At 60.5% G+C, this 57,543-nt stretch carries 50 protein-coding genes (2 of these 50 running past the window's edge); 22 read left to right on the forward strand and 28 right to left on the reverse strand.

The window, feature by feature from the left end:
• The 11 genes from cobT to pepN form a co-directional block, all read right to left on the reverse strand.
• A protein-coding gene (gene cobT / locus TL5118_RS03105) for a cobaltochelatase subunit CobT (RefSeq protein ID WP_058243877.1) crosses the window boundary here: on the reverse strand, positions 1-977 show its 5' portion. 904 nt of this gene lie to the left of the window's left edge; 977 of the gene's 1,881 nt are visible here — the first part of the coding sequence; it begins with the start codon at positions 975-977; its stop codon lies off the left edge, out of view.
• Entirely contained in the window at positions 974-1,408 is a 435-nt protein-coding gene (locus tag TL5118_RS03110) for a DUF4240 domain-containing protein (protein WP_131727398.1), read from the reverse strand. Before TL5118_RS03110 ends, cobT begins: the two co-directional genes overlap by 4 nt.
• 11 nt (positions 1,409-1,419) lie before the next feature.
• Positions 1,420-2,406 (reverse strand): cobaltochelatase subunit CobS, encoded by a 987-nt coding sequence (gene cobS / locus TL5118_RS03115; protein ID WP_058243879.1) that lies wholly within the window; start codon positions 2,404-2,406, stop codon positions 1,420-1,422.
• A 121-nt stretch (positions 2,407-2,527) separates the two neighbouring features.
• Complete coding sequence (locus TL5118_RS03120) at positions 2,528-3,598, reverse strand: NAD(P)H-dependent flavin oxidoreductase (protein WP_106404169.1); 1,071 nt, start codon at positions 3,596-3,598, stop codon at positions 2,528-2,530.
• A 100-nt stretch (positions 3,599-3,698) separates the two neighbouring features.
• Complete coding sequence (locus TL5118_RS03125) at positions 3,699-4,322, reverse strand: J domain-containing protein (protein WP_058243881.1); 624 nt, start codon at positions 4,320-4,322, stop codon at positions 3,699-3,701.
• A 141-nt stretch (positions 4,323-4,463) separates the two neighbouring features.
• Positions 4,464-4,907 (reverse strand): DUF4177 domain-containing protein, encoded by a 444-nt coding sequence (locus TL5118_RS03130; protein ID WP_058243882.1) that lies wholly within the window; start codon positions 4,905-4,907, stop codon positions 4,464-4,466.
• A gap of 72 nt (positions 4,908-4,979) precedes the next feature.
• Complete coding sequence (locus TL5118_RS03135; RefSeq protein ID WP_058243883.1) at positions 4,980-5,471, reverse strand: thioesterase family protein; 492 nt, start codon at positions 5,469-5,471, stop codon at positions 4,980-4,982.
• A gap of 180 nt (positions 5,472-5,651) precedes the next feature.
• A complete protein-coding gene (gene gatB, locus TL5118_RS03140; protein ID WP_058243884.1) occupies positions 5,652-7,166 on the reverse strand; it encodes an Asp-tRNA(Asn)/Glu-tRNA(Gln) amidotransferase subunit GatB in 1,515 nt (504 codons plus the stop codon).
• 177 nt (positions 7,167-7,343) lie between these two features.
• Entirely contained in the window at positions 7,344-7,931 is a 588-nt protein-coding gene (locus TL5118_RS03145) for an SGNH/GDSL hydrolase family protein (RefSeq protein ID WP_058243885.1), read from the reverse strand.
• 240 nt (positions 7,932-8,171) lie between these two features.
• A complete protein-coding gene (locus tag TL5118_RS03150) occupies positions 8,172-9,389 on the reverse strand; it encodes a hypothetical protein (RefSeq protein WP_058243886.1) in 1,218 nt (405 codons plus the stop codon).
• 371 nt (positions 9,390-9,760) lie between these two features.
• A complete protein-coding gene (gene pepN, locus TL5118_RS03155; RefSeq protein WP_058243887.1) occupies positions 9,761-12,313 on the reverse strand; it encodes an aminopeptidase N in 2,553 nt (850 codons plus the stop codon).
• A gap of 216 nt (positions 12,314-12,529) precedes the next feature.
• On the opposite strand from pepN, the gene TL5118_RS03160 reads away from it, so the two are divergent.
• Positions 12,530-13,309: a gamma-glutamyl-gamma-aminobutyrate hydrolase family protein gene (locus TL5118_RS03160; protein WP_058243888.1), complete on the forward strand. Its 780-nt coding sequence runs from the start codon at positions 12,530-12,532 to the stop codon at positions 13,307-13,309.
• On the opposite strand, the gene TL5118_RS03165 is transcribed toward TL5118_RS03160, so the two are convergent.
• On the reverse strand, positions 13,306-13,929 hold the full coding sequence (locus TL5118_RS03165; RefSeq protein WP_058243889.1) for a LysE family translocator: 624 nt from the start codon (positions 13,927-13,929) through the stop codon (positions 13,306-13,308). The two genes, TL5118_RS03160 and TL5118_RS03165, sit on opposite strands and share 4 nt — an antisense overlap.
• A gap of 88 nt (positions 13,930-14,017) precedes the next feature.
• Here TL5118_RS03165 and TL5118_RS03170 point away from each other — a divergent pair, with 88 nt between their 5' ends.
• Positions 14,018-14,902, forward strand: coding sequence for a LysR family transcriptional regulator (locus TL5118_RS03170; RefSeq protein WP_058243890.1), 885 nt, complete (start codon positions 14,018-14,020; stop codon positions 14,900-14,902).
• A 38-nt stretch (positions 14,903-14,940) separates the two neighbouring features.
• Here TL5118_RS03170 and TL5118_RS03175 read toward each other — a convergent pair whose 3' ends face one another.
• The 5 genes from TL5118_RS03175 to TL5118_RS03195 all read right to left on the reverse strand — a co-directional run bounded on the left by TL5118_RS03175 (position 14,941) and on the right by TL5118_RS03195 (position 21,451).
• A complete protein-coding gene (locus TL5118_RS03175; RefSeq protein WP_058243891.1) occupies positions 14,941-17,424 on the reverse strand; it encodes a Hint domain-containing protein in 2,484 nt (827 codons plus the stop codon).
• 461 nt (positions 17,425-17,885) lie between these two features.
• Complete coding sequence (gene kynA / locus TL5118_RS03180) at positions 17,886-18,734, reverse strand: tryptophan 2,3-dioxygenase (protein ID WP_058244005.1); 849 nt, start codon at positions 18,732-18,734, stop codon at positions 17,886-17,888.
• Between the two features lie 204 nt (positions 18,735-18,938).
• Positions 18,939-20,165, reverse strand: a complete 1,227-nt coding sequence (gene kynU / locus TL5118_RS03185) for a kynureninase (RefSeq protein WP_058243892.1) — start codon at positions 20,163-20,165, stop codon at positions 18,939-18,941.
• A gap of 149 nt (positions 20,166-20,314) precedes the next feature.
• Positions 20,315-20,689, reverse strand: a complete 375-nt coding sequence (locus TL5118_RS03190) for an MmcQ/YjbR family DNA-binding protein (protein ID WP_058243893.1) — start codon at positions 20,687-20,689, stop codon at positions 20,315-20,317.
• 9 nt (positions 20,690-20,698) lie between these two features.
• Complete coding sequence (locus TL5118_RS03195) at positions 20,699-21,451, reverse strand: SDR family NAD(P)-dependent oxidoreductase (RefSeq protein WP_058243894.1); 753 nt, start codon at positions 21,449-21,451, stop codon at positions 20,699-20,701.
• Positions 21,452-21,616: 165 nt separating this feature from the next.
• Between TL5118_RS03195 and TL5118_RS03200 the strand changes: the two genes are divergently transcribed.
• The 5 genes from TL5118_RS03200 (at position 21,617) to TL5118_RS03220 (ending at position 27,033) form a co-directional block, all read left to right on the forward strand.
• Positions 21,617-22,573 carry an MBL fold metallo-hydrolase gene (locus TL5118_RS03200; RefSeq protein ID WP_058243895.1) on the forward strand — a complete coding sequence of 319 codons (957 nt, stop codon included), beginning with the start codon at positions 21,617-21,619 and terminating at the stop codon, positions 22,571-22,573.
• Between the two features lie 299 nt (positions 22,574-22,872).
• The gene (locus TL5118_RS03205; protein WP_058243896.1) at positions 22,873-23,322 is read left to right on the forward strand and encodes a methyltransferase family protein; all 450 of its coding nucleotides are present in this window, start codon (positions 22,873-22,875) and stop codon (positions 23,320-23,322) included.
• A gap of 148 nt (positions 23,323-23,470) precedes the next feature.
• Positions 23,471-25,042 (forward strand): Re/Si-specific NAD(P)(+) transhydrogenase subunit alpha, encoded by a 1,572-nt coding sequence (locus TL5118_RS03210; protein WP_058243897.1) that lies wholly within the window; start codon positions 23,471-23,473, stop codon positions 25,040-25,042.
• Positions 25,043-25,055: 13 nt separating this feature from the next.
• Positions 25,056-26,489: an NAD(P)(+) transhydrogenase (Re/Si-specific) subunit beta gene (locus TL5118_RS03215; RefSeq protein ID WP_058243898.1), complete on the forward strand. Its 1,434-nt coding sequence runs from the start codon at positions 25,056-25,058 to the stop codon at positions 26,487-26,489.
• A gap of 142 nt (positions 26,490-26,631) precedes the next feature.
• Positions 26,632-27,033 carry a PaaI family thioesterase gene (locus tag TL5118_RS03220; RefSeq protein WP_058243899.1) on the forward strand — a complete coding sequence of 134 codons (402 nt, stop codon included), beginning with the start codon at positions 26,632-26,634 and terminating at the stop codon, positions 27,031-27,033.
• Here the strand turns inward: TL5118_RS03220 and TL5118_RS03225 are convergent.
• Positions 27,023-27,685 (reverse strand): DUF1684 domain-containing protein, encoded by a 663-nt coding sequence (locus TL5118_RS03225; protein WP_058243900.1) that lies wholly within the window; start codon positions 27,683-27,685, stop codon positions 27,023-27,025. The two genes, TL5118_RS03220 and TL5118_RS03225, sit on opposite strands and share 11 nt — an antisense overlap.
• 217 nt (positions 27,686-27,902) lie before the next feature.
• On the opposite strand from TL5118_RS03225, the gene TL5118_RS03230 reads away from it, so the two are divergent.
• The gene (locus tag TL5118_RS03230; protein ID WP_058243901.1) at positions 27,903-29,180 is read left to right on the forward strand and encodes a DUF3422 family protein; all 1,278 of its coding nucleotides are present in this window, start codon (positions 27,903-27,905) and stop codon (positions 29,178-29,180) included.
• Here TL5118_RS03230 and TL5118_RS03235 read toward each other — a convergent pair.
• The 4 genes from TL5118_RS03235 to TL5118_RS03250 form a co-directional block, all read right to left on the reverse strand.
• Positions 29,116-30,210: a YeeE/YedE family protein gene (locus tag TL5118_RS03235; RefSeq protein ID WP_106404170.1), complete on the reverse strand. Its 1,095-nt coding sequence runs from the start codon at positions 30,208-30,210 to the stop codon at positions 29,116-29,118. The genes TL5118_RS03230 and TL5118_RS03235 overlap by 65 nt on opposite strands.
• A gap of 206 nt (positions 30,211-30,416) precedes the next feature.
• On the reverse strand, positions 30,417-31,355 hold the full coding sequence (locus tag TL5118_RS03240) for an ABC transporter permease (RefSeq protein ID WP_058243902.1): 939 nt from the start codon (positions 31,353-31,355) through the stop codon (positions 30,417-30,419).
• Entirely contained in the window at positions 31,348-32,355 is a 1,008-nt protein-coding gene (locus TL5118_RS03245) for an ABC transporter permease (RefSeq protein ID WP_058243903.1), read from the reverse strand. Before TL5118_RS03245 ends, TL5118_RS03240 begins: the two co-directional genes overlap by 8 nt.
• A 108-nt stretch (positions 32,356-32,463) precedes the next feature.
• Positions 32,464-34,164, reverse strand: a complete 1,701-nt coding sequence (locus TL5118_RS03250; RefSeq protein WP_058243904.1) for a peptide ABC transporter substrate-binding protein — start codon at positions 34,162-34,164, stop codon at positions 32,464-32,466.
• A gap of 413 nt (positions 34,165-34,577) precedes the next feature.
• Here TL5118_RS03250 and TL5118_RS03255 point away from each other — a divergent pair, with 413 nt between their 5' ends.
• From TL5118_RS03255 to TL5118_RS03280, 6 genes are all read left to right on the forward strand, one after another.
• Positions 34,578-36,398 carry an ABC transporter ATP-binding protein gene (locus tag TL5118_RS03255; protein ID WP_058260744.1) on the forward strand — a complete coding sequence of 607 codons (1,821 nt, stop codon included), beginning with the start codon at positions 34,578-34,580 and terminating at the stop codon, positions 36,396-36,398.
• A gap of 281 nt (positions 36,399-36,679) precedes the next feature.
• Positions 36,680-37,843 (forward strand): acetylornithine deacetylase, encoded by a 1,164-nt coding sequence (gene argE, locus TL5118_RS03260; RefSeq protein WP_058243905.1) that lies wholly within the window; start codon positions 36,680-36,682, stop codon positions 37,841-37,843.
• Positions 37,840-39,183 carry an NAD(P)/FAD-dependent oxidoreductase gene (locus tag TL5118_RS03265; RefSeq protein WP_058243906.1) on the forward strand — a complete coding sequence of 448 codons (1,344 nt, stop codon included), beginning with the start codon at positions 37,840-37,842 and terminating at the stop codon, positions 39,181-39,183. The genes argE and TL5118_RS03265 overlap by 4 nt, the downstream gene beginning before the upstream one ends.
• Before the next feature lie 28 nt (positions 39,184-39,211).
• Positions 39,212-40,372 (forward strand): M20 aminoacylase family protein, encoded by a 1,161-nt coding sequence (locus tag TL5118_RS03270; RefSeq protein WP_058243907.1) that lies wholly within the window; start codon positions 39,212-39,214, stop codon positions 40,370-40,372.
• Between the two features lie 31 nt (positions 40,373-40,403).
• The gene (locus TL5118_RS03275) at positions 40,404-41,567 is read left to right on the forward strand and encodes a M20 aminoacylase family protein (RefSeq protein WP_058243908.1); all 1,164 of its coding nucleotides are present in this window, start codon (positions 40,404-40,406) and stop codon (positions 41,565-41,567) included.
• A gap of 305 nt (positions 41,568-41,872) precedes the next feature.
• Positions 41,873-42,229, forward strand: coding sequence for a hypothetical protein (locus tag TL5118_RS03280; protein ID WP_058243909.1), 357 nt, complete (start codon positions 41,873-41,875; stop codon positions 42,227-42,229).
• A gap of 194 nt (positions 42,230-42,423) precedes the next feature.
• Here the strand turns inward: TL5118_RS03280 and TL5118_RS03285 are convergent, their stop codons facing one another.
• The 3 genes from TL5118_RS03285 to moaA all read right to left on the reverse strand — a co-directional run bounded on the left by TL5118_RS03285 (position 42,424) and on the right by moaA (position 45,882).
• Positions 42,424-43,482, reverse strand: coding sequence for a glycosyltransferase family 4 protein (locus tag TL5118_RS03285; RefSeq protein ID WP_058243910.1), 1,059 nt, complete (start codon positions 43,480-43,482; stop codon positions 42,424-42,426).
• A 72-nt stretch (positions 43,483-43,554) separates the two neighbouring features.
• Entirely contained in the window at positions 43,555-44,853 is a 1,299-nt protein-coding gene (locus TL5118_RS03290; RefSeq protein WP_058243911.1) for a 3-deoxy-D-manno-octulosonic acid transferase, read from the reverse strand.
• A 9-nt stretch (positions 44,854-44,862) separates the two neighbouring features.
• Positions 44,863-45,882 carry a GTP 3',8-cyclase MoaA gene (gene moaA, locus TL5118_RS03295; protein WP_058243912.1) on the reverse strand — a complete coding sequence of 340 codons (1,020 nt, stop codon included), beginning with the start codon at positions 45,880-45,882 and terminating at the stop codon, positions 44,863-44,865.
• A gap of 105 nt (positions 45,883-45,987) precedes the next feature.
• Here moaA and TL5118_RS03300 point away from each other — a divergent pair, with 105 nt between their 5' ends.
• Complete coding sequence (locus TL5118_RS03300) at positions 45,988-46,452, forward strand: hypothetical protein (protein ID WP_058243913.1); 465 nt, start codon at positions 45,988-45,990, stop codon at positions 46,450-46,452.
• 26 nt (positions 46,453-46,478) lie between these two features.
• Positions 46,479-46,850, forward strand: a complete 372-nt coding sequence (locus TL5118_RS03305) for a hypothetical protein (RefSeq protein WP_058243914.1) — start codon at positions 46,479-46,481, stop codon at positions 46,848-46,850.
• A 76-nt stretch (positions 46,851-46,926) separates the two neighbouring features.
• Here TL5118_RS03305 and TL5118_RS03310 read toward each other — a convergent pair whose 3' ends face one another.
• The 3 genes from TL5118_RS03310 to glmU are packed head-to-tail and all read right to left on the reverse strand — an operon-like array spanning position 46,927 to position 50,904.
• Entirely contained in the window at positions 46,927-47,706 is a 780-nt protein-coding gene (locus TL5118_RS03310) for a DNA alkylation repair protein (RefSeq protein WP_082626314.1), read from the reverse strand.
• On the reverse strand, positions 47,703-49,523 hold the full coding sequence (gene glmS, locus TL5118_RS03315; protein WP_058243915.1) for a glutamine--fructose-6-phosphate transaminase (isomerizing): 1,821 nt from the start codon (positions 49,521-49,523) through the stop codon (positions 47,703-47,705). The genes TL5118_RS03310 and glmS overlap by 4 nt, the downstream gene beginning before the upstream one ends.
• Before the next feature lies 1 nt (position 49,524).
• Positions 49,525-50,904: a bifunctional UDP-N-acetylglucosamine diphosphorylase/glucosamine-1-phosphate N-acetyltransferase GlmU gene (glmU, locus tag TL5118_RS03320; RefSeq protein WP_058243916.1), complete on the reverse strand. Its 1,380-nt coding sequence runs from the start codon at positions 50,902-50,904 to the stop codon at positions 49,525-49,527.
• A 167-nt stretch (positions 50,905-51,071) separates the two neighbouring features.
• Between glmU and TL5118_RS03325 the strand changes: the two genes are divergently transcribed.
• From TL5118_RS03325 to TL5118_RS03350, 6 genes are all read left to right on the forward strand, one after another.
• A complete protein-coding gene (locus TL5118_RS03325) occupies positions 51,072-51,758 on the forward strand; it encodes an HAD-IA family hydrolase (protein ID WP_058243917.1) in 687 nt (228 codons plus the stop codon).
• A gap of 31 nt (positions 51,759-51,789) precedes the next feature.
• Positions 51,790-52,983, forward strand: a complete 1,194-nt coding sequence (locus tag TL5118_RS03330) for a DegT/DnrJ/EryC1/StrS family aminotransferase (protein WP_058243918.1) — start codon at positions 51,790-51,792, stop codon at positions 52,981-52,983.
• A gap of 209 nt (positions 52,984-53,192) precedes the next feature.
• Positions 53,193-54,356, forward strand: a complete 1,164-nt coding sequence (locus TL5118_RS03335) for an isovaleryl-CoA dehydrogenase (protein WP_058243919.1) — start codon at positions 53,193-53,195, stop codon at positions 54,354-54,356.
• Between the two features lie 2 nt (positions 54,357-54,358).
• Positions 54,359-55,924: an AMP-binding protein gene (locus TL5118_RS03340; protein WP_058243920.1), complete on the forward strand. Its 1,566-nt coding sequence runs from the start codon at positions 54,359-54,361 to the stop codon at positions 55,922-55,924.
• Between the two features lie 50 nt (positions 55,925-55,974).
• Positions 55,975-56,574: a hypothetical protein gene (locus TL5118_RS03345; RefSeq protein WP_131727399.1), complete on the forward strand. Its 600-nt coding sequence runs from the start codon at positions 55,975-55,977 to the stop codon at positions 56,572-56,574.
• Positions 56,571-57,543: the 5' portion of a carboxyl transferase domain-containing protein gene (locus tag TL5118_RS03350; RefSeq protein ID WP_058243922.1), read on the forward strand. 632 nt of this gene lie beyond the right edge of the window; only the first 973 of its 1,605 coding nucleotides appear in the window; it begins with the start codon at positions 56,571-56,573; its stop codon lies beyond the right edge, outside the window. The genes TL5118_RS03345 and TL5118_RS03350 overlap by 4 nt, the downstream gene beginning before the upstream one ends.

Here is a 57,543-nt window from a genome sequence, read left to right on the forward strand (position 1 = left end):
GGTTCGGCCAGCTCCTCGGCCATGATTTCTTCGTCAAATGCGTCATTGTAGACGGTGTAATTCGGATCCGCCTCTGAGGCTGGTGGCGGCGCAGGCGGCTCCAGCGGCGCTTCACCGTCGGGCAGTTCGCTCTCGTCCGACATTTCCTCTTCGGCCATGTCATCCATCGAGACCTGCGCCTCGGAGCTGTCCTGCTGTTCTTCCTGACTGCGTTCAGGATCGGCTTCGGCCTCCTGATCTTCCTGATCATCCTTGCCCGAGCTGTCGGGCTCCTGCTGATCATCCTGATCGTCGCTGGCGTCGTCTTCCTGATCCTCGTTTTCCTCATCAGGATCATCGCCCAGCTGATCGCCGTAGCCCAGGTCCTCAATGATCTGGCGGGCAAACTTGGCAAAGGCCGCCTGATCAGACAGGCGTTCCTGCAGATCCTCCAGCGTGCCGCCGGCCTGATTTTCGATGAAGCCGCGCCACAGATCCATCACATTGGCAGCTGCAGGCGGCAGGTCGCGCCCGGTGGCCAGATGACGGATCAGATAGCCGGCCGCCACGGACAGCGGCGCATCGGCGCTCTGTTTGATCTGGTCATAGCCGGCGCGGCGGGCCTCGGACTCAATCTTGGCGTCGATGTTACCGGCGGTGCCGGGCATGTCACGCGCGCCCATTGCCTCGCAGCGGGCCACTTCCATCGCTTCGTAGATCGAACGCGCCATGTCGCCGGGGGGCGCATAGCGGGCATGGGTGGTCATATCGTGATACTTGCGCTGCATCGCCAAAGCATCAGCGGTGCCGCGGGCCAAGAGAACCTCATCCCGCGTCATCCGGCGGCTGACCTGGGGCAGGCGAATGGTGTCGCCCGCCATGCCTGCCGGATCAACCGTGTAGGCGACGTTCAATTCCGGGTCATCGGCCATGACCTTGGTGGCCTCGGCAAGGGCCTTTTTGAACGGATCAGCGGGGTTGTCGCTTGGTTTTTTCATTTGGCCCAACCTTCTTTGTTTGAGAAGCTCTCAATATCCACCGATGAATCACGCGGAAAGTCGCGACCAGTTTTGTCAAAATAAGCATCGTTTGCCACATACAGCAAATCTTCGAGCCAATTCGATGAACGTTTGGGAAAAGCCCGGGGGGTTTTCAGAACATCTTGGTATGCATGTTTTCCCTGCGCGACGACCATCAAGCGTGTGTACAGAAAACTATCGGACAATCCTGGAATCCAGCTAAAGCGGCGGTAGTGTTTTCTCGTGTCCAGTGCATAGGCTTTTTGAGCCAGACACTCATAGAAACCATGAATGTCAGCTTCGGTCATTTTCGAGAGCGCGGCGACAAGCGGTCCAAAATCGGTTAATTCATCTTGCCGCTTGCAGCCTTCAATTTTCTCGATCAATGACCAAAACTGCGTGTCAATCATGGCATATAAGTTCACCCCAAGCTCATGCTGGCTGCGCTTTCGGGCAGCTCTTCGTCAAAGCAGCGCTGGTAGAACTCGGCCACGGTCTGGCGTTCCAGCTCATCACATTTGTTGAGGAAGCTCAGACGGAAAGCATAGCCCACATTGCGGAAGATCTCAGCGTTCTGGGCCCAGTTGATCACGGTCCGCGGGCTCATCACGGTGGACAGGTCGCCATTCATAAACGCGGTGCGGGTCAGATCCGCCAACGTCACCATCTGGCCGATGGTCTTGCGACCGGCCTCGGTGTTGTAATGCGGGTTTTTCGACAGGATGATGTTGGTTTCCGCGTCATGGCTGAGGTAGTTCAGCGTCGCGACCAGCGACCAACGGTCCATCTGCGCCTGGTTGATCTGCTGCACACCATGATAAAGGCCGGTGGTGTCGCCCAGACCTACGGTGTTTGCGGTGGCAAACAGGCGGAAATAGGGGTTCGGGGTGATCACTTCGTTCTGGTCCAGCAGCGTCAGCTTGCCGTCCGCTTCCAGAATACGCTGGATCACAAACATCACGTCGGCGCGGCCCGCATCATATTCGTCAAACACAATCGCGGTCGGGTTGCGCAGCGCCCAGGGCAGGATGCCTTCGTGGAATTCGGTGACCTGCTTGCCATCACGCAGTTTGATCGCGTCTTTACCGATCAGGTCGATCCGGCTGATGTGGCTGTCGAGGTTCACACGCACACAGGGCCAGTTCAGGCGGGCGGCAACCTGTTCGATGTGGGTCGATTTACCAGTGCCGTGGTAGCCCTGCACCATCACACGACGGTTGCGCGAGAAACCGGCCAGAATGGCCAGCGTGGTGTCCGGGTCAAACTTATAGGTCGGATCGATTTCCGGCACGCGGTCGCTGGCTTCGGCAAAGCCCTTCACGGTCATGTCGGTGTCGATGCCAAAAACATCGCGAACCGAGATATCTTCGGTGGGTTTTGCGTTCTGCTCCATCATGCCCTCGGCCATGGTCATTCCTCTTCGGTCAGGGTGGGGTGCCACCCGAAATGCGTCTCACGCAGCAACATATCGACGGAAACGCGAAGGAAAAGGCGAAAAGCGACAGGTGCATGGGAAAAGTGACACTACGTTACGTGCGCGCCCGTATTTCTGCTGCAAGCTGCGCAATCAGTTGGGCCATCAGCTCCGCGGCGGGCAGGCTTTGGGCGCGGGCAGCCCCGGATCCGGCCCAATGGGCGCCATAGCTGTGATCACCTTTGGCCTTGGCGGCGGCATGCAGCGCTTTGCCCGCATCATAGGTGTGCGGGTAGCCGGGGCTGTCATCCTGTCGATCTTCCCCCCATGCGGTGAAGGCATTGGGCAGTGCGCGGGCCGGGCGGCCGGAAATCGCACTGGTGAAGCCGGTATGATTGGCCGCATCCGATGCCATCGCCGCGCGGTAACCCTCATCGGCGGAGGTTTCAGGGCACAGGACAAAGGCGGTGCCCAGCTGCACCATATCCGCCCCAGCCTGCAGGGCGCGCGCGCAATCCACCCCATCCATCAACCCGCCAGCCGCGATCAAAGGCAGATCGGTGCGTGATTTGATCCGGGCCAGCAGGTCCAGCGTTGGCAACGCCTCATCCGGGGCCAAGGGGTCAAAAATGCCGCGATGGCCGCCAGCCTCAATCCCCTGCACAACAATCCCGTCCATGCCCGCGCTGACACATGCCTGCGCTTCGGCGACATTGGTGGCCGATGCCAGCAGCGTGATGCCCGCCTCCTTCAAGGCGGCAATCACGCTGGCGGAGGGCAGGCCAAAGTGGAAGGAGACAACTTCGGGCCGTTCTTGCAGCAGCATGGCGGGCCGTTCGGGATCGGCGACAAAGGACAGGTAAATTTCGCGCAGCTCATTGGGCGGCGTAGCCTCAAACCGGGCAAACTCGGGCGCCAGTGCAGCGCACCAGCGCGCCGCCTTGTCGGCTGCCAGCTGTTCTGGGTGATGGCAGAAGAAATTGGCATTCAGACAGGTCGCCCCCAAATCCCGCGCAGCGCGGATCGCCTTGCGCCCGCCTTCGGCATCAACGGAGCCCAGCCCCAGTGCCCCCATGCCGCCAGCCTTGCACACCTCCGCCGCAAGGGCGGGGGTGGACACACCGGCCATCGGGGCCTGAATGATCGGGGTTTTAAGGCCCAGACGGGGCGCCAGAATGCTCTGCATGATGTGTCCTCCTGCCGCCAACATGGCCTTTGGAAGGGAGGGGGACAAACAAAAACCGCGCCCAAAGGGGCGCGGCTGGTATTTCTACTTACTGCAAATATCACAGGAAGTTGCGGCTGTCCTTCAGCTGGTCCCAGGCCCACATGACCTCTTGCAGCTGTTCTTCCTGGCTGCGGTCGCCCCCGTTCATATCGGGGTGCAGCACCTTGATGAGCTTCTTGTAGGCTTTGCGGATTTCAGCCTTGGACATGGTGTCCTGCACGGCCAAAATCTCCACCGCTTTGCGCTCCACCGCGGGCAGGCGACGGCCTGCACCGGCGTTGCGGCCGGGGTTCTGTGTGGCATTGCCACCCAGAACCTGATGCGGATCTTCGATGCCCAGACGGGCCCAGGCACGGGCTTCGGGATCGGTGGCCTTTTTGGTCTCACGTTCCCAAACCTTGTCCGAGGAACGCTGGGCGTTCATCTCAGCCTCGGTCTTGCCGTCAAAGAAGCTCCACTTGGCGTTATATTCCTTCACGTGATCCTTGCAGAACCAGCGGAACTCATCCAACACATCCGGCGCTTTTGGCGCGCGGTATGCCCCGGCTTCGGTGCAGCCGTCATGTTCGCACTGCCGGGTAGAGGTTTCCGACGCACCGGACATGGTACGGCGGCCACGGGGGTTCTTTTTCTTTGCCGATTTGATCGACATATCGAACCCGAAGGGGTCTGATTTATCCATGAGATCACCTTTTCGACTCGGACCGCCGATAATAGACCAAATCAGGTCAAGTTGAAGGGCAAACTTGCCGCAGGGCAGAAATTCTGTCGCCGCTTGTGCAGGTCACAGATCGCGCCCGGATCAAGGCGCGGCGCGAGGATTTCAGCCGTCTTTTGAGGCGTCCGAACGTTCTGCAGCCTGCGTATCACCCTGTTCCATCAGCTGCGCCACACGGTCACGCAGAACATCCCCTTCGCCACGCGGGGCCTCAGCGGTTGTTTCTGGCTCAGCAGCGTCCGCCTCACCATCCGCAGGGATATGCGCCTCAGCCTCAAAGCTTTCGGGCATCGGCTGGAACCCATCATCCTGTGCGGGTTTGGGACGGCGGAAAATCAGGATTGAACGGTAGGCTGTGACCGAGGAGGCAATGCCCGAACGCTCTTCGCTGGGCAGGGTTTCGGCACGCTGATATTCCCAGCCCTCAGCGGCCAGATCATTCAGCTGCAATTCCACGGCATTGGCAAAACGGGCTTCAGCCCCTTTGATCCCCTTGGCCTTCACCCCACGCGCCGGGGCGGGCACAACCTTGTAATCATACTGCGTCATCAAAGAGATCCCTGTTTTAAACGCGGCGCAGGCTAACAGCAGCGGCGCCCCGGTTCAATCCGTTGCGCCCTCTTATCCCCGTCGCAGCCCAAGGGGCAAGCCAACAAAATCCGGTTTCGGGAAGGCGGCATGGGCCGTCTGCATCGCGGCAACCTTTTCAGCCACATCCGCCGGGTAGGGCGCAACCTTGGGGCCAGACATGTCGATGTGCAGCCCAACACCTTCACCGGTGGCCGAGAGCCAGCCCTCTTCATGCAGGAGCCACTGACAGAAATGGAAGCTTTTGTCGGTGCTGTCGAGCAATTGGAACCCCACGCGCACCCGGTCGCCTTCGTGAATCTCCCGCAGGTAGCGCAGCCGGAAATCGGCGCTATAGGTCGTCATCTGACGGCTGCTGGCATAATCGGGGCCAAAACCCATTGCGGCAAACGCCTCATCCGCGCCGGTGTCAAACAACACGTTGTAATAGGCCATGTTGAGGTGGCCATTGTAGTCAATCCATTCCGGTAGAACGGTTTTCACCTCTGAGAGGAAGGGGATTTGGCTTTGGAGCAGCTCGGACATTTTGTGCCTCGGGTTGGGTCAGTGCAGTTAGGTCGGTTGCGCCCAAGCTGCCAAGCGGGCCGCGAAAAGGAAAGGGCGGATGCCTCCGGTGGGAGTTTTTTAGAACATTGAAAGGGAGGGCACAGCGTAAAGAAAAACGCGCCCGAAGGCGCGTTCTGTCTGCCGGGGCTGTGGTGGGGCTCAGCTGCCGAGCTTTTGCGCCACCAGCTGGTTCACCGCTTTCGGGTTGGCCTTGCCGCCGGTGGCTTTCATCACCTGCCCGACGAACCAACCGGCCAGTTTCGGGTTCACCTTGGCCTTTTCCACCTGCGCCGGGTTGGCGGCGATGATTTCATCCAGAGCGGCCTCAATGGCGCCGGTGTCCGTCACCTGCTTCATGCCTTCGGTTTCTACGATCTCTTCCGGATCGCGGCCCGTGGTATAGGCGATTTCAAAGACGTCCTTGGCGATCTTGCCCGAGATGGTGTCGGCCTTGATCAGCTTGATGATGCCACCCAGCGCGGCGGGCGACAGCGGGCTATCACTGATGTCTTTCTCATCCGCTTTCAGGCGGCCGAACAATTCGTTGATGACCCAGTTGGCGGCCAGTTTGCCGTCTTCACAGGATGCAACCACACCTTCGAAGAAACCGGCCGAGGTGGTGTCGGCGGTCAGAACCGAGGCGTCATATTCAGTCAGGCCATAGTCGCCCATGAAACGCGCTTTCTTGGCGTCGGGCAGTTCCGGCAGCGAGGCGGCGATGTCATCAACCCAAGCCTGTTCAATCTCCAGCGGCAGGAGGTCAGGGCAGGGGAAGTAGCGGTAATCATGCGCCTCTTCTTTGGAGCGCATCGAACGGGTTTCGTTCTTGTCCGGATCGTAGAGACGGGTTTCCTGATCGACGGTGCCACCAGCTTCCACAATGGCGATCTGACGACGCGCCTCAACCTCGATCGCGGCCTGAATAAAGCGCATCGAGTTCATGTTCTTGATTTCGCAACGGGTGCCGAGGTGCGAGAAGTCCTGAGTTTCCTGATACTTCTCATACTGGCCTGGGCGGCAGATCGAGACGTTCACATCCGCGCGCAGGTTGCCGTTTTGCATGTTGCCGTCACAGGTGCCCAGATAGCGCAGGATCTGGCGCAGTTTGGTCACATAGGCGGCGGCCTCTTCCGGGCCGCGGATGTCAGGGCGCGAGACGATTTCCATCAGCGCCACACCGGTGCGGTTCAGGTCCACAAAGGACATGTTGGGATCCATATCGTGGATCGATTTACCCGCGTCCTGTTCCAGGTGGATGCGTTCGACACGCACCAGACGGGCCACGCCGGGGCCCATGTCGACCAGGATTTCGCCTTCGCCCACGATGGGGTGATAGAGCTGCGAGATCTGATAGCCCTGCGGCAGATCAGGGTAGAAGTAGTTTTTGCGGTCAAAGGCCGAGAACAGGTTGATGTCCGCCTTGAGGCCCAGACCGGTGCGCACGGCCTGCTCAACGCAGTATTCGTTGATGACGGGCAGCATACCGGGCATGGCGGCGTCCACGAAGGCCACATTGGCGTTCGGCTCCGCACCGAATTTGGTCGAGGCGCCCGAGAACAGCTTGGCGTTTGAGCTGACCTGGGCATGGACCTCCATGCCGATCACAAGTTCCCAGTCATGTTTGGCCCCGGCAATCACCTTGGGTTTCGGGGTCTCATAGGTCAGGTCCAGCATGGTTTCATGTCCTTCGAAAGCATCAGCTTGCCTTCTAGGACAGGGGCGGTTGAGGGGCAAGGGGGTTTGGTGGGGGCGGGTTGAAAGAACCCATGATGAACCGATGACCAGGGTGGTTTCCGTCAAACCCAGCAAGCGAGCAGTATGTAGCAGCAGCCTAAAAGAGCGGGGTGCCTATCAAGCGGCGGTAAAGGACTGCAAAATGGCATCGACAATCTTTTGCCCGCCTTGTGAAGAGGGCTCAATTGGGGAAATTTCCGCGAAGCCCTCTTTCTCTGCGCAGATCTTGTCCAGTCGGAGGATCGGCACACTCCGCGCTTCTGCCATTTGCAGGATCCGCACGTTGAAAGCGTTTATTGCGGCCGGCGCGTGGTTTCGCATTTCAGGTTCTGCAAAGGGGATTGCAGTGTAGATGGTGCAGGCCGTTACGGGCAGGCCGTGTTGCAACAGCTTGTCCAGCATGGCGCCATAACTGGCTTCGAACTCTGCCAAAGGGGCGGCAATCAGCTGTTCCAGTCTCGCGCCCTGTGTAATTTCCCTCAGCAAATGGCCAAAAGTCCGAAGATCATTGCCGCCAATGCTGACAAAAATGTGGGTTGTGTGGGTGGGTACGTTCTCAAGTTGCTCTGTGATGTGACCGATGCGATCTCCGTCAACTGCAACTTTGGAGGCAGACCAGCCTTGGGGCAATGAACGCCGCAATTGCTCAATCACGCCTGGTTCCCCCAAGACATAGCCATCGTTGTCAAAGATGGAATCACCCATCAGGCAAATGTGTTTTTGGGTCCTCAAATGTCTCGTTCGGAAAATTGTAATTTGCAGATCTTTATCCAATCTTGCGGCAAGATCAAACAGTTCTGCAGGGGATCGTTGCGGAAGAACGATAAAGAACGATAAGGCCGGTGTTTCTGCGGGGATGAGCGCTGTTCCCCCAAAAAAAACGCCCCCCGAAGGGGGCGCAGTCAGGCAGGTCGGTGTTTTGGGATAGCCCGGGCAGCGGGGCGGTTAGGCCGGCTGTGGGGCCAGTGCGTTTTGGGCGGCGGTGCGGCCCATTTCGGTTAGCTCTTCGATGGAGGGCAGGCTGGCATAGGCGCCCAGACCCAGTTTGGCCTGGCCCCAGATCAGCGGGTGCAATTCCTGCAGGTGGTCGCGCTGGATCCAGTCCAGCGCAGCGCGCAGCCGGCTCAGCCCTTCGCGGGTGGCGCGGCGATGGGCGGGCAGGGCGGGCAGGGTCACGGCGCAGAAGGCAGCCCAGGTGTTGACCACATGCTGGTCCGGTGCCCGCTCCAGAATATCGCGCATCCCATCCAGGAAGAAATCCGCATCAAGAAGTTCCAGCGCCCCGGGATCCACGGACAATGCGTCCAGATAAACCCAGGCGTAGCCGCCGGCGCCCCACAGATCCTCGGTCATCAGCGCAACTCGGCGCGCCTCAACCTCAAGCATCTGATAAGAGCCAAACCACCGGGGCAGCAGGTGGTTGCCAAAGGCCCGCATATGGCGCGGATTGCCCGGGTCCAGATCGATCAGGTCTTCGTAGTCATCCGCCAGTCTGGCATCAGGCTCCACCGCCGCAGCGAGCAGGGCGCAGCGGCAGGCCGCCAGAGCGGGGCTGTCATGTTCGAAGGGGCTGAAACGGTCCAGCAGGGCTTCGGCGCGCGCCATATGGCGCAGGAAGGAGTGTTGCCGCTGTGGCGGCAAAGCATCGTGCCAGCCCTCACCGCGCCAGGCCCAGGCGAAATCGATATGGGCCTGGATCAGCACAAGGGCGACACCAAAATCTTCGGGGTGATCTTCCAGCACCTCTTCGAGGGCAGAGATGCCTTCGCGGGGGGCATGTTGCGGCAAAAGCGCGGGATCGCTGAGGATCTGTTCCACCGGCTGCACCACATCCAGGCGGGCACCCCGGGCCAACAGATCGGCCAGACCCATGCCGCCGGGGGTGCAGTCCCGGCTTTGATCTGCGGCGCGGATTTCCTCACCCAGCTCCTCCCAGCGGTCCTGACGGGCCAGAAACTGGCCGCGTGCTTCGATCTGCTGACGCAGGCTGTCTTCGGCGCTGGTGGGTTTTTCTGGCAGGTCCAGGCGACGGGTTTGCGCCCCGGGGGTCGACGGGTGGGTCGACAGGTCAGTCGAAAGGGGGCGTTTGGGGGCGGCGGCATTCCGCCATGTCGGTCGCAATTTGCTGAGCAGAGTGGGGCGTGCAAACGTGGCTTTGATCATGGGGCTCTTCTTTTACTTGGCAACGGGTACTGGATCACTTGTTACCCCACCAATGTCGCGCCGCTTTCGGGCGGAAAGAAGGCAGCCCGAAGGAGCTTTCGGGCAGAAACTGCGGAGGGTTTGGCGGCAATTGGGTCAGATATGGAAACAACCGTCAGGTGGCTGACGGATTGCGCCTGAAACGACGGTTTTACTGTCGATATTTCGACAATTGTCGGGATTTTTACGTGACCGGCGGCTGCTGACGCCTTTTGCAGTATCGGCGGCGAAGGCGCCTTGGCGCGGGCGGCAGATCGCAGGATTCGCGGCGGCGTTGTGTGCAGCGGCCCCGGCCTGAGAAATGCGCCGGGGCCACCGATATTGATAAGCCCTTAGCTGCCGCGAATGCGGGTCAGCATTTCGGTGGTGTCACGGCTGAGACCGTCCTGCGCCAGAATGCGGTCCAGCTGGGCGGCGATCAGCGCCTGACGGTCGCTGTCATAGCGTTTCCAGGTTTCAAAGGCGGAACACATCCGCGCGGTGGTCTGCGGGTTCAGCGGATCCAGTTTGATCAGCCAGTCCGCCAGCAGTTTGTAGCCTGCCCCATCCGCACGGTGGAACCCGGCGGGTGACATGGCTAGCGCGCCCAGCGTGGCGCGGAAACGGTTGGGGTTCTTCATGGTGAAATCGGGATGCTGTGTCAGCTGCTCCGCCACCTCAGCGGCTTGCGCTGGATCGGCGAGGCTGATTTGCAGGCCGAACCATTTGTCGATGACCAAACGGTCCTCTTTCCATTGCTCATAGAAGGTGGCGACGGCCTGTGCGCCTTTGCCCGCGGTCAACAGCGCGGCCAGCCCGGCCAGTTGCTGGGTCATATTGTCGGCGCTGTCGTATTGCGCCTGCGCGGCAGTGCCGCCATCTACACGGGAAATCAGCGACAGGGCAGCATTGGCCAGCGACCGTGCTCCGGACTGTGCGGCATCGGGCTGATAGGCCTCGGTCACCTGATACTGGGCATAGATGCGCGGCAGCACATCCTGCATATGGGTGGCCATTGCCATTTTCAGGGTTTCCAGCGCCTCATAGATGGCCTGCGGATCCGGCGTGTGGCCCTGATCCACCAGCGTCTGGGCCAGATCATCCTGACTGGGCAGCCCCAACGCCAGCGCGCGGAAGGCGGGGTCCAGGCTGTCATCGCGCAGCACCTGCAGCACCGCATCCAGATAAGCCCCGTCCGGTGCGGCCCCGTTCAGGATCATCTCCACCAGGCCGGCGCGGGCCAGGGCGCGCCCGGCCTCCCACTTGTTGAAGGGGTCGGTGTCATGGGCCAGCAGGAAGGCGCGTTCAGCGTTGCTGCTGGCGCGTTCCAGAATAACCGGCGCCGAGAAGCTGCGCAGGATCGAGGGCGTTGGCCGTGCGGTCAGCCCCTCAAAACGGAAGCTTTGCGTCGCCTCGGTCATTTCCAGCACCGTTGTCGGCACCACCTCATCGCCATTGGGATTGAGCAGGCCCACCGCAATGGGGATCACCCGCGGGTCTTTCTGATCCTGTCCGGGGGTAGGGGGCGTGGACTGTTTGAAGGTCAGGGTGAAGGTGCCATCTTCATAGGCTTCTTCCACCGCCAGACGGGGCGTGCCCGCCTGTTCGTACCAGCGTTTAAACTGGGACAGATCGCGACCGGTGCTTTCCTCAAACACGGTCAGCCAATCCTCAATGGTGGCCGCATCGCCGTCATGGCGATCAAAATAGAGGTCCAGTGCCTTATAATAGGCGGCATCACCGACAAGGGTTTTCAACATGCCGATCAGTTCGGCGCCCTTTTCATAGACGGTGGCGGTGTAGAAATTGTTGATCTCCACAAAGCTGTCAGGGCGTACGGGATGGGCCAGCGGGCCGTTGTCTTCGCGGAACTGGCGGGCGCGCAGGGCGATGACGTCTTCGATCCGCTTCACCGGTTCTGAACGCATGTCTGCGGTGAACTGGGCATCGCGGTAAACCGTCAGCCCCTCTTTCAGGCACAGTTGGAACCAGTCGCGGCAGGTGATGCGGTTGCCGGTCCAATTGTGGAAATACTCATGTGCAATGATCGCTTCGATCCGTTCGAAGTTCATATCGGTTGAGGTTTCGGCTGAGGCCAGAACACAGGAGGAGTTGAAGATGTTCAGCCCCTTGTTTTCCATCGCCCCCATGTTGAAATCATCCACCGCAACGATATTGAAGATGTCGAGGTCATATTCACGGCCATACACCTCTTCGTCCCAGACCATCGACTTTTTCAGCGCTTCCATCCCGAAAGCGCATTTGCCCTCATCACCGGGACGGACGTAGATGTTCAGCTCGACCTCCTTGCCGGACTTGGTCGTGAATGTGTCGGGGTGGTTGATCAGCTCCCCGCCCACCAGCGCAAACAGATAGGCCGGTTTTGGCCAAGGGTCATGCCATTCTGCAAAACCTTCACCAGACGTAACCGGATTGCCGTTGGACAAAAGCACCGGCAGGTCGCTTTCGATCCTCACGGTAAAGACCGACATCACATCGGGGCGGTCGGGGTAATAGGTGATCTTGCGAAAGCCCTCGGCCTCGCACTGGGTGCAATACATGCCGTTTGACATATAAAGCCCCTCCAGCGCGGTGTTGGTGGCAGGGCTGATTTCCACCTCCGCCTCCCAGACGAAGGGCGCATCCGGCACGGCACAGGTCAGGCCGCCGACCACCAGATCCGGGGTGACCTCCGCGCCATCGATCTTGGCTGAGATCAGCTGCAGATCCTCCCCATGCAGGAAGAAATCCTTGCTGCTGGCGTCGGGATTGGGGCGGAAGGTGATGCGTGACAGCACCCGCGTCGCCTCAGGCGCCAGACGGAAGGTCAGATGCACATCCTCCACCAGATAGTTCGGCACCTGATAATCACTGAGGTAGATCTTCTGCGGGGCGGCGTCTTTCATCGACTGTCTCCGGGTACGGGTTACACGTTTGGTTGTGGCGGAGGGTAGGGCGGTTTTAGCAGGGCTTCAATGCCGTGGAATTCAGGTTTGCTGAATTATCCACCGGAAAGGAGACCGCACAGCCTATTGCGCGCTGGTGCGCAGCAAAACACTTGGGCCGAGAAGGCAGGTAACGCTAATGTGGCCCCATCGCACAACAGCTTTGACAGGCCCAATATGACACGTCCCATTGTCGGCATCATCGGCAACCAGCATCTGATCAATGACAGCTACCCCGTACATGCGGTGGGGCATATGAACTCAGAAGCGGTGGCGACCGTGTCCAACTGCCTACCGATGCTGATTGCGCCAGATCCACGTCTGGTCACGGTAGAGGAACTGCTGGAGGCCTGCGATGGCTTCATCCTGACCGGTGGTCGCCCCAATGTGCATCCCGAAGAATACGGGGAGCCCGCGACCGAGGCGCATGGCGATTTTGACCGCTGCCGTGATGCCATCACCCTGCCGCTGGTGCGGGCCTGTGTGGAACGCGGCCAGCCCTTCATGGGGATCTGCCGCGGGTTCCAAGAGGTGAACGTGGCGATGGGCGGCTCGCTCTATCCGGAAATTCGCGATCTGCCGGGGCGGATGAACCACCGGATGCCGCCCGATGGCACCCTGGAAGAGAAGTTTGCCCTGCGCCATACGGTGAAGTTTTCCGCCGCTGGCCCCTTCCATCAGATGATGGGCGCGCAGGAGGTGATGACCAATACGCTGCATGGGCAGGGCATCAAAGAGCCGGGCGCGCGCATCGTGATCGACGGCTATGCGCCTGATGGCACGCCCGAGGCGATTTTTGTCAAGGACGCGCCGGGCTTCACCTATTCGGTGCAATGGCATCCCGAATGGGACAGCGCCAATGACCCCGTGTCGCGCCCGCTTTTCGAAGCCTTTGGAATCGCCACCCGCGCCTATGCGGAGGCCCGGCGGGCCCATCCGCTGCGGCAAAGCGCTTAATCCAGACCTATCAGCCGCAGCAGCGCCGGGGCGGATAGGCTGAGGGCCAGCACCATCAGGCACAGGCCAAGCCCGATGTTCAGTACCCGCCGCCGGCGTGCGGTGTTCAGCAGCCGTGTCAAATTGTGCCCCAGCACCGCCCAGGCGCCGATGCCGCAGAAACATACGATGAAGTACAGGGCGGAAAACTGCATCAATTCCAACGTCTTGCCCTGTAGATTGAACAGGGCAACGCCGCTCAGGCAGGCAATCCAGGCCTTGGGGTTCATCCACTGCAGCGCCGCCCCCTGCCAGAAGCCGGGCACCGGGATCTGGCGGGTGTCCAGCGTGCCCTCGGCGCGCAGCAGACCGTAGCCGAAATAGAGGATCACCAAGGCGCCTAGGCAGCTGATCACATCAACCGCGCCGTCGGGCAGCGCCTGTGTGGCGCTGAGGCCCAGACCGGTCAGGATCAACAGAGCCGTAAAGCCCACCGTTGCCCCGGTGATGAAGCGCAGCGGCGCGCTGACACCATGGTTCAGCGCGGTGGACAGGATGATCAGGTTCACCGGTCCGGGCGCCAGTGACAGGGAGGCGGCGAAAAGCGCCATCGGCAGGAAGGGGATTGTGAGGGCAGGCATGGGGTCTCCTTTCCGATCAGAGCTAGCCCGGGGGGCAACTGTTCGGTAGAGTGGAGCAATCGAACAGATTGTGCGAAAAGTTAGATTAATGCTGGTGTATCGTTTGAAATCGCTGGGTATCTTTGCCGAATGTGTGCGGCAGGGATCGTTCCGGGGCGCTGGGCGCGCGCTGGGCCTGACCCCTTCGGTCGTCAGCTATCACGTCAAACAGCTGGAGGAGGAGCTGGGCCGCCCCTTGCTCTATCGTTCGACCCGGCGGTTGAGCCTGACCGATGCGGGCGAACGTCTGGCGGCCTCGGCTGAGGCGATGCTGGGGCTGGCGGAAACCGGGTTGATGCAGGCACGCGATCCTGAGGCGGCGCTCAGTGGCACGTTGCGGATCACCCTGACTTCGGCCATGGCGGGATCGCCGATTGCGGCCAAACTGGCGCGGTTTCACGCGGAAAATCCGCAGGTTGCGCTGGATCTGCACTACTCCGACATATGGGAGGATCTGGTGGGGGACCGCTATGATCTGGCGCTGCGTTCTGGCGGGATGACCGACAGCAGCCTAATGTGTCGCAAGCTGTGGGATATGCCGCGGGTGCTGGTCGCCAGTCCTGACTTTCTGGCGAAACATCCGCCGATTGAGGTGCCCGCAGATCTTGGCCAAATCCCATGGATGCGATTTGCAAAAATGAGTGATCAGCGCGTCCTGACCGGACCGAAGGGGCAAGAGGCGCAGGTGCTGCAGGCCGGCAATATCACGGTGAACAATATCGAAGCCATGTCGGATTTCGCCCGTCTTGGCATGGCCTTAGCCTCACCGCCCACCCATTTCGTGGCGGCGGACCTGGTGGCCGGTCGGTTGGTGGAGGTTTTGCAGGAATGGCAGGTTGCACCGATCCCGGTCTATGCAGTGTGGCCCGCCGGGGCGGTGGCCAATCCGCTGACCACGCAGTTGTTAGATATGCTGGCAAAAATGCAGCATTGAGGCCTGAAAAGGTCGAATGTCTGGCGAATTTGCCGCAGTCACGCCGCCCGCAACAGCTGCGCCTCATGCGCGCGCAGGCAGATCCGGGCGGTGTCACCATAGCCATTGGGGTTTGAGCGCAGCTCCGGGAACAGGGCAAACAGCTCCTCGCGCGCAGGGGCGTCAATGGCCGAGAGGCCCATCTGACCGGGGTGGAAGCTTTCGCTAACAGCACCTTCGGCAAAGACCATTTCGTGACTGTCAAAGAGCATGTGCACATAGGTCACCTCTTCGGTCTCGATCTGCTGGATCGAGTCTCCGTTGACCATGTGTTTGGCCGGGATCAGCACTTCGCTGTCGTTGAAGTAGAGGTTCGCGGCGGTGGACTGATGCAGCATCCGGTGCTGTGGTGACACCAGTAGCTCACGTTCGTTGCCGATCACCCCTTGGGCAAAGCGGATGGGGGCAAACCGACCGGCCCCTTTGACCGTGCGCTGACCAATCCAGCGCACCGGCTGCACACCGTGATCGCGGGTCAGCACCAGATCGCCGGGCTGCAGGGTCTCGATCAGTCGGGCGCCCTGCGGCGTCCAGATCCGGGTGCCGGTGGTGAAACAGATGACCAAGTTCTCAATGTTTGAGAAGTTGACCACCGTGCCATCGCCCAGCGTCGCCGAGCCTGCCAGCGCATCCGGGTTGGTGTCTGTGAAGGTGACGTCGCCCCAGCCGATCTGACCTGCGAAGTCCAGCGTGTCACCGCCCGGTTCGTCGGTTTCGCCGCCATCAATGGTGATTGTGCCACCGCCAAGGGCGGTGTCGTCGATGATAAAGATGTCATCACCGCCGCCGCCGGTGACCGTATCGCCCGACCCGACCAGCAGGCGGTCATTGCCTTCACCGCCATCCATGAGGTCTGCACCGGTGCCGCCGATGATCGTGTCGTTGTCGGCGCCGCCATAAAGCTCATCATCGCCGCCGGCACCATCCAGAAGGTCATCGCCGTCATTGCCGTAAAAGACGTTGGTCCAAGCCACGCCATCATCCACGCCCTGACCGTCATAGCCGGTGAGCGTGTCGTTCCAGTCCGAGCCGAGGATGCCATCCAGGCCGCTGCCCAGCGTATCGCCATCGGCATGGCCGCCGCTTGCGGTGCTGTTGGCAAGGTCGATGCTGACCCCGGCGTCGGACGCGGTGTAGTCGAGGAAATCCATCCCCGATCCGGCACTCAGGCTGTCGCCCCCAGCGCCGCCTGCCAAGGTGTCATTGCCGGTGCCGCCATCCAGCGTGTCACTGGCGTTGCCACCGGACAGGCTGTCATCGCCTTCACCGCCCGACAGGCTGTCAGAGCCGCCATCGCCGGACAGCGTGTCATCGCCTTCCTGGCCAAAGATCGTGTCGGCACCACCGCCACCGGAAATGCTATCATCGCCCGGTTCTTGCGGCAGGGTGTCAAAGTGCAGGTCAGACAGCCACACCGCCTGTGAGCCGTTTTGACCGTTGCTGTATTCAATCTCAAAGGAGCTGACCGGCCCGGTAATGGTGATCAGGACCGAACCGCCAAGATCCTGCGGGTTTTCTCCAACCTCATCAGCGGTGATCGTATTGCCAACCAGCGTGTCCCCACCGCCAAGGGTGAAGGTCACCGCAACCGGATTGCCCGAGGCATCCAATGCTGTGACTGTGATGATATCGGTGTGGTTGTTGTCGCCCCAGTCGATGTCATTGATGCGGAAGGTGAGGTTTTCCACCTCATCCTGCATTTCCGAACCGGCCACGGCGGCAAAGTTGAAGTTGGCGCGCAGCGTGTCGCCATCGCCGTCACCGCGTAGGTAGACCAGGCTATCGGCGTCAAAGGGTTCGCCTGCGCCAACATAGCCGGTGTCATTGGTATCAATTTCGATGCGCGGGTTGTTGTTGCCGGTGTCGGTGAAACTGGCAGTGACCTGCATTTCGCCGGTGGTCACGGTCAGGCCGCTGGCGATGCTGTCACCGTTGCTGCCCTGCGCCGTCCAGCTGAGTGTTTCAGAGGTGCCGGCGCTGGCACTTTGGCTGTCACCATAGATCAGATCGGCGCCGCCGTTACCGGACACAACATCATTGCCTGCGCCAGCCTCAATCGTGTCGTTGCCGCCCTGTGCGGTGATGGTGTCATCACCGCCACCTGCGGCGATGCTGTCGGCGCCTGAGCTGACGCTTTCCCCTTCGCTGTCGGTGTAGCTGCCATCGATCACCTCAGCCTCACCGGTGCCATCGACCACACCGTTGCCGGGCAAGCTGAAGCTAGGCGCGGAAACGACCGTGGAGGAGGTCAGCGTGGTCACCGGGCCAAAGCTAGGCTCAAAGTAGACGTTGCCATCTGTGGCCAAGTAATAGGTGCCCGGCTCCACCTCATTGGTGTAGGGGGTGCCGTTATAGGTGCCGGTCCAAGTCCATTGACCCGAGCCGATGGTCTGATCCGTGGTGAAGGTGACCAGGCTGCCGCTGATCACATCGCCTGCATCCAGCGAACCATCTCCGAGTGTGACCAGATATCCAGACGGCATGTCATGGGCTCCAATAAGGCGCGAGCGCGCGTAAGTGTTTGACTGACAGCAAGATTAATGCCGAGCTGCGGCAGGGTTTGGGGCGGAAAGGGGCGACATCGCGGCATATGTCCGCCTGGGACGGGCGAAATGAGGCAGGCCAAACGCAGCGCATCCACCGCGCTTGTCTGATCCGCCAGGAGGGAACAGGGGCAAGAAGCGCTGTGTTTAAAGGGGCTGTGCTAAATTCGGGTTAAGGCACCGCGCGGGGGTAGGGTGGTTCAGCGATGGGGGCTGGGGCTGATTTGTGTCATCCTTTGGCCTTATTTTCCGGCAATACATCGGCGCGGTAAGGTCTATTGTTTCTTATTGGGAAACGTGCCGGCGCATTGCGCAGAGGTTGTTTCCAGATTTTCGGCCGCAGCCCCTGATAGGGCGGCGACCTTAGTGTCATCGCATGGCGTACTGGCCGAGGTGTCGGTTCAGAGTGCGGTGCGCAGGTGCCAGAGTTCCGGGAAAAGCTCAACCTCCAACATGCGGCGCAGATAGCTGACCCCACCGGTGCCGCCGGTGCCACGTTTGAAGCCGATCACCCGTTCCACCGTGGTGACATGATTGAACCGCCAGCGGCGGAAGTAATCCTCCAGATCCACCAGCTTTTCTGCCAGCTCATACAGCTCCCAATGGGCCTCGGGATCTTGGTAGATTTTGGTCCAGGCCTCTGTGACGGCATCGCTGGTCTGATAGGGGGTGTCTGGGGCGCGGTTCAGCACCTCATCCGGCAGACCCACCGCCTGGGACAGTGCCGCAAGGGCCACGTCATAGAGCGACGGCTGCGCCAGTTCAGCGGTCAGCAACTCTGTCAGATCCGCGCGATGAGCATGCGGTTTCAGCATCGCCTGATTGCGGTTGCCCAGCATAAATTCGATCTGACGGTACTGATAGCTTTGAAAGCCCGAGCTTTGGCCCAGATCCTCGCGGAAGCGCGTGTAGTCTGAGGGCGTCATGGTGCGCAGCACGTCCCAGGCGGAATTGAGCTGTTCAAAAATCCGACTGACCCGCGCCAGCATCTTGAAGGCGGGGCGATATTGCCCGTCTTTCAACAGGTCGCGGGCGGCGTGCAATTCATGCACGGCCAGCTTCATCCACAGCTCAGAGGTCTGGTGCTGGATGATGAACAGCAGTTCATCATGGGCCGAGGACAGCGGGTGCTGGGCGCTGAGGATCGCATCCAGTCCCAGATAATCGCCATAGGACATCCGCCCGTCAAAGCTCATCTGGGCCCCGTCTTTGGCGGGATTAAAGGGGGTGTTCGGGGTTTCTTTGGTCATCTGTGTCACCTGGAACATCCACTGGCGCATCAGGCGGCAGCGGGGGGATTTGAGTATTTATAGCAAGATGAAGGCGCAGCGGAGGCGCGATTTATCCGGCTGTCAGGTGGCAATAGAGCTGAGGCGGGCCTTGGCCCGCCAGAAGGCCGCCCAGAAACACGGGCGGCACAAAGGGATATGCTGGGTGGGTTCTGGCATCCGGGCTCAGGTGACGCGGTTGCGCACCTTGTATTCCGGCTGATCCCACAGATCGTTAATCATCACGTCCTCGATAATCTCGGCCGCTTTGATCACGTCCTGTTCATCCACGTAAAGCGGTGTGAAGCCAAAGCGCATGATGTCTGGCGCGCGGAAGTCACCGATCACGCCGCGGGCGATCACGGCTTGCATGGCCGCGTAGCCTTCTTTGAAGCGGAAGGAGACCTGGCTGCCGCGCACGCTGGCGTCACGTGGGGTGGCCAGCTCCAGCATGGGGCAGCGGGCTTCAACCTCTTTGATGAACAGATCGCAGAGCTCATTGGAGCGGGCGCGGATCGTTTCCATATCGGTCAGATCCCAGATATCCAGCGCCGCCGCCAGCGCCGCATTGGCCAGAACCGGCGGGGTGCCGACGCGCATACGTTCCACACCGGCGCCAGCGCGGTAGCTTTGTTCAAAGGCAAAAGGTGCATCATGGCCCAGCCAGCCCGACAGCGCAGGCTCTGCCACATCGGCATGTTTCGGGTTCACATAGATGAAGGCCGGGGCGCCGGGGCCCCCGTTGAGATACTTATAGGTGCAGCCCACCGCGAAATCCGCCTGACAGCCCGCCAGATCCACCGGCAGCGCACCGGCGCTATGGGCCAGATCCCAAACGGTGACGATGCCATTGGCATGGGCCTTTTCGGTCAGCGCCTTCATGTCGTGTTTACGTCCGGTGCGGTAATCCACCTCGGTGATCATCATCACCGCCACCTCATCGGTAAGGTTTTCAGCCACCGCTTCGGGGTCAACGACACGCAGTTCCAGACCCAAGGTGCCATCGCGGTCCAGCGTCTTGATCAGCCCTTCGGCCATATAGAGGTCCGAGGGGAAGTTGCCATTGTCGCTGAGGATCACCTTGCGCGCGGCGGCAGCGCCGCCTTTGGCGTGTTGCAGCGACATTGCCGCCGCGACGGCCTGGAAGACCTTGATCGACAGGGTGTCGCCGATCATGACGTGGTTTTCTTCGGCGCCAATCAGACGGGCGATGCGGTTTCCGATTTCGGTTGGGCGCGCCATCCAGCCGGCTTTGTTCCAGCCGGTGATCAGATATTCGCCCCATTCGTCCTGCATCACCTCAGCCATCTTGGCAGGGGCCGCTTTCGGCAGCGGGCCGAGCGAGTTGCCGTCCAGATAGATCATGCCCTCTGGCAGATAAAACATCTCTTTGGTGGCGCTGAAATCGGTCATCTTTTCCTCCCGCTGGCACGTAGTGCGACACGTCTGCTGGCCCAGGTTGGCCTCTTGTTGCCCCGTGCTTAGCGGAAGGATTTTTGCGATGCACCAGCAATTCTTGTGCGAATTTATATCACGTTTCGTGATGTGTTGCTGGAAGCGCCTTAGCCGTCTTCACCCGGAATCGGGATGCCCAAAGCGCGGCGTTTCTTTTTGGAGAGGCCTTCGGCGACCAATTCATAGGACGCGATAAGGTGTTGTTTTAATTCACTATCGCTGAGACCTGGGGCCCCATGTTGCTGGATCCAGCTCATCCCGCGTGAGGCCAGATAAGGGGCCGGGCGTAGGCCCGGCATGTCTGAGAGAACCTCAAACCCCAGCTGGGTCACCTTGAAGGTGAAGGCATCGCGCCCCTCGGCCCAGCCACAGATCGCAAAGACCTTATCGGCCACTTTCCAGACGTCGGAATCACCCCATTGCACCACATGGCTGGTGGCAGTCAGACCGGCACAGAACTGATTGAACTCATCCCGGGTCATCGCCGCCCCTTACATTTCGCCGCCAGAGATCTGCACGGTTTGCCCGTTCATGGAACCGGAGTGTTCACCGCAAAGGAACATCGCGGCCTCGGCCACCTCTTCCACTGTGATCAAGCGGCCATGCGGGTTGGCGCCGACCATCACCTGCAGCGCCTCTTCTTCGCTCATGCCAGTGCGTTTCATGATGCTTTCGACGTTTTGCGGCACGATGTTGGTGTCCACATAGGCCGGGCAGAGCGCGTTGAACGTATAAGGCTTGCCTGCGTAATCTGCCGCCAGTGCCCGGATCATGCCGACCATGGCGTGTTTGGTGGCGGTGTAGCAAGCGCCACCTTTCAAGCCGCGCAGGCCCGCGATGGAGCTGACGGCGATCACCCGACCCCAGTCGGTGCCATGCATCGATTTCAGGCATTCGCGGATGGTCAGGAAACAGCCATCCACGTTGATCGCCATCATCTGGCGCCAGAACTCCATCTCGGTGTTATGCAGGGCGCGGCCTTCGGCAATGCCGGCGTTGGGCACACAGATCTGGATCGGGCCACGCGCCGCAACCGCTGCGGCAACGCCGTCAACCACCGATGCCTCATCGGCCACATCCATCTGTAGGGCGTGCAGGCCATTGTCGGCCTCAGCCTCCAGCACGTCGAGGCGACGGCCGGTGATGGTCACCTCAGCGCCCTGCGCCGCCAGGGCCTTTGCGATGCCCAGCCCAATTCCGGTGCCGCCTCCGGTGACCAGTGCGTGTTTTCCCTTCAGATGCATATTCATTCCTCCCGTGTTGGGGATGACGATAGCCACGCCAGCCCCCGGTGCAAGTCAGAGGCGATTTTCCGCTGGGTCATTTCTGCACATGTGTGTGTGTTACGGTCTTTACAATTACATTCGCATGAGTGAATTTGATCGCGATGTGAGGTCGGGAGGATCACTATGAAACTGAATGCACCGCTGCTGGGCGTTATTGCCGCTACCACTGCATCTGTTGCTTTGGCCAGCGAAGACATTGCGGATCAATATCCGGGGTCGGAACTGTATTCCAAACCGGTTGAAGTGATCCCGCATGTGTTTTCGGCCATCGGGGCCACAGCACCGCCGACCTATGAGAACTCAGGCCATAACAACAACCTGTCCTTCATCGTGACAGACGAAGGCGTTGTTGTGGTGAACGGTGGCGCCTCGGTGCGGCTGGCCGCCGCCCTGCATGAGGAGATCAAGGCGGTCACCGATCAGCCGGTGGTTCTGGTGATCAACGAAAACGGCCAGGGCCATGCGATGCTGGGCAATGCCTATTGGATGGATCTGGGCGTCGATATTCTGGCCCATGTCGATGCGATTGAGGCCTTTACCTCAGAAGCGGATTTCATCCTGCAGGGGATGGAACGCTACAACCGCGATAAGGCCGAAGGCACCCGCACCGCGACGCCGAACCTCAGCTTTGAAGACAGCTACAGCCTGACCCTTGGCGGGGTACAGATTGAGGTTATGCATATGGGGCCGGCCCATGATCCGGGCGACACACAGGTCTGGCTGCCGGATTGGGGCATGCTGATCGCGGGTGACATCGCCTTTCATGAGCGGATGTTGCCGATCTTTGAAGGCATCTGCACCTCCTGCTGGTTGGAAACATGGGAAACGGAGATGGAACCTTTGGCGCCCACCTATGTGATCCCCGGTCATGGTCATCCAACCAATCTGGCGCAGGTGCGCCGCTACACCTACGACTATCTGAGCGATCTGCGCGCCAAGGTGGGGGCGCATATCGATGAGGGCGGTGATCTGGCCGGCGCCTACTATGTGGATCAAAGCGCCTGGGCGAATCTGGACACCTTTGAGGAGCTGGCGACGAAAAACGCCGGTCGTGTCTTTGAAGAAATGGAATGGGAATAAGCATCACTGCCAACCAAGCAGTCGATTCTATTGGACAATTTGGCCGATCCCAGAATGGGGGCGGGTCCAAATTGTCACTCCGAGGCTCCTCCGGGACACAAGGCCGCGGCTTCCCCGCATAAAAGCCCTTGTCGGTCTTGGTTCCGGGCGGGCAGTTTGACCCCGCAGGCGGGATGGCCCCGGCCGTCCCGCCGATAACGGCCGGGGCAGGACCTGTCAGTGAAACCAGACCGCCCGGGATGGTTGCCCACGATCGGCATGGGCGCGGCGCTGGGGACCATTGGTGTCAGGAGAGTAAAATGAAGAGATTTGATATCCCTCCGGTGTGGCTTTTGCTGACTGTTTTGCTGGCCTTAGCCCTGCCGCAGGTGGTGCCGGCGGGGTTGAGCCTGAAGAGCCCAATTATTGACCTCCTCAGTGCCGTTTTATTGGGCGGTGGGGTGATCTTGATCGCGATGGCGGTCAGTCAAATGCGGCAGATGAACACCACATTTCATCCCCGAGGTGAGGCCGCGCAGCTGGTCACGGGTGGGGTCTTCAAGTGGTCCCGCAACCCTATTTATCTTGGCTATGTGCTGATCCTGGCTGGGGTGATCTTGTGTTTCGATACAATTTTGTCCTTGCCATTGGTGCCCATTTTTCTTTGGTTCATGGAGAAACGTTTTGTCATCCCAGAAGAAAACGCCCTGCGAAAGAAATTTCGCTTAGACTTTGCGCGCTATTGTCAAAAAACGCGGCGTTGGGTCTAGGCCTTGGCTTTACGTTAGGTTTGACATGGGTGCGAAATAGGTATCACAAGGGTGCGTAGTTCTGCGCAATATTATTGCGCGCCCGAATGAGTTAACATCTTCGTTCTAAACGAAGCAACGAACACAGTTCTGAAGGGGGACGTGACAGTTGAAAATCGGAACGCCAAAGGAAATCTTTGACGGCGAAAACCGTGTCGCGATGACGCCGGACTCGGCGCGTCAGCTACAGAAACTCGGCTATGAATGTGCCATCGAGAGCGGGGCCGGTCTGGCCGCGGGCTTCTCGGATGCCAGCTATGAGGAGGCCGGTGTTGAGATCGTCAAAACCGCCGCCGCTTTGTGGAAAGGCGCCGACATCATTGCCAAGGTCCGTCAGCCCAATGAAACCGAGCTGAAGCGCCTGAACAAAGAAAAGACGCTGATCTCCTTCTTCAACCCCGGTGGGAACGAAGAGGGCATGGAACTGGCCAAATCCAAAGGCGCCAATGTGATCGCCATGGAAATGGTGCCACGGATCAGCCGCGCCCAGAAAATGGATGCGCTGTCCTCCATGGCCAATATCGCCGGCTACCGCGCGGTGATCGAGGCGGGCAACAACTTTGGCCGTTTCTTCACCGGTCAGGTGACCGCTGCGGGTAAAGTGCCGCCAGCCAAAGTGCTGGTTGTGGGCGCTGGTGTGGCTGGTCTGGCCGCGATCGGCACCTCGACCTCGCTGGGCGCGATCACCTTGGCGTTTGACGTGCGTCCTGAGGTGGCCGAGCAGGTTGAATCGATGGGTGCCGAGTTCGTTTATCTGGACTTCGAAGAAGAAGGCACCGATGGCGCTGCGACCGGTGGCTATGCCTCCGTGCAGTCCGATGAGTTCCGCGAAGCGCAGCTGGCCAAGTTCCGCGAACTGGCCCCCGAAGTGGACATCGTGATCACCACCGCGCTGATCCCGAACCGCGAAGCGCCTGAGCTGTGGACCAAAGACATGGTCGAAGCGATGAAACCGGGTTCGGTCATCGTGGACCTTGCAGCGGAAAAGGGCGGCAACTGTAAGCTGACCGTCGCGGACGAGAAGATCGTGACCGAAAATGGCGTGACCATCATCGGCTACACTGACTTCCCGTCGCGGATGGCGGCGCAGGCTTCCAGCCTTTATGCCACCAACATCCGTCACATGATGGCTGACCTGACCCCTGAAAAGGACGGCCAGATCAACCACGACATGGAAGATGACGTGATCCGTGGCGCGACCGTGACCCATCAAGGTGAGATCACCTTCCCGCCGCCGCCGCCGAAAGTGCAGGCGATTGCGGCCAAGCCGAAGGAAACCGTGCCTGAGCTGACGCCGGAAGAGATCCGGGCACAGGAAGTGGCTGAGTTCAAGAAGCAGACCAAGAACCAGGTGACCCTGCTGACCGTTGGCGCGGTTCTGCTGTTGGGTGTTGGTCTGGTGGCCCCGGCCAGCTTCATGCAGCACTTCATCGTGTTTGTTCTGGCGGTGTTTGTCGGCTTCCAGGTGATCTGGAACGTTGCGCATTCGCTGCACACCCCGCTGATGGCGGTGACCAACGCGATCTCCTCGATCATCATTCTGGGCGCGCTGATGCAGATCGGCTCGGGCTCCTTCCTGGTGATCCTCCTTGCCGCGCTGTCGGTCTTCATGACCGGGATCAACATCTTTGGCGGCTTCCTCGTGACACGGCGCATGCTCGCCATGTTCCAGAAATCCTAAGGAGTAAGGACTTATGGACTTTGGTTTCACGACTGCCGCCTACGTTGTTGCGGCTGTTCTCTTCATCCTGTCGCTGGGCGGTCTGTCTGGTCAGGAAAGCGCCAAACGCGCCGTTTGGTACGGCATCGTCGGCATGGGGCTGGCGGTATTTGCAACCCTGATCGGCCCCGGCGCCGGTCTGTGGTGGGTCTCCATCCTGCTGATCCCGGCGGGTGGTATCATCGGCTACCAGCTGGCCAACCGGGTGCAGATGACCCAGATGCCGGAACTGGTGGCTGCGATGCACTCGCTGGTGGGTTTGGCCGCTGTCTTTGTGGGCTTCATCGCCCATATCGAACTGGGCCGTGTGCTGGCGATGGGCGCGGATGAGAAGAAAGCGCTGGAAGGTTTTGCCAAGCTTTTGGCCAAGAAGGACGCTGTTGAGATCGGTATCCTGCGGGTTGAGCTGTTCCTGGGTATCTTCATCGGTGCGGTGACCTTCACCGGTTCGGTGGTGGCCTATGGCAAGCTGGCGGGCAAAGTGACCTCGGCAGCAACCAAACTGCCCGGTGGCCATGTGCTGAATGCGGCGGCGGCGATCCTGTCGCTGGTGGCGCTGATCTGGTACTGCAACACCGGTGGCCTGCTGCCGCTGATCATCATGACCATCGCGTCGCTGTTCATCGGCTATCACCTGATCATGGGCATCGGCGGCGCCGACATGCCGGTGGTTGTGTCGATGCTGAACAGCTACTCGGGTTGGGCGGCTGCGGCGATTGGTTTCTCGCTTGGCAACGACCTCTTAATCGTGGTTGGTGCGCTGGTGGGCTCCTCCGGTGCGATCCTCAGCTACATCATGTGTAAGGCGATGAACCGCTCGTTCATCTCGGTTATTCTGGGCGGCTTCGGCGGCGCAGCGGGTCCGGCGATGGAAGTGGAAGGCGAACAGATCGCCATCGACGCGGACGGGGTTTCGACCGCACTGGAAGAGGCCGACAGCATCGTGATCATCCCAGGCTACGGCATGGCGGTGGCACAGGCGCAGCAGAATGTGGCGGAACTGACCCGTCGCCTGCGCGCAAAGGGCAAGAACGTGCGTTTCGCGATCCACCCTGTGGCTGGTCGTCTGCCGGGGCATATGAACGTGCTGCTGGCTGAGGCGAAAGTGCCTTACGACATCGTGCTGGAGATGGATGAGATCAACGACGACTTCCCCGAAACCGATGTGGCCATCGTGATCGGTTCGAACGACATCGTGAACCCGGCCGCGCAGGAAGATCCGAACAGCCCCATCGCGGGCATGCCGGTTCTGGAATGCTGGAAAGCCAAGCAGGTGTTTGTGTCGAAACGCGGTCAGGGCACCGGCTATTCCGGTATCGAGAACCCGCTGTTCTACAAAGAGAACACCCGCATGTTCTACGGTGACGCCAAGAAGTCGCTGGATGACCTGCTGACCCGTATCAGCTGATCCGGCTCACGCGTTGAGACTAGAAAAGCCCCGCCAATCTGGTGGGGCTTTTTCTTTGCGCCTTATTGGGTCCTGTTGACCCGTGGTCGCCTTTGACAGTCTTGCGCAAAACCTCTCCTCTGGCGGACAGAGGAGATCGGATATGGACATTCTGGAATTTGGCCGCGGCATTCTGCAGAAGCAGCCGTTCAGCGTGCTGTTGGGCGCGGAGCTGGAGAAATTTGAACAGGGCTTTGCCGAGCTGCACCTGCCGGTGCGCGATGAGCTGAAGCAGCAGCATGGCTTTGTGCATGGTGGGGCGGTCAGCTATCTGGCGGATAATGCGCTGACCTATGCCGGGGCCTCTGTTCTGGGCCAGGTGCTGACGTTGGAGATGAAGATCAACTATTCGCGCCCCGCCATTGGGGAACGCCTGATCGCCCGGGCGGAGGTAGAAAGCCATGGCAAACGGCAGGCGGTTTGTTCCTGCAAAGTCTACGCGCTGAAAGACGGGGAAGAGAAACTCTGCGCGATTGCCCAGGGCACGGTGCTGGTCACCGGTTAAGGGGGGCTGCTGCCTCAAACCTCTCGCCTGCGCGTACCGGTTGGGGCAGGGTGTTCTCAGCCGGGGACAGCGGGCAGACATAGCCATCGCTAAAGGCACACGACGGCGTATAGGCAAAGTTGAAGTCGCAGATCAGCCTGCCGTCCCGGTCGAGCCCTAGATCCGCGCCTTTGATTGCGTCAATCAGATACCGCCCACCGCCATAGCTGCCATGCCCGTTGGTTGCGTCGCGAAACGGCAGGAACAGCCCACCACCGTAGCCTTCGATCCAATAGAGGGTCAGCTCAGCGCCAAGGCGCTGCAGCCCACGGGTTCGCGCCACCGGGCGGGCCTGCATCAGACCATCCGCGCCCAGATCAAACTGCAGCGGCACAGCACCCGTCACGGGATCCAAAGACACCTCAAGTCGCAGGCTGGGATCGTAGGGGAAGACCGGAATGTCATAATGGCCGGACCGCGCCTGTTTGGGCAGCGGTGACATCGGGTGACACTGGAACATATGGCTGCGGGTTTCATGCCAGAGCGCCCAGCCCGCACGGGCGTCACGGGTGGCGCGCACCGCAGCATAAAGGTCATTGATCCGGCGCCGCCAATCGGCCAGCGCATAGGCATCGGGGCCATGGTAGGTCTGAGGGGAGCGGGCCTCGTTCATTGCAATCCTCCGTCATCCCTTAGACGTAGAGTTGTACGGGAGAAAAACAACCCTGACCCTGTGTTGCGCTGATCGCGTTCCCGGGGCATTCAGCGGCCGATTGCGTGGGGGAGTGCGGAATTGTATGCCGAAGTATTCCTTCAACACACTGAAAAATAACTTGTTTTTACATTCTGATCTGCCATCAAAGACCCACTGAGATTTGAGGGCCCCCAAGATGTCGATCACAGACCACCCGCTGCGGTACGAATTGGCCAATGAATTGCACGCCCGTCCGTTCCCCACCCTGGATGTGCCCTGCACAGCCGTTTACGTCGCCATCAAACGGCCCGAACAGGCGGTGGGACGCGACCGGCAGGCGGATCTGCAGCATCTGATTGCCCTGTTGGATCGCCATGGCGCGCCACATCCGCAGCCGGGGGCCACCCATTATTCGGGACGCATTGGCCGCCATGAGGTGAAATGGGAAAGTCACACGGAATTTGTGACCTATACCGCCTTCACCTCCACCCTGTCAGATCGCGCCTTTGACCCGGCAGATTTTGAGGTGTTCCCCAAGGATTGGCTGGCCGAAGCGCCGGGTGTCCGGGTCGCGGCCTGTCATATCCGGGTGCAGAAACGACCTGAGAGTGCGGCGGTTGATACGCTGCTCAGCGATTGGTTTGTGCCCGAAAGCCTGGCGGTCAGCCGGGTGCTGGATGATGACGCGATCCTTGCCGGCGATTTTCGGATCGATCCCGCAGGCCACACCAGGTTTGCGGTTTTTGCCAACACCGAAACAGGCACCCGGCGGGTGGGGCGCATTGTGCAGCGCCTGTGTGAGATTGAGACCTACAAAAGCATGTCGATGCTGGGCTTTGCCCGTGTGAAGCAGCTGTCAGCACCCTTGGGGGAGGTTGAAAAGACCCTGTCGCAGCTGGTGGATCAGCTGGGCGATGATACCCTGCCGGCTGAGGAAACGCTGGCGCGGTTGCTGTCAACCTCTGCCGCCTTGGAACAGATGGTCACACGCAATGCCTTTCGGTTTGGCGCGACGGGGGCCTATGAGGCGATTGTGAACCAGCGGATCTCAGTCCTGCGGGAGGAACGATTTCAGGGCCGTCAGACCTTCGCGGAGTTTATGATGCGGCGCTATGATCCGGCGATGCGGACGGTGAAATCCACCGAAGGCCGCTTGGCCGATCTGTCAGACCGGGCCATGCGTGCCGGCGAATTGCTGCGCACACGGGTGGATGTGGAACGCTCGGCGCAGAACCAGAAGGTTCTGGCCAGCATGGACAAACGTGCCGATATGCAGCTGAAATTGCAGAAAACGGTGGAGGGTCTGTCTGTGGTGGCGATCAGCTACTACGCTGTTTCGCTGGCATCCTATGGGGCCTATCCGCTGGCAAAGCTGCTCGGCCTAAGCAAGGCCGAGCTGACCGCAGCACTTACTCTGCCGGTTGTAGCGGTGGTTTGGTGGATGATCCGGCGGATCCAGAAGAAGATGCATTGATCTTCAACAGGCGGTCGGCGATCACGCCGCCCGCTGCAATTGCCAGGATCGCCAGCAACGCGGCCACCGATAGCGTTGGCACACCCGACAGACCAGCGCCCAAGGTGCAGCCCCCCGCCAGAACACCGCCCACACCCATCAGCGCTGCTCCGCTCAGGTAGCGACCGGTTTGGGCTGGGCTGTCGAAGCTCTGCCACTGGAACTCTCCGCGGATCAGGGCGGCAATCGCGGCCCCTGCCAAAACGCCACCTAGGATACCGGTGCCAAAGGTGGCGGAGATCGAAGAAGAAGCGATGGTCCAGAACAGCGTTTCCGAGGCGGGCAGGGTGAAGCTGAGGCTTTCCAGCGCCACCGGGTCAAAATCATCATAGAGCACATAGCCGGTGGTGACCCAGCCCGCCGCCGCCAGCAGGCCAATCACCGCGCCGCCGATCAGATGTGAGGGGCGGGCACCCGAGCGGGCGGCAACGGCGAGAAGGGCAAAGGCGATAAGCCCTGCCAGGATCGGTCCCGCGCCGGGGAGGGCGGCGTTTTCAAGCGGAACCGTATAGCTGCCGAGTGCTGTACGCAGCGGCGCCAGCACACCTTTCAGCGTGGCATGGGCGACAATGGCGAAAACCACCAGCACGGTCAGGGCCCGCAGGTTGCCAGAGCCACTCAGCACGGTCAGGCGGGACACACAGCCGCGGGTCAGCACCATGCCTGCGCCAAACAGCAGCCCACCAAGGGCGATGGCGGCAACAGGCAAGTCGGTGACCATGAAGCGGTGGTCGTCGAAGGAGATCAGCCCGTACATGACCGCAAATTGCGTGGTGAGGATGGCCAGCGCCAGCGCGGTCAGCCAGACACCTGCGGCCTGACGTTGATCCGGGCCGCTGACAACCGCGCGGCGGAAACAGAAGCGGGTGACCTGCGCCACAGCGCCAAACAGCACGCCAAGGATCAGACCGGCATAGACGGCCACCTCGGGTGCGGTCTTGTCTTCCAGACCGGGGATGAAGGAGAGGGTTTCCAACAGAGCTTCGTACATTTTGTCACCTCAGATGCGAACAAATGCACGAATGCCAATGTGATTGAGGGAAATCAATCTCTCTGCTTGTTGGGTTGGCGGCTGTGAGGGGAACGGTTTCCCGATCGGGCGGTTGCTGTCGGAACGCACGTTTGTGCTGCTAGCTTGGGCAAAGAAAACGGCCCGCTGCGGGGGCAGCGGGCCGTTCCAGTGTTCTTATTTGCGCCTTAGCGGCCGCGGATCCGGGGATCCAATGCGTCGCGCAGTCCGTCGCCAAGGTAGTTCACGCTTAGCACCGTCAGCGAGATGGCCAGACCCGGCCAGAACACCCGCTCAGGGTATTGCTGCAGGTAGTCGGTGGCATCAAACAGCAGACGGCCCCAGGTCGGGAAGTCCGGCGGGAAGCCAAGACCAAGGAAGGACAGCGCCGATTCCGTGATGATCGCATTGGCGATCCCCAGCGTGGCTGACACCATGATTGGCGACAGCACGTTGGGCAGGATGTGGCGGGTGATCATCTTGCCGTTTTTGGTGCCGATGGAACGGGCGGCCAGAACGAACTCACGCTCCTTCAGCGCCAGAACGTCACCGCGCACGATCCGTGCGGTCGGCATCCAGCTGGTCACACCGATAGCCAGAACGATCAGGATGAAGATCCCGGTCTCAGGTCCAAAGGCCTGGTTCAGCGTGTCGCGGAACAACAGCACCATAACCAAGAGCAGCGGCAAGAGCGGCAGCGCCAGGAACAGGTCAGTAAGACGCATCAGCGGGCCGTCGAGCTTCTTGAAGAAGCCGGCCAGCACGCCTACCAACGAACCCAGGAACAACGCCAGCAGCATCGCGGTGATGCCCACGGCAACTGAAACCTGACCGCCGGCCATCATACGCGCCAGCGTATCGCGGCCCAGCTGGTCGGTGCCCAGCGGGTGGGCAAAGCTCGGGCCCTGATTCCGGGCGCGGATGTCGATGTAGGTCGGGTCATAAGGCCAGATCCAGGGACCAACAAACACCGTCAGAACGATCACCAGGAAGATGATACCGCCCAACAAAGCCCCTTTGTGGGTTTTGAACTGCTCCCAAACGGCACGCCATTGGCTGCGCGGCGGGGCAGAGGGCATCGGATCGGACAGGGCGCCGATCGCTGCGGTTTGCTTTTCATCAGTCATAGCGAATCCTCGGGTCCAGGATGCCGTAGAGGACATCGGCAATGATGTTGAAGACCACGATCAGCAGCGCAAAGATAAAGGTCAGCGTCTGCACGGTCGGCAGGTCGTTGGCCTCAATCGCGCCGATCAGCAGATGGCCCAGACCGTTCACCTTGAACACCTGTTCGGTGATGATCGCACCCCCAAAGACCTGCGGTGCCCCCAGGGCGATCACGGTCACAACCGGGATCATCGAGTTGCGCAGGACGTGTACCAGCACCACGGCCTTTTCACCCAGGCCTTTGGCCCGTGCGGTGCGCACATAGTCCTGATTGAGGTTGTCCAGCATCGAGGCCCGCATGAAGCGGCTGATCTGTGCGGCGTTGTAAAGCGCCAGCACAAAAACCGGCATCGCCAGCTGTCGCAGCTGCCCAACGAAGCTGTCCCAATCTGTCACCTTATGGGTGGTGTCGTAGATCGAGGGGAACCAGCCAAGGTTCACCGAGAAGATCACGATCAACAGAACGCCGGTGAAGAACGTGGGCACCGAGAAGCCGATCATCGAGATGAAGGTACCAACCTGATCGAAGATCGAATACTGGCGGTAGGCCGAGTAGATCCCGATCGGCAGCGCGATCAGCACACCGATGATATAGGACATGCCCACAACCCACAGGGTCTGCGGCATACGCTGCACAACGATGTCCATAACCGGCGAACGGGTCTGCCAGCTAAGCACGCGCAGCTTGCCTTCGGCGAAGGTGGTGCCAAAGACGTGGTCAAAGAGAACCTGGGGTTCAATCCAGAAGAATTGCACCAGCCATTTGACGAAACGGATGTGCACTGGCTGGCCGAGACCCAGCGCTTCGCGCATCTTTTCCTTTACCTCTGGCGGTACGGTGAGCGGGACCTGTGCCATCGGATCGCCCGGCGCCAGCTCGAGCAATAGGAAGATGACAAGGCTGATGAACAACAGGGTTGGCACGGCCAACACCAATCGTCGAACAGTAAAAGTCAGCATATACGGAGGCCTTTGCGGCTATTCTTGTTTCTGCGCGCGGTCATACACTCTCGCGCGCTCAAGAAAAAGCCCCGGCCCGAGGTGGGCCGGGGCAATAATCACGTGGGATTACTTGATGCGGTGCCAGTCAGCGGCGTTCCACAGCTCAGAGTCCCAGGTGTTCAGCACAACACCACCCAGGGTGTTTGCGTGGGCCGATACGCGACCACGGTCAACCAGCGGGATCTTCACATAGCTGTCTTTGGTCAGCATGTCGTTCAGCTTACGACCCAGCTCACCACGTTTGGCCAGCGAACCGGTTTTGGCCAGCTCAGCAACCAGCGCGTCGAATTCTGGGTTACAGAAACGGTTGATGTTCTCACCCTGCCACTGCGATTCAGGCTTAGGTGCCTTATCACAGGTGTTCTGTGCCAGATACGACTCAGGATCGGTACCGTCGAAGTTGTTGGCGTACATTTCAGCGTCAGCGTAGAACTTCTGGAAGGTGTCAGGCGAACCCGGGTCACCACCGAAGAAGACCGATGCCGAGATGTTGCGCAGTTCGGTTTCAACACCGATTTCGCTCCACCACTGTTTGATCAGAGCCTGGAAGTCCTGACGAACGGCGTTGGTCGAGGTCTGGTACAGGATCGACAGTTTAACGCCGTCTTTGGCGCGGATGCCGTCAGCACCTTTAACCCAGCCAGCTTCGTCCAGCAGTGCGTTGGCGCCTGCGATGTCTTGGGTCAGGCAGTCGGTGTTGTCGGAAGCGTAGATCGCCGGTGCAGGCACCAGGTTACAGGTCGGGCGACCTGCTTTGCCGTAGCCGATTTCCACCAGCAGTTCGCGGTCGATGGCCATCGACAGTGCTTTACGCACGTTCAGGTCCGACAGGAACGGGTGGGGGTGGGCTGCGGTCGAACGCTCGCCTTCCGGCAGATCGGGCGACGGGTTGGTCATGTTCATTTCGATACGCTCAACCAGCGAACCGAATGCTGCAACGGTTTTACCTTTGCCGCCTTTTTCCATGTTCGCGATGACCTCAGGGGCCAGCTGCAGGTTCCAGGCGTAGTCAAATTCACCGGTTTCCAGAACGGCACGACCAGCTGCGGTTGCGTCGCCGCCACCTTTGAAGGTCAGGGTCGCGAAGGCAGGCTTGGCTGCGTCACGGTAGTTCTGGTTGGCTTCCATCGAGATCACGTCGTTCGGCTTGAACTCGGTGACAACAAACGGGCCGGTGCCGATCGGGCCAAAGTTGGCGGTGGTGCACTCAGGCGCTTTGGCGCCCATGCAGTCCGCAAACTGAGCGGCTTGAATGATCGGCGACTGACCACCCATGAACGGGCCGTACGGGTTCGGTTTGGCTTCGCCGAAGGTCACTTTCACGGTCAGGTCGTCAATAACGTCAACCGACTCAACACCTTCGAATTTCGCCAGCTGAGCACAGCCACCCTCGGGGTGCATGCAGTAGTCGGCGGTGAACTTGACGTCAGCCGAGGTCACAGCGGAACCGTCCGACCATTTCAGGCCCGACTTCAGTTTCCAGGTGATGGTTTTCAGGTCTTCAGAAACACCGCCGTTTTCCAGGGTCGGGATTTCTTCGGCCAGGTAAGGAACCAGCGCGCCGGTCGGGTCGTAACGGCCCAGCGGCTCCACGACGAGCGAGGCGGACTCGATGTCCTTGGTGCCGCTCGACAGATACGGGTTCAGGATCGAAGGCGCCTGCCAGTAGATGATGTTGACGTGGCCGTCGGAACCGCGCTCAGCGATTGCAGCCGGTGCCAGGGCGGTCGCAGCAACGGCACCTAGCATGAGAGTTTTAATTTTCATTTTCCACTCCTTGTTGGACACCCAGTTAAGTGTCTCAAGTTCCCCATACGGGGGGATTAAGACCCTTCGCCGGGCCATGATTCTATCCGCGGGTGCAACCTGATCGTCAGATTCCGGTTAATTTCGTTGGTGATTATCCCCGAAAGCCCCACGGCTGGCCGCATCTCAAACCGAATAATTCGAAAAAGCAAGGGGTAGTACGCGGGTCTTTTATCGCTCGGCACGGTAGATATACGGTATCTGCATGGGGTTAGCGGGGCATATGCAAATTTTGCATAAAGTCATGCATTTCTTGGGCGTCGCTAAAGTAGAAATGTGCCTGTTTAATCACCTAATGATATACGGATTTGACACTGGCTTTGGGCTGTCTATAGCGTCGCCTGAAACAACGATACCAAAAATGGATCAGGGGAATGCTGGATCAACCGATTGCAAAGATCGAAAACCTACGGGTTGAATTTCAGACCAAGGACGGGCCCGTCGTTGGTGTGGAAGATGTGTCATTTGACGTAAATCCGGGTGAAACCGTTTGTATCGTTGGGGAATCTGGCTCCGGTAAATCGGTTTCCAGCCTCTCCTTGATGCGTCTGGTTGAATTTGGCGGCGGCGAAATTGCTGGTGGCAGACTGCTGTTTGATCGCAAAGAAGGCGAGCAGATCAACTTGGCTGACACCGACCAGGATCTCATGCGAACGATTCGCGGCAATGAGATTGGTATGATCTTCCAGGAACCAATGACCGCGCTGAATCCGGTGTTCACCGTGGGCCGTCAGCTGACTGAAGGTCTGCGTCTGCACAAAGGTCTGTCTAAAAAAGAGGCAGAAGCCCGCGCATTGGATCTTTTGAAGCAGGTCCGCATCCCGGAACCGGAGCGCCGGCTGAAACAATACCCCCACGAACTGTCCGGCGGTATGCGTCAGCGGGTTGTGATCGCGATGGCGCTGGCCTGTGAACCGCGCCTGTTGATTGCGGATGAACCGACCACCGCGCTGGATGTGACCATTCAAGCGGAAATTCTGGCGCTGATGGATCGTCTGAAACGTGAAACCGGCACGGCCGTGATGTTCATCACCCACGACATGGCGGTTGTGGCGCAGATGGCGGACCGCGTGGTTGTGATGTTCCGCGGCAATAAGGTCGAAGAGGGCACCGTTAAGGAAATCTTTGAGAACCCGCAGCACGACTACACCAAGGCGTTGCTGGCCGCGGTTCCGAAACTGGGGGAGATGAAAGGCAAGGCTCTGCCGGAGCCGATGAAGCTTCTGGGGCGTGAGAACCAAAACCTTGACCCAATCGCCGGGACTGATGAGCCGCTGCTGGAAGTGAAGAACCTCGTCACCCGCTTCCCGGTGAAGGGCGGTTTCTTCCGCCGCACCGTGGCCAATGTGCACGCGGTTGAGGATGTGAGCTTCACCCTCAACAAAGGGCGCACCCTATCGCTGGTGGGGGAATCGGGCTGTGGTAAATCTACCGCTGGCCGGTCGATCCTGCGTCTGGTTGAACCGCAGGCGGGCCACATCAACATCGATGGCAAAGACATCATGGCGTTGGATCACAATGAACTGCGCGCCGCCCGTCTGGACATGCAGATGATCTTCCAGGATCCATTTGCCTCGCTGAACCCGCAGATGATGCTGGGCGATCAGGTGGCCGAGCCGATGCGCAACTACGGCACCCATTCCAGCGTTGAGATGCAGAAACGGGTTGAGATGCTGTTTGACCGGGTGGAACTGCCGCGCAGCTTCCTGCGTCGTTTCCCGCACGAACTGTCCGGCGGTCAGCGTCAGCGTGTGGCGATCGCCCGTGCTTTGGCGCTGAACCCCAAGCTGATCATCGCGGATGAGGCAGTATCGGCGCTGGACGTGTCGGTGCAGGCGCAGGTTTTGAACCTGATGATGGAACTGCAGGCAGAACTGGGCCTGTCCTTCCTGTTCATCAGCCACGACATGGCCGTGGTGGAACGGGTCAGCCACGATGTGGGTGTGATGTATCTGGGCCGGATCGTCGAACTGGGGCCGCGTCAGGCCGTGTTCGAAGATCCGCAGCACCCCTACACCCAGGCGCTGATGCAGGCGGTTCCCATTGCGGATCCGAACCAGCGCAAGTCTGAGCGTGAGCTTAACTTCAAACCGATCCCGTCACCGATCCACCCCGTTGGATATGAGCCGGGTCCGTCTGAGTACAAGGAAGTGAGCCCCGGCCACTTCGTGCTCACCTCGGAAAGCGGTTACTGATCAACATCTTGGCGGCCTTCGGGCCGCCAAGCCTTTGGGGGCTGGCCCTGCGGCTGATCGGCAGTGCGCCACGCGACCCCCGTAGTTTCACTTGATTGACCTTTGCCGGTCCCTGTGGTCGGTTTTGGCCTTCTGCACAGTTTGGCGTTATTGCATGTCTGCCCTGATTGACCGCTCAGCTTCCGATTTGGCACCGGCCTTCACCGGTGCCTTTGGGATGGCTGTGTCAATGCGTGGCCGGCTCCGATGCCGATATTGGTAAAGCTCTGAAAAGGATCCCCATGACCACCCTCCTGACCCCCCGTGAGATTTTGGACAAGCTGGTGTCGTTTCCGACCGTAAGCCGGGACAGCAACTTGGACCTTATCGATTGGGTTGAGGATTATCTGAACGGTCACGGGGTCACCTGCCACCGCCAGTATAATGAGGCCGGGGATAAGGCCGGGCTCTGCGCCCATGTGGGGCCTGAGGTTGATGGTGGTATCGTGCTGTCGGGTCACACCGATGTTGTGCCGGTGGACGGCCAGCCCTGGACCACCGATCCTTTCACCGTGGTGGAAAAAGACGGCAAGCTTTATGGGCGCGGCACCTGTGACATGAAAGGGTTTGATGCGCTGGCCATCTGGGCGCTGGTCGAAGCCAAACGTCAGGGCGTCGCGCGGCCGCTGCAAATTGCGCTGTCCTATGACGAAGAGGTGGGCTGCGAAGAAGTGGTGCCGCTGATTGAGGAAATGCAGAAACATCTGCCGCGCGCCTCCGCCGTGATTGTGGGGGAACCTTCGATGATGAAGGCGGTCACCGCCCATAAAGGCGGGCGCGCGTTTGACATTCATGTGCATGGGTTTGAGGTGCATTCCTCGCTGATCCACACCGGCGTCAATGCCATCATGTTTGGCGCCAAGCTGATCGAATGGGCCAATGAGATGAACGCGGCGCAGGCCGCCGGCACCCCGTCGGAAACGGCTGCGCTGTTCGTGCCGCCCTGGACCTCAACCCATGTGGGCACGATTTCCGGCGGCACAGCAGGCAACATCACGGCCAAGGACTGCACCTTCGAGATTGATTTCCGCAATGTGCCGGATGAAAACAACGACGACTGGGAGGCCCGGCTGCGCGCCGAAGTGGCCGAGGTTGAGGCCGAAATGAAAGCCATCGTTCCTGACACCTGGATCGAAGTGACCCCAACCTATGACCTGACCGGGCTGGCGCCTGAGGTTGACGGTGAAGCCGAAGCGCTGGTGCGCCGCCTGACCGGGGACAACTCGCAGAATGTGGTGAGCTACGGCACCGAGGCCGGTCATTTCCAGAATGATGGCTATTCCACCGTTGTCTGCGGCCCGGGTGACATCGCGCAGGCGCATCAACCGGATGAGTTTCTGGAAGTTGCCCAGCTGGAGGCCGGGCAGCGGTTCATGGTGAAACTGGTGCAAGAGGTGCTTGCATGACGCCATTTCCATTGGGTCTTCAGTGCCCGGTAGAACATGACGGCCCCTTGCCCGAGGCGGTGGATGTGGCCATTGTTGGCGGTGGCGTCATCGGTGTGATGAGCGCGCTGTTTCTGGCCCGCAAAGGCCTGAAGGTTGCGGTGCTGGAAAAGGGCCGGGTTGCGGCCGAACAATCCTCACGCAATTGGGGCTGGATCCGCCAGACCGGGCGCGACATGGCAGAGCTGCCCATCGCGACCGAGGCAAATCACCTCTGGACCCAGCTGCAGGGTGAGGTGGAGGAAGATCTGGGCCTAGCCCGTCTGGGTGTGGCCTATCTGGCCGAAAGTGAAAAAGAGGTCGCCAGCTATGAGGATTGGCTGAAACAGGCCAGCGCCCACGGCGTCGACAGCCGCATTTTGAACGCCGATCAGACCGCTGATCTGCTGCCCGGTGCCACAAAACGTTTTGCAGGCGCGCTGCACACACCATCCGACATGAAGGCAGAGCCCTGGGTTGCCGTGCCGATTTTTGCCCGCGCGGCCGCTAAGGCCGGTGTGGTGATCCGCGAAAACTGCGCCGTGCGTGCCTTGGATATCGCCGCGGGCAAGGTTGCTGGTGTGGTGACCGAAAAGGGCCGGATCAAGGCGGATCATGTCATGGTTTCAGGTGGTGCCTGGTCGGCGCTGTTCCTGCGCCAGCATGGTGTAAACCTGCCGCAGCTTTCGGTGCAGGCGCAGGTGATGGCCACCGAGCCCTTGCCCGCGCTTGATCTGCCGGCCGCCGGCAACAATGAGCTGGCGTTCCGTCGCCGCGCGGACGGAGGGTTTACCCTGGCCGCAGGCGGCTGGCACCGGCTGTTTATCGGCCCTGATGCCTTCCGTCATTTGGGGGCCTATATGCCGCAAATTAAGGCGCATCCTTTCGGGACAAAATACCACCCGGCCGCGCCCAAAGGCTTCCCCGATGCATGGGGCACCAAACGGCGCTGGTCGTCACAGGACGAAAGCCCGTTTGAACGCATGCGGGTGCTGAACCCGCAGCCCACCATGGGCTTGCACGAGAAAACACTGGCCGCCTTTGGGGCATTGTTCCCGCAGCTGGGCACACCGCGGATCAAGGCCGTTTGGTCCGGCATGATTGACGCGATGCCTGATGTGGTGCCGGTGGTGGATCGCGCCCCGCTTGAGGGGCTGAGCATCTGCACCGGCATGTGTGGCCATGGCTTTGGCATTGGTCCGGCCTTTGGTCGCATCATGGCCGATCTGATCACCGGGGGCGCACTGGGGCATGACCTCAGCCGCTTCCGCCTGTCGCGCTTCAGCGACGGATCAAAACTGGAATTGGGGCCGGGCCTCTAAGGCCGGGCTGAGAAGAGGGAGACCTGAAATGCCGATTAAGAACCGCGTGGCAGAACTGCACGGTGAGATCACCGAATGGCGCCACGACTTCCACCAGCATCCTGAGGTGATGTTCGATGTGCATCGCACCGCCGGTGTGGTGGCCGAAAAACTGCGGGCCTTTGGCTGCGATGAAGTGGTTGAGGGCATTGGCATCACCGGCGTTGTGGGCACCATCAAGGCCGGCACTTCGGACCGGGTGATTGCCCTGCGCGCCGATATGGATGCGCTGCCGATGGATGAGATCACCGGGCTGGACTATGCCTCCAAAACCCCGGGTGCGATGCATGCCTGCGGTCATGACGGTCACACCGCCATGCTGCTGGGTGCGGCGAAATACCTGGCCGAGACCCGCAATTTTGATGGCACCGTGGTGCTGCTGTTCCAACCCGCCGAAGAGGGCGGGGGCGGGGGCCTCAAAATGGTTGAGGACGGCTGCATGGACCGCTGGAACGTGGATGAGGTCTATGGCCTGCATAATGCCCCCGGCGTGCCTGTGGGTGAATTTGCCATCCGTCCCGGTCCGCTGATGGCCTCCGCGGATGAGTTGGAGATCGTGATTGAGGGCAAGGGTGGCCACGCCGCTGAGCCGCATCAAACCATCGACACCACCCTTGCAGCCGCCCATGTGGTGGTTGCGCTGAACTCAATCGTGTCGCGCAATGTCGATCCGGTGAAACAGGCGGTTTTGACCATCGCCACCTTCCTGACCGAAAGCGACACCCAGAACGTGATCCCGCAAACCGCCAAGCTGCGCGGCACTGTGCGCTGCTTTGAACCTGAGGTGCGTGACCTGATGGAGGCGCGGGTCAAAGCCGTGGCCGAAGCCACCGCCGCCGCCTATGGTGCAACCGCGCGGGTCGACTACATCCGCGGCTACCCGCCCACTGTCAACAGCGTCGCCGAAACCGCCCATGCGGTTGAGGCGGCACGCGCTGTTGGCACCAAGGTTGAGGCCAACACGGCCCCCATCATGCCGGCAGAAGATTTCTCCTACATGCTGGAAGCGCGCCCCGGCGCCTATATCTTCCTCGGTAATGGGGATAGCCAGGCCTGCCACCACCCCGCATATGATTTCGCAGACGAAGCCGCGCCCTATGGCACCAGCTTCTTTGCCGAATTGATCGAACGACGACTGCCGCGCGCCTGAGCGCGGCCAACACCATCTGGAAGGACGAAAGATGCCCACCAAAAACCGCTTTGCTGAACTGCAAAATGAGATCACCGAATGGCGCCGTGATCTGCACGAAAACCCTGAGATCCTGTTCGAAACCCACCGCACCAGCGCCATTGTGGCCGACAAGCTGAAAGAATTCGGCTGCGATGAGATCGTCACCGGCATCGGCCGCACCGGCGTTGTTGGCGTGATCAAAGGCAACAAGACCGGCTCGGGCAAGGTCATTGGCCTGCGCGCCGACATGGACGCGCTTCCGATCCACGAACAGACCGGTCTGGACTATGCCTCGAAAACCCCCGGTGCGATGCATGCCTGTGGTCACGATGGTCACACCGCCATGCTGCTGGGGGCTGCGAAATACCTCAGCGAAACCCGCAACTTCGACGGCACTGTTGTGGTGATCTTCCAGCCCGCCGAAGAAGGCGGCGGCGGCGGTCGTGAAATGTGCGAAGACGGCATGATGGATCGCTGGGGCATTCAGGAAGTCTACGGCATGCACAACTGGCCGGGCCGCCCGCTGGGCAGCTTCGCCATCCGTCCGGGCGCCTTCTTTGCCGCCACCGACACCTATGAGATCGTCTTTGAAGGCCGCGGTGGCCATGCCGCCAAGCCGCAGGAAGTGATCGACACCAATGTGATGACCGCCACGGCCGTGACCACGCTGCAGTCGATCGCCTCGCGCAATGCGGATCCGGTGGATCAGATCGTTGTGTCGGTGACCTCGATGGAAAGCTCCTCCAAGGCGTTCAACGTGATCCCGCAGCGCGTCACCATTCGCGGCACCGTGCGCACCATGTCCAAAGAGATGCGTGATCTGGCCGAAAAGCGGATCAATGAGATCTGCAACGGCGTTGCGGCCACCTTTGGCGGCACCGCGGATGTGAACTACATGCGCGGCTATCCGGTGATGGTGAACCACGATGAGCAGACCCAGTTTGCCGCCGATGTTGCCAAATCGATCACCGGCCAGTGCGACGAAGCCCCGCTGGTCATGGGCGGCGAAGACTTTGCCTTCATGCTGGAAGAGCGCCCCGGCGCCTATATTCTGGTCGGCAACGGCGACACCGCCGCTGTGCACCACCCGGAATATAACTTCAACGACGAAGCCATCCCCTCCGGCTGCAGCTGGTGGGCCGAGATCGTCGAACAGCGCATGCCCGCCGCCTAATACGCCGGGTGCGTGATGAGATGAGAAAGCCGGGCAGGGGAACCTGTCCGGCTTTTTTGCGGCTGGTGAGGGGCTTTGGGCCGTTTTACCGGGGGGCGCCAATAAGACCCTCCTCCGTTTTGTTCGAGAGTCCTTTAGCGGACGAAGAATGAATTCGCTGCGGCTGCGCCAATGTCGGCTTTACGAAACGCATTTTGTAAAGACTGGTGCCACGCTGCCAACATGCGTAAAATGTACGAGGATGCAGTAATTTCCCAAATCCACAGCTAGACACATCAATATTTTGACCAAGATGATGATTGACCATGTTCAAAGTACTTCATGCAGACCTGCATATTGGCGACACGGACCTAGCGAGGGGAGGTGATCCTCCTATGGGGTGCGCCGAGGGTGAATTTCAACCAACTGACGGCTTTGCGACGTTCCAATCATCTGTGCTGCCGCAATTACAAGATGAACAGGATTACAAAATCTGGAATGGTTTGATCTTGAAGACGGAAGATGGGCGCCAAATTAGATGTGTCGATGTTACTTTGCATCTCGTTGAATTCGGTGACAATGGCACCGAAGCATTCGTGGATGCTCTTGGAGTGAGCGAACCGTCCTACGAAACGCTATTCCCGCAGCACGTTGAAGCCTACGAAAATCAATTCAAAGCATAGTGACTGAGGTGATTCAGCAGAGGCCACTTGATCCATTTTTGGGGCTAGCCTTGAAAACACGGACGTTTGTGCGACCTGCAGCATCTTACACCAAGGGCTCAATGCAGTCCTCAGTGTTACCGCATTTCCCCCAAGATGTGCTTGCAGTCCGTTGTTCCTCGCAAAACCTCGCCAACGAATGAGCCCATGGGGTCTTACCCCGCCAGCAGGTCCCGGTAGATCTTGATCAGCGCGTCGGCTTCTTGGTGCAGTTGGAACTGGTCCAGCACCCTTTGGCGGGCATTCTCAGACCATGTGGTCAGGCGGGTGGGGTCCGAAAGGATCGCTTGTGTCGCGGCGATCATTTGGTCCAGATCGCCGGGGTCAACCAGCGTGCCGGTTTCGCCTTCGGCGATCAGCTCTTCAAAGGCGCCGACGCGGGTTGCGATGGAGGGGGCGCCGCAGGCCATGGCCTCCAGCGGGGTGAGGCCGAAGCCTTCCCAGCGTTGCGGCGCAATGTAGAGGTCCAGCACCTGATAGTATTTCGCCATTTCCCAGACCGGCACCTCGGGCAGGAACAGAATCCGATCGCTAAGACCGGCGGCGGCAACCTTGTCTTTCAGGCCCTGTTCGAAATCCTTGTGCTGATCGGTGGCGCGGCCCATCACCAGACCGTAGGCCTCTGGGTGATTGGGCAGGGTGGCGATCATCGCATCGACAAAGACATCGGTGCCTTTCTGGGCGCGAATACGGCCGTAGCAGCCGATGAGTGTGCCGGTTTCTGGCAGGTTCAGTTCCGCGCGCAGGGCAGATTTATCCGCAGTGGGGCTGAATTGGTCAGCGTCAATGCCATGGTGGATGACGGTGGCGGGGCGGTCCAGATAGGCGGCGGTTTTGGCCGAGGTGGCGACAACCGCATCCATCTGTGTGATCAGCCATTTGGTCAGCCCGGTGTGGTGACGCTGCGAGGCGGAGGTGAACATCAGCTTCAGCTCTTTGCGCAGGATATGTTTCAGCGCCAGACCACCCAGCATCTCGATGTTGCGCCGGGCGTGCCAGACCCGGGCGCCAGAAGGCCCTTTGCGTGACATGGTCAGCAGCGCGGACAGCGGCACATGTGGCACGTGATCGGGCATCACAGGCCCCACGGCGGCAATGGGCAGGGTTTCGGCCTGCAGGGGCACCAGACGGATCACCGTAGACGTCACACCGGACAGGCGGCGTTTGAAATTGGGGGCCAGCACATCCAGCGTCGCGGTTTTTGGCTGTGGCATCCGGGTATCCTTGCGCATCAGTTCAGGCGTTGTGGCCCCAAGTTACTGCAGCCCACGTCTCTTCGGCCCTGTCTAGCCGTCTTTCAGCAGTGCGGAAAGCTCTGAAATCATCTGATCCAACCCCTGCATCTGGCCACGGGCAAAACCCTGCGCGGCGGCGCTTTCGGCGGCGCGGTGATCGGAATCGTTCAGCAGAATGGTGAGGGCCTGTACCAGCTCAGCACTGTCGGACACTTCGACCGATCCGCCTGCCTTGGCAAACTCGGCGTAGCTTTCCGCGAAATTGGCAAACAGGGGACCGTGCAGCACCACCGCGCCGGCATGGGCCGGCTCAAACGGGTTATGGCCGCCCACCGGCGTCAGGGACCCGCCCAGAAACACCAGCGGCGACAGGCTGTAAAACAGACCCATCTCCCCCAAGGTATCGGCCAGATAGACCTGCGCGGTGGGCGCATCACCGCGGCTGCGCAGGCTGTGGCGCAGCCCGGCATTGGCGATCATCTGTTCAATCTCAGGGGCGCGTTCCGGGTGACGTGGCACCAGCACCAGCAACAGGTCCGGGTGGTCGTTCAACAACGCTTTATGCGCTTCCAGCACCGCCAGTTCCTCACCCGGATGGGTCGAGGCGGCGATCCAGATCGGGCGTGCGCCGATATGCTTTTGCAGCTGGCTCAGCGCTTCGGTCGGGACCGGCAGCGGGCCTGCGGCGGACTTCAGGTTCTGCCCTTTGGCGCAGCGCGATGGCTCTGCACCCAGCGTCAGCAACCCGTCCAGCGTGGCCTGATCCTGGGTGCGGATCAGCGCGAAGCGATCCAGCAGCATTTTGGCAGAGGCGGGGAATTTCCCCCAATTGCGCAACGATCCTTTCGACATGCGGGCGTTCAGCAGGGCCAGAGGCGCCACAGCCCCGGCACGCATGATCATCTGCGGCCACAGCTCACTTTCGACAAAGGCGACCAAATCCGGGGTCCAATGGTCCAAGAACCGGCGCAGGGCGCCTGTACTGTCCAGCGGGGCAAACTGGTGATGGCAGCGCGCGGGCAGGCGCTTGGCCACGATCTCGGCCGAGGTGGCCGTGCCAGAGGTTAGTAGGAACTGCAGCTCGGGGTGGCGCGCACCCATTGCCTCAATCAGGGTCAGCGCCGACAGGCTCTCCCCGACGGAGGCCGCATGACACCACATCAGCTGGCCCGCCGGGCGGGGCAGCGTGGCATGGCCCAAACGCTCGCGCAGACGATCCGGGGCGACACCCGCCGCCGCCAGTTTTTTCGCCACTTTACGATAGGCCAAAGGCGCCGCCAGATTGGCGACGCCAGAGTAAATGCGATAGGTCAGGGTGGGCCCGGCGAGGGGGCCCCGATCTGCGGGCATGGTCCGTCCTTAGCCGCCGGTGTGGCTCATGTGGCGCGACATCTTTCCGCCCACTTCCTGACGGGAATAGTCAAAGTCGTGGCCCTTGGGTTTCAGACCGATTGCAGCGCGGATCGCCTCATAGAGTGGCTCTTCGTGGTCGGGGTTGTTGCGCAGGGCAGGGCGCAGGTCTTGCCAGCCCTCCTGACCCAGACAGGTGTAGATCTCACCGGTGCAGGTCAGCCGCACGCGGTTGCAGCTTTCGCAGAAATTATGGGTCATCGGGGTGATCAGCCCCACCTTCTGGCCGGTTTCCTCCAGACGGATGTAGCGCGCCGGGCCGCCGGAACGTTCGGCCAGATCGGTGATCTGATATCGTTCACCCAGCTGGGCGCGCAGATCGGTCAGCGGCCAATATTGGTCCAGACGATCCTCATTGCCGATATCGCCCATCGGCATCACCTCAATGAAGGTGATATCCATGTCACGCTCATTGCACCATTCGACCATGTCGAACAGTTCAACATCGTTGAAGCCCTTAAGGGCCACCGCGTTGATCTTGACCCGCATCCCGGCCTTTTGGGCGGCATCGATGCCTTTGATCACCTGCGGCAGACGGCCCCAACGGGTGATGTCCGCGAATTTCTGATCATCCAGCGTATCAAGTGAGATGTTCACCCGGCGCACGCCAGCGGCATAGAGGTCATCGGCAAAGCGCGCCAGCTGTGATCCGTTGGTCGTCAGCGTCAGCTCTTTCAGCGCGCCGCTGTCCAGATGGCGCGACATGGCGTCAAAAAATGTCATGATGCCCCGGCGCACCAGAGGTTCACCACCGGTGATGCGCAGCTTTTCAACGCCAAGGTTGATAAAGGCCGAACACATCCGGTCCAGCTCTTCCAGCGTCAGCAATTCCTTTTTCGGCAGGAACTTCATGTCTTCGGACATGCAATAGACGCAGCGGAAATCGCAGCGGTCGGTCACCGAAATGCGCAGGTATGTGATCGCACGCGCAAAGGGATCGATCAGTGGGGGCAGGGTCTTGATGCTCATGGACAAGAACCTATGCCGCCGCCCCCGGCGCGGCAAGGGTAAGATTGTCCGATTTCGTGTCCGTGCTTTGTTGATTGGGGGTCAGAATGGGCGTAGCCTTGGGGCATGAAACAGATTGCCTTGATCCTTTTGCCCGCCTTTGTCCTCAGCGCCTGTTCCGATCTGCCGCTGATGGAAAACCTCACTGATCGTCCCTGGCTGCGTGAAGCGCCGGGCAGCAATACGCAAACCGCGCAGTCGCTGCCGGATACGGGCGATATTGAGGTGGCTGCATTGCCGGATCCTGATCCTGAGGCCGCGCGCCCGGAACCGGCGGCCAGCGGTCTGTTGGGCACCACCGTTGCCTCACTCGGGGATGCCACCCGCGAAGGCTTCTGGATGGAAACCCCGCTGGTGGACACCGCAACCAAAGGCAAAGTGCGCTACCCCAAAACCGGCCGGGAGGTGAAGGTGGACCTGATCCCACGGGCGGGTGCAGTCTCAGCGGGCTCGTCGCTGTCCCTGGGGGCGATGCGTCTTCTGGATGTGCCGCTGACCGGATTGGCTGAGGTTGAGGTGTTCCAGCTCTAGGGCTGTTTTACCTGTCGGAGGGGCTGATGCTGACGACTGTGGCCTATGCCTACGCTATGATCTGCTGCTGCGTGATCGGGTTTCAGATCGCACTGATCGCCGGTGCGCCCTGGGGTCGTATCACGCAGGGCGGGCAGGTCGATGGCCCGCTGCCGCGCCGGGGGCGGATCCTTGCCGCGGTTTCGATCTGTATCTTGGCCTTTATGGCCCTTTCGGTTCTCTCAATCGCCGGGTTGGTCGTGGACTGGCCGAAATGGACGATCTGGGTGGCGCTGGCGGTGCAGGCGCTGTCTGCATTGGCCAATTGGATCACCCCGTCTGCACCGGAACGTCGCCTGTGGGGGCCGATCACAACGGTGATGCTGCTCTGTGCGGGCTATGTGGCCCTGAGCGCCTGAACGCAGGTCGTCAGAGGTAACAAAAGCAAAAGCCCCGCCGGATTGGCGGGGCTTTGTTATTGATCAGGCAGGTTGCTCAGGCCAGTTCATCCGGCAGGTCGGTGATATCCGGGCCATCGTATCCGCCCTCATCCTGCCATTCGGGCCGCGGCTGTTTGGCGGCGGCGCCTTCGGGTTTCGGGGGCAGATGTTTGCCAGCCTCCTTGCGGGCAAAAGGCTTCATCGCTTTGCCATGTTCACGCAGGAAGGTGATGACGCGGTCGGCGTCATGTTTGCTGAGATCGCGCAGCCACCAGGCTACGGATTTCTGGATGAACCACTCAGGATCCTGCACATAGCCCGCCGCCCAGGTCAGCACCCGTTCGCGGATTTCCAGATCCTGCGGTTTGGGGTTGTTCTGTTTGGTCCAAGGCAGGGTGATGACCATCGCCGCGCGCCGGGTCCAGTGATCGGGGGAAGAGGTCCAGACCTCCACCTCATCCAGACGGGACGGATCGGCAACCACCCGTTTCTGACCGGCCATCATGGCGTGATCGGCAATTGCCCAGCTGTCGAAATCCTTCACCCAAGAGGTGATCAACTCCCAGACCGGCTGATCGCCCTTGATCCGCGCCTGTGTCAGCAGTTTTGCGGCCGCCAGACGGCATTCAAAGATATTGCTGTCCCAAAGGGCGCGGGCCAGATCGACGCGGCCCTGCACATCCAGACCTTTGCGCCACTCTTTGGCCAGGTCATTGATCGCCGGGTTGGGCACGCCCAGGTATTCGCGTGGCACCTTGTGATACTCGGCCATGCCTACGGCGCGGCCGGGTTCAACATGGGCCTTTAGCGCGGCCAGCGCCTCTTCATAGGTCATTCTACAGTCACCGATTTTGCGAGGTTGCGCGGCTGGTCCACATCGGTGCCCTTGGCAACGGCGGTGTGGTAGGCCAGCAGCTGTGCAGGCACTGCGTATAGAATGGGCGACAGCACGGGGTCAATGGCGGGCAGGGTGATGGTCTGCCAGGCATCGCCTGCGGCTTCAACTGTACCCTCGGCGTCAGTGACCAGCATCACCTTGCCACCACGGGCCAGAACCTCCTGCATGTTTGACACGGTCTTATCAAACAACCCGTCGCGCGGCGCCATGACAACCACCGGCAGGTGTTTGTCGATCAGCGCAATGGGGCCGTGCTTCAACTCACCCGATGCATAGGCCTCGGCGTGGATGTAGCTGATTTCTTTGAGTTTCAAGGCGCCTTCCAGCGCCAGCGGGTACATCAACCCACGGCCCAGGAACAGGACATCGCTGGCCTCAGACAGTTTGCGTGCGGCATTGGCGATGTTGCCGTCCTGCTCCAGCGCGGTGTTCAGCGTGTTGGGCAGGGCGCGCAGGGCGGACAGCAGATCGCTCAACCGTTCCGGCGTCAGGGTGCCGCGCTGTTCGGCTGCTTTCAGGGCCATCATCAACAGAACCGTCAACTGACAGGTGAAGGCCTTGGTCGAGGCGACACCAATTTCAGCACCGGCCAGAATCGGCAGTGCGAGGTCGCTTTCCCGCGCGATGGAGCTTTCGGGGACGTTGACCACGGACAGGATTTTGTCAGCCTTGCCGTCGCAATAGCGCAACGCTGCCAGCGTGTCGGCGGTTTCGCCCGACTGGCTGACAAACAGCGCCACGGTGCGGGCGGGGATCGGTGGTTCGCGGTAGCGGAACTCGGACGCGATATCGACCTCCACCGGCATCTGCGCCAGCTGTTCGAACCAGTACTTCGCGGTCAGACAGGCGTAGTAAGCGGTGCCACAGGCCACCATGGTCATCCGGTCGATTTGGGTGAAGTCCAGATCACCGGGCAGGGCCACCGCGTTGCCGTCATCGCTGAGGTAATGGCGCACCGCCTCACCGATCACGCGGGGCTGTTCGGCGATTTCCTTGGACATGAAGTGTTTGTGGCCACCCTTGTCCACGCGGGCGTCATCCATGCGGATGGTGCGCATTTCGCGGTTGGCCAACTCCCCTTGGGCATCGCGGATCACCAGTGAGGTGCGGGTCAACACGGCCCAGTCGCCCTCTTCCAGATAGGTGATTTTATCGGTCATGGGGGCCAAAGCGATGGCGTCGGAGCCGACGAACATCTCACCTTCCCCATGGCCGATCGCCAGGGGGGACCCTTTGCGGGCGGCGACCATCAGGTCCTCTTCGCCCTCAAACAGGAAGGCCAGCGCAAAAGCGCCATCCAACTGCGCCAGCGTGGCCTCGGCCGCATCCACCGGTGACAGCCCGTCCGCCATAAAGGCCTGGGTCATCAGGGCGATGGTTTCCGTGTCGGTTTCAGTGGTAAAACTGATGCCTTTATCGGCCAGCTCTGCCCGCAATTCGCGGAAGTTTTCGATGATCCCGTTGTGGACCACGGCGACAGGGCCGGCCTGATGCGGGTGGGCGTTGCCAATGGTCGGCGCGCCATGGGTGGCCCAGCGGGTGTGGCCAATGCCGGATTTCCCGGCCAGCGGTTCATGCACCAGCAGGTCCGACAGGTTTACCAGCTTGCCCACCGCGCGGCGACGATCCAACGTGCCGCCATTCACGGTGGCAATGCCCGCGCTGTCATAGCCGCGATATTCCAGACGTTTCAGCGCATCGACAAGGATCGGCGCAGCCTCATGGCTGCCGAGAACTCCAACAATACCGCACATCTTATTGGTTCCCTTCGGATTTTTCAGCCGCTTTGGCTGCGTCGCGTTTGGCTTTCTTGGCCAGCAGCATATCGTACAGCTTGCTGGCAAAGCCGGGTTTGTTTTCCTGACGGGCGCGGGCCACGGCCAGCGCATCGGCCTCGACGTCCTTGGTGATGACGGAGCCCGAGCCGGTCATCGCGCGGTTGCCGACCTTCACCGGGGCCACCAGCATGGTGTTGGAGCCTATGAAGGCGTGGTTGCCAATCTCGGTCCGGTGTTTCAGCACGCCGTCATAGTTGCAGGTGATGGTGCCGGCGCCGATGTTGGTGGCCGCGCCTACGGTGGCATCGCCGATGTAACTCAGGTGATTGACCTTGGCGCCTTCGTCCAGCACGGCGTTTTTCACCTCAACAAAGTTGCCGATACGCACCTTCTCGGCCAATTCGGCACCGGGGCGCAGACGGGCGTAGGGGCCAACTTGGGCGCCTTGGCTGACGTGGCAGCCTTCCAGATGGGAGAAGGCGCGGATTTCTGCGCCGGATTCAATGGTGACACCCGGGCCGAAGACCACATTGGGTTCAATCACCGTGTCGCGGCCCACATAAGTATCATGCGCGAAAAAGACGGTTTCGGGCGCTTGCAGGGTCACACCGTTTTCCAGCGCCTCAGCGCGGGCGCGGGCCTGAAACAGCGCCTCGGCCTCGGCCAGTTCTGCGCGGGCATTGACGCCCAGCGTTTCGGCGGGATCACAGGTCACAGCGGTGGCTGACAGACCACGCTCCTGCGCAATGGCCACGATATCGGGCAGGTAATATTCCCCCGCCGCGTTGTCGTTGCCCACCTGATCCAGCAGCTCAAACAGGACCTTGGCATCCGCTGCCACCAGACCGGAGTTGCACAGCGTGATCGCGCGCTCCGCCGCGCTGGCGTCTTTATATTCGACGATACGCTGCAGTTGGTCCCCTTCCATGATCAACCGGCCATAGCGGGCGGGATCTTCGGGTTCAAAGCCAAGGATAACCACATCATGTTTGGCGCGCGCCTCGGCCATACGTTCGATGGTTTCGGGTTGAATGAAGGGCGTGTCACCGTAGAGCACGATCACGTCACCTTCAAAATCGGCCAATGCGTCGCGGGCCATCAGCACCGCATGGCCGGTGCCTTTCTGCTCTTCCTGCAGCACCACCTCAGCGCGGTCGTCCCAGGCCTTGGCGGCCTTGCTGACCAGTTCCGCGCCGTGACCGGCCACAACGACCAGTTTTTCAGGCTCCACCGCGGCACCGGATTTCATGGCGTGCACCAGCAAGGGTGCGCCTGCGATCTTGTGCAGAACCTTCGGCAGGTCCGAGTTCATGCGGGTGCCCATGCCTGCGGCCAAAATAACAAGTGCCGTGCTCATGCTGTCCTCATCCAATATTTCTTCTTTGTAATTGCCTTGATCAGGTTTTATCCGCTTGCACAAGTGGCGCAAGACCGGCTCTGGTCACTTGTGATTGCGCCCTGCAACATGACGGGGCGTTGCCTGCGCGGATATTCGCCAATTGGTATTAATTTGAGGGACCAGAAATGAAAACGGTGATCTTTGATCTGGATGGCACTTTGGCGGACACCAGCGGCGATTTGATTGCGGCGGCCAACAGCCGGTTCCGCGCCTTGGGTCATGGCGACCTGCTGGATCCGGTGGCAGATGCCGAAACCGCGTTTCATGGCGGGCGGGCGATGCTGAAGCTGGGGTTCAGCCGTGTGGGACTGGCCGATATCACCGCCGGGGTCGAAGCCAACTACCTGCCGTTTATTGAGGCTTACCGTGAAGCGATTGATGTGCACACCTCGCTTTATCCGGGCACCATGGCCGCTGTGGGGCGCTTGAAAACAGCCGGATATAAGGTGGGGATCTGCACCAACAAACCTGCCGCCTTGGCCGAGGAGCTGATGACCCGGCTGGGGGTGCGGGGCGAATTTGCTTCCCTCATCGGGGCCGATACATTGCCTGTGCGCAAACCCGATCCCGCCCCATTGGTGGAGGCGGTCAAACGCGCCGGCGGCGATCCGGCGCAATCTGTGCTGATCGGTGATACCGTGACGGACCGCAAAACCGCCGAGGCGCTGGGCGTGCCTTGTATTCTGGTCACCTTTGGTCCCGCAGGGCAGGGGGTTGAGGCGCTGAAACCGGAAGGTCTGATCGCCCATTATGATGCGTTGGACGCAGAGGTGGCGCGGCTGATTGGCCTGCCGGATGTGGATGCCAATTGACCTGATTTGATCAAACGGTCAGAACAGGATCATGACTGAGAGATTTACCGGCACTTTCACCCAACAAGAACCGATCCCAGAAGAGGCGATCGAGGCCGCCGTGGCTGTGATGCGCAGCGGGCGGCTGCACCGTTACAACGTGGCAGAGGGCGAAGTGGGGGAAGTCGCACTGCTGGAGCAGGAGTTTGCCGCCGCGATGGGCAGTTCCTATGCGCTAGCGTTGGCCTCAGGCGGCTATGCGCTTGGCTGCGCGCTGCGGGCGCTGGATGTGCAGTCGGGCGATAAGGTACTGACCAATGCCTTCACATTGGCCCCCGTGCCCGGCGCTATTGCTGCAGTTGGCGCGGTGCCGGTGTTTGTCGGCGTGACCGAGGATCTGGTGATCGACCTGGCGGATCTGGAGACTAAGGCGGATCAGGCTTCGGTCCTGATGCTGAGCCATATGCGCGGGCACCTCTGTGATATGGATCGGCTGATGGCGATCTGTAATGCCCATGACATTCAGGTCATTGAGGACTGCGCCCATACAATGGGCGCACGCTGGAACGGTCGGTTGAGCGGCACTGACGGGGTGATCGGCTGTTATTCGACACAGACCTATAAGCACATGAATTCGGGCGAGGGTGGATTTCTGATCACCGATGATCCGCAGGTCATGGCGCGCGCGGTGATGCTGTCAGGGTCTTACATGCTTTATGATCGTCACCTTGCCGCCCCGGCGCCCGAGGTGTTTGAGGCGGTGAAATATGACACGCCCAATGTGTCTGGCCGGATGGACCATCTGCGCGCGGCGATCCTGCGGCCGCAGCTGCGCGATCTGGACCGACAGGTGGCGCGCTGGAACGAACGCTATGAGGTGGTTGAGGCCGGGCTGCGCGAAACGCCCGGGCTGACCGTGATCGAACGGCCTGAGGCGGAGCGCTATGTGGGATCCTCCATCCAGTTTCTGCTGCTGGATTGGCGGGAGGATCAGATCGATGCGGTGCTGAACCGCTGTTTGGCCCGCGGGGTCGAGTTGAAATGGTTCGGCGGCGCGGAACCCAGCGGGTTTACCAGCCGCTATGACAGCTGGCGCTATGTTGACGCTGCGCCAATGCCCGCCAGTGACCGGGTGCTGAAAGGCATCGTGGACATGCGGCTGCCGCTGACCTTTTCGCTGGAGGATTGCGCCCTGATTGCGCGGATCATCCGGGCTGAGGTGTCTGCCGTCTATCAAGCGGGCTGAGGGGCGGGGCTAGCCGGGTGTTGCCCGCAGGTTTAGTTGGGGGCGTTGCCCCCTTGGCCTTTCGGCCAATTCCCCCAGAGTACTTATGAAACGTTGAAAGGACGTGGCGTCGGTTTGGCGCGTCGCGGAATTGCGCGCGCTTGACGCGACTCACTTTGTTCGGCATTTATTGAACAAGTGTTCATTAAATTCGATGGAGGAGCCGGCACATGTTCAATGCGGTGATGAATTTTGATCTGGGCGAAGATGTAAACGCGCTGCGCGACATGGTGCACCGGTTTGCACAGGAACGGATCAAGCCGATGGCGGCTGAGATCGACGCGAAAAACGAATTTCCCAACGAGCTGTGGCAGGAAATGGGTGAGCTGGGCCTGTTGGGTGTCACCGTGCCCGAGGAATTTGGCGGCGCAGGCATGTCCTATCTGGCCCACACTGTTGTGGTGGAAGAGCTGGCGCGCGCTTCGGCCTCGGTTTCGCTGTCATACGGGGCGCATTCGAACCTCTGCGTGAACCAGATCAAGCTGAACGGAAGTGACGAGCAGCGCGCCAAATACCTGCCGCGGCTGACCTCAGGCGAACATGTCGGGGCGCTGGCCATGTCAGAGCCCTCGGCCGGGTCTGACGTTGTGTCGATGAAGCTCAAAGCGGAAAAGCGCAACGGCTACTATGTGCTGAACGGCAACAAATACTGGATCACCAACGGCCCGGACGCTGACACTCTGGTCGTTTATGCCAAGACCGATCCGGAAGGGGGATCCAAAGGGATCACCGCCTTTATCGTTGAAAAAGAGATGACCGGTTTCTCCACCAGCCCGCATTTTGACAAGCTGGGCATGCGCGGTTCCAACACGGCTGAGCTGATCTTTGACAATGTCGAAGTGCCGTTTGAAAATGTACTGGGCGAAGAGGGCAAAGGCGTGCGCGTTCTGATGTCGGGCTTGGATTACGAACGGGTGGTTCTGGCCGGCATCGGCACTGGCATCATGGCAGGCGCCATGGATGAGGTGATGCCCTATATGGTGGAGCGCAAACAGTTCGGTCAGTCGATCGGGGACTTCCAACTGATGCAGGGCAAGATCGCCGATATGTACACCAAGATGAACTCGGCCCGGGCCTATGTCTATGAGGTGGCCAAAGCCTGTGACCGTGGTGAGGTGACCCGCCAGGACGCGGCGGCCTGCTGTCTCTATGCCTCAGAGGAAGCGATGAACGTTGCCCATCAGGCGGTGCAGGCCTTTGGTGGCGCGGGCTTCCTGGCGGATGCGCCGGTGGCGCGGATCTTCCGCGATGCAAAGCTGATGGAAATCGGTGCCGGCACCTCTGAGATCCGCCGCATGCTGGTGGGTCGCGAGTTGATGAGCGCGATGCGCTGATCATGTTGACGGCGGCGGACAGCTACGGCGCGTTGATCCGGGATTTCCAGTGGGAGATCCCGGCAGCGCTGAACATGGCGGTGCAGGTCTGTGATGACTGGGCGGCGCGGGCCCCTGACCGGGTGGCGATCCGCGATGTCTCCAACGGGGCGGCCGAACACATCAGCTATGGCCGTCTGCGGCAGATGGCCGATGGGTTGGCCCATGCGCTGGTGGCGCGTGGGGTTTCCCGCGGGGATCGGGTGGGCATCCTGCGCACCCAATCTGCCTGGACTGCTGCGGCGCATATCGCGTGCTGGAAGATCGGTGCGATCTCAATCCCGCTGTTCAAACTGTTCGGCGTTGAAGCGCTGATCACCCGGCTGGAAGATGCCGGTGTTGCCTTAGTCATTGCAGATGAAGAGGGCACCGAAGGCTTAAGCGAATGGCTGAAAGGTGCAGGCCGTCAGCAGCTGGTGCCGGAGGCTGAGACCTTTTCGACCGAGCCGTTTCAGACCGTTGACACCGGCCCCGAAGATCCCGCCGTTTTGATCTACACCTCGGGCACCACCGGCGCGCCGAAGGGTGCGCTGCATGGCCACCGCGTTTTGATGGGCCATCTGCCCGGCGTTGAGATGAGCCATGATTTTCTGGGCCAAGAGGGTGATTGCCTCTGGACGCCTGCGGACTGGGCCTGGATCGGTGGGCTGTTTGACGTGCTGATGCCGGGGCTGGCGCTGGGCGTGCCGGTGGCGGCGGCCCGTATGGCCAAATTCACCCCCGACGAATGCCAGCGCATCATCGCCGAAGGCGGCGTGCGAAATATCTTTTTCCCCCCGACAGCGCTGCGTATGCTGAAAGCCGAAGGCGCAGTGATTGCAGGCCTGCGCACCGTTGCCAGCGGTGGCGAGCCGCTGGGCGCGGAAATGCTGGACTGGGGCCGGGCGGCCTTTGGCGTGGCGATTAACGAATTCTACGGTCAGACCGAATGCAACATGGTGGCCTCCTCCGCCTCCAGCCTGTTTGAGGCGCGCCCCGGTTGCATCGGCAAACCTGCACCGGGGTTTAAGATCGGGGTTCTGGATGGCCAGGGCCAGCTGACAACGGGCGAGGGCGATGTGGCGATCAAACGCGGCGCGGCCTCGATGATGCTGGAATACTGGAACCGCCCCGAGGAGACGGCGGCGAAATTCCATGGGGATTGGTTGATCACCGGCGATCGCGGCATCTGGGACGGTGACTTCCTGCGTTTTGTGGGCCGTGAGGATGATGTGATCACCTCCGCCGGTTACCGCATCGGGCCAAGCGAGATTGAGGATGGCTTGCTGAAACATCCCGCTGTTGCCACGGTGGGTGTGGTTGGCAAACCCGACGATCTGCGCACCGAGATTGTGAAGGCCTATGTGGTGGTTAAACCGGGCTATGAGGCTTCAGAGACGCTGGCGCGTGAGCTGCAGGATTTTGCCAAGGCCCGCATCGCCAAACACGCCTATCCGCGAGAGATTGGCTTTCTCGACGAACTGCCGATGACCGTCACCGGCAAGGTGATCCGCAAAGCGCTGAAAGCGCGCGCGGCGGGGGAGTTGTGATGAAGACAGTGCGAAACATAGGGCGGCGCCCGATCCTGGGAGGGCATGTCGTGTCTTCGAAGGATCAAGGCACACCAACGCGCGCACCACTGGGTGAGATCATCAATAGGCTGCAATGCGCCCTCCCATGGGAAGGGTCGGGCGCGGCCCGGCTGTTCCGGGCTATTGGCGTAGTGCTTAAGGGGGGTATTCTCTCAGCTGGCATAGCGATCTCTTCTGCCGAAGCATTTGAAAACCAGATGGTCAATGAGAATGCGCGCGACTGTTTGGCCAATCTGGCCGGAAACGGGAAGACACTCGAAGATTGCTTTCACCAAGTCCATGAAAACTGCGTCGAGCGTCACATGGATCGGGACACCTCCCCCCACCTCGGGAAGGCTCAGTTTGTCTGCCTTCTGGAAGAAGACTTTGCATGGACGCGGCAAAAGATGGACTGGACGGGTCAGTACCTTGGTTTCCGGGAAACCGATGCGACGTTCGATGCGAAAACATACATCTCACAGCAGATTGAATTGGAAAACCAAGCATTCGAACGTTGCAAGTCGAAAGCCGAAGGTCCCTTCGGCGGATTTGCCGAGTGCCTGCTATCAAATACCAAATCTGAACTTCGGGGCCTTTGGAGCCTCATTGAGGAATGGAGACCGCAATGAAACTGAAATCCCAAGCTTTGCCCTCCTCCGAAGGTTTCAAAGCCAATGTGAAAGCGCATAAAGAAGCGCTTGACGTGATCGAAGCAGCGGCAGAGGCCGCGCGTCTGGGCGGCGGTGAACGGTCCCGCGCCCGTCATGAAAGCCGGGGCAAGATGTTGCCGCGCCGCCGGGTGGCGAACCTGCTCGATCCCGGCTCGCCCTTCCTGGAAATCGGCGCAACGGCGGCTTTCAACATGTATGACAATGCTGCGCCTTCCGCTGGTGTGATCGCAGGTATCGGTCGGGTCAGCGGTGTCGACTGCATGATCGTCTGCAACGATGCCACCGTCAAAGGCGGCACCTATTTCCCGATGTCGGTGAAAAAACACCTGCGCGCCCAGGAAATTGCTGAACAGAACAATCTGCCCTGTATCTATCTGGTCGACAGTGGCGGCGCCAATCTGCCGCAGCAGGATGAGGTGTTCCCGGACCGCGACCACTTTGGCCGGATCTTCTACAATCAGGCCAATATGTCGGCCAAAGGCATCCCGCAGATCGCGGTTGTCATGGGCTCCTGCACCGCAGGCGGCGCCTATGTGCCGGCGATGTCGGATGTCACCATCATCGTGAAGGAACAGGGCACCATCTTCCTGGCGGGCCCCCCCCTGGTGAAAGCCGCAACTGGTGAGGTTGTGAGTGCCGAAGATCTGGGCGGCGGCGATGTGCACACGCGCCTTTCGGGCGTGGCGGATTATCTAGCCGAGGATGACGCCCACGCGCTGGCGCTGGCGCGCCGCTCTGTCAGCCATCTGAACCGCCGTCGTCCGGCCACGGTGGAGTGGGCGACACCGGAAGAGCCCGCCTATGATCCGGATGAGATCTTTGGCGTTGTCCCCGGCGATCTGCGCACGCCCTATGACATTCGCGAGGTGATTGCCCGCACCGTTGACGGGTCGCGTTTTGATGAGTTCAAGCCGCGCTTCGGCGAAA

It is taken from the genome of Thalassovita autumnalis (assembly GCF_001458255.1).
In the GTDB taxonomy this organism is placed as follows: domain Bacteria; phylum Pseudomonadota; class Alphaproteobacteria; order Rhodobacterales; family Rhodobacteraceae; genus Thalassobius; species Thalassobius autumnalis.

Excerpts from the sequence above, each read along its gene's own strand:
- gatB (WP_058243884.1), bottom strand. The coding sequence starts at position 7,166 with ATGCTGGACCTGACCTATGAGACCCCGAAACCCAAGGTGATTGCCGGG.
- TL5118_RS03200 (WP_058243895.1), top strand. The coding sequence starts at position 21,617 with ATGAAACTGAATGCACCGCTGCTGGGCGTTATTGCCGCTACCACTGCA.
- TL5118_RS03195 (WP_058243894.1), bottom strand. The coding sequence starts at position 21,451 with ATGCATCTGAAGGGAAAACACGCACTGGTCACCGGAGGCGGCACCGGA.
- TL5118_RS03240 (WP_058243902.1), bottom strand. The coding sequence starts at position 31,355 with ATGACTGATGAAAAGCAAACCGCAGCGATCGGCGCCCTGTCCGATCCG.
- TL5118_RS03300 (WP_058243913.1), top strand. The coding sequence starts at position 45,988 with ATGAAACAGATTGCCTTGATCCTTTTGCCCGCCTTTGTCCTCAGCGCC.
- TL5118_RS03120 (WP_106404169.1), bottom strand. The coding sequence starts at position 3,598 with ATGCAGAGCATTCTGGCGCCCCGTCTGGGCCTTAAAACCCCGATCATT.
- TL5118_RS03335 (WP_058243919.1), top strand. The coding sequence starts at position 53,193 with ATGTTCAATGCGGTGATGAATTTTGATCTGGGCGAAGATGTAAACGCG.
- glmU (WP_058243916.1), bottom strand. The coding sequence starts at position 50,904 with ATGAGCACGGCACTTGTTATTTTGGCCGCAGGCATGGGCACCCGCATG.
- TL5118_RS03130 (WP_058243882.1), bottom strand. The coding sequence starts at position 4,907 with ATGACGCAGTATGATTACAAGGTTGTGCCCGCCCCGGCGCGTGGGGTG.
- TL5118_RS03110 (WP_131727398.1), bottom strand. The coding sequence starts at position 1,408 with ATGATTGACACGCAGTTTTGGTCATTGATCGAGAAAATTGAAGGCTGC.
- TL5118_RS03135 (WP_058243883.1), bottom strand. The coding sequence starts at position 5,471 with ATGTCCGAGCTGCTCCAAAGCCAAATCCCCTTCCTCTCAGAGGTGAAA.
- TL5118_RS03175 (WP_058243891.1), bottom strand. The coding sequence starts at position 17,424 with ATGCCGTCTGGATATCTGGTCACACTCGGAGATGGTTCGCTGGATGCA.
- pepN (WP_058243887.1), bottom strand. The coding sequence starts at position 12,313 with ATGAAAGACGCCGCCCCGCAGAAGATCTACCTCAGTGATTATCAGGTG.
- TL5118_RS03215 (WP_058243898.1), top strand. The coding sequence starts at position 25,056 with ATGGACTTTGGTTTCACGACTGCCGCCTACGTTGTTGCGGCTGTTCTC.
- TL5118_RS03265 (WP_058243906.1), top strand. The coding sequence starts at position 37,840 with ATGACGCCATTTCCATTGGGTCTTCAGTGCCCGGTAGAACATGACGGC.
- TL5118_RS03255 (WP_058260744.1), top strand. The coding sequence starts at position 34,578 with ATGCTGGATCAACCGATTGCAAAGATCGAAAACCTACGGGTTGAATTT.
- TL5118_RS03285 (WP_058243910.1), bottom strand. The coding sequence starts at position 43,482 with ATGCCACAGCCAAAAACCGCGACGCTGGATGTGCTGGCCCCCAATTTC.
- moaA (WP_058243912.1), bottom strand. The coding sequence starts at position 45,882 with ATGAGCATCAAGACCCTGCCCCCACTGATCGATCCCTTTGCGCGTGCG.
- TL5118_RS03245 (WP_058243903.1), bottom strand. The coding sequence starts at position 32,355 with ATGCTGACTTTTACTGTTCGACGATTGGTGTTGGCCGTGCCAACCCTG.
- TL5118_RS03340 (WP_058243920.1), top strand. The coding sequence starts at position 54,359 with ATGTTGACGGCGGCGGACAGCTACGGCGCGTTGATCCGGGATTTCCAG.
- TL5118_RS03160 (WP_058243888.1), top strand. The coding sequence starts at position 12,530 with ATGACACGTCCCATTGTCGGCATCATCGGCAACCAGCATCTGATCAAT.
- TL5118_RS03235 (WP_106404170.1), bottom strand. The coding sequence starts at position 30,210 with ATGTACGAAGCTCTGTTGGAAACCCTCTCCTTCATCCCCGGTCTGGAA.
- TL5118_RS03330 (WP_058243918.1), top strand. The coding sequence starts at position 51,790 with ATGACTGAGAGATTTACCGGCACTTTCACCCAACAAGAACCGATCCCA.
- TL5118_RS03250 (WP_058243904.1), bottom strand. The coding sequence starts at position 34,164 with ATGAAAATTAAAACTCTCATGCTAGGTGCCGTTGCTGCGACCGCCCTG.
- kynU (WP_058243892.1), bottom strand. The coding sequence starts at position 20,165 with ATGACCGATTTCAGCGCCACCAAAGAGATGTTTTATCTGCCAGAGGGC.
- TL5118_RS03230 (WP_058243901.1), top strand. The coding sequence starts at position 27,903 with ATGTCGATCACAGACCACCCGCTGCGGTACGAATTGGCCAATGAATTG.
- TL5118_RS03305 (WP_058243914.1), top strand. The coding sequence starts at position 46,479 with ATGCTGACGACTGTGGCCTATGCCTACGCTATGATCTGCTGCTGCGTG.
- TL5118_RS03220 (WP_058243899.1), top strand. The coding sequence starts at position 26,632 with ATGGACATTCTGGAATTTGGCCGCGGCATTCTGCAGAAGCAGCCGTTC.
- TL5118_RS03205 (WP_058243896.1), top strand. The coding sequence starts at position 22,873 with ATGAAGAGATTTGATATCCCTCCGGTGTGGCTTTTGCTGACTGTTTTG.
- TL5118_RS03150 (WP_058243886.1), bottom strand. The coding sequence starts at position 9,389 with ATGATCAAAGCCACGTTTGCACGCCCCACTCTGCTCAGCAAATTGCGA.
- TL5118_RS03165 (WP_058243889.1), bottom strand. The coding sequence starts at position 13,929 with ATGCCTGCCCTCACAATCCCCTTCCTGCCGATGGCGCTTTTCGCCGCC.
- TL5118_RS03145 (WP_058243885.1), bottom strand. The coding sequence starts at position 7,931 with ATGGGTGATTCCATCTTTGACAACGATGGCTATGTCTTGGGGGAACCA.
- TL5118_RS03310 (WP_082626314.1), bottom strand. The coding sequence starts at position 47,706 with ATGACCTATGAAGAGGCGCTGGCCGCGCTAAAGGCCCATGTTGAACCC.
- TL5118_RS03125 (WP_058243881.1), bottom strand. The coding sequence starts at position 4,322 with ATGGATAAATCAGACCCCTTCGGGTTCGATATGTCGATCAAATCGGCA.
- TL5118_RS03275 (WP_058243908.1), top strand. The coding sequence starts at position 40,404 with ATGCCCACCAAAAACCGCTTTGCTGAACTGCAAAATGAGATCACCGAA.
- kynA (WP_058244005.1), bottom strand. The coding sequence starts at position 18,734 with ATGACCAAAGAAACCCCGAACACCCCCTTTAATCCCGCCAAAGACGGG.
- glmS (WP_058243915.1), bottom strand. The coding sequence starts at position 49,523 with ATGTGCGGTATTGTTGGAGTTCTCGGCAGCCATGAGGCTGCGCCGATC.
- TL5118_RS03280 (WP_058243909.1), top strand. The coding sequence starts at position 41,873 with ATGTTCAAAGTACTTCATGCAGACCTGCATATTGGCGACACGGACCTA.
- TL5118_RS03325 (WP_058243917.1), top strand. The coding sequence starts at position 51,072 with ATGAAAACGGTGATCTTTGATCTGGATGGCACTTTGGCGGACACCAGC.
- cobS (WP_058243879.1), bottom strand. The coding sequence starts at position 2,406 with ATGGCCGAGGGCATGATGGAGCAGAACGCAAAACCCACCGAAGATATC.
- TL5118_RS03170 (WP_058243890.1), top strand. The coding sequence starts at position 14,018 with ATGCTGGTGTATCGTTTGAAATCGCTGGGTATCTTTGCCGAATGTGTG.
- TL5118_RS03290 (WP_058243911.1), bottom strand. The coding sequence starts at position 44,853 with ATGCCCGCAGATCGGGGCCCCCTCGCCGGGCCCACCCTGACCTATCGC.
- TL5118_RS03225 (WP_058243900.1), bottom strand. The coding sequence starts at position 27,685 with ATGAACGAGGCCCGCTCCCCTCAGACCTACCATGGCCCCGATGCCTAT.
- argE (WP_058243905.1), top strand. The coding sequence starts at position 36,680 with ATGACCACCCTCCTGACCCCCCGTGAGATTTTGGACAAGCTGGTGTCG.
- TL5118_RS03270 (WP_058243907.1), top strand. The coding sequence starts at position 39,212 with ATGCCGATTAAGAACCGCGTGGCAGAACTGCACGGTGAGATCACCGAA.
- TL5118_RS03190 (WP_058243893.1), bottom strand. The coding sequence starts at position 20,689 with ATGACCCGGGATGAGTTCAATCAGTTCTGTGCCGGTCTGACTGCCACC.